This is a genomic window from Mucilaginibacter sp. A3364, assembly GCF_059690715.1.
Map to the genome: position 1 here is coordinate 461,372 of NZ_JCAWED010000001.1, position 57,671 is coordinate 519,042.

Genomic DNA, 57,671 nt, shown 5'->3' on the forward strand with positions numbered 1-57,671 from the left:
ATACCAATCCCTGGTTAGGGCTGTTGGGCAATTGGTTTTTTAGTTGTTTGTAAACCGAATCTAACTTAGAGAGCTCGGTGCTAAACTCTTTATATAACTGCGGGTCGTTTTTAGCCTGCGTTTTCAACTCGTTGCGTTTGTTAGCTATCAGGTTGATGTATTGTGATTGCTGGCGGGCGTACTCGGGGTTAATGGCAACAACGTCAACACCGGCTGCCCTTTCTTTGCGTAAATATAACACGAAACATACGCTCATTACTACAATTACGGCGGCTGCAACACGCATTACAAAACCCAGCGAAAATGTTTTTGCCTCGCGCTTTTTTGGCATGGTTGCAATGGTTGCCGGCATGCTTTTTTCTATCCTGTCCCACAGTTCTAAGCGTGGCTCCAGGTCATCAAACTGGTGTTTGTTCTCTCTAATAAACTCCTCTAATCGCTTGCTCATATTCTTCCTTTCCTTTTAATTATATCGCATAACTTACGCTTGGCGCGTAACAGTTGGGTGCGAGATGTGTTTTCTGCTATGTTTAGTATTTCGCCTATTTCTTCATGGTCGTAGCCTTCCAGTAAATAAAGCGAAAGTATAACCCGGTAGCCTTCGGGTAATTCGTTCATGGCACTTTTAACTACGGCCACCTGGTATTGTATGTCCTCGTCGTCTTCTTCCTCCTCTTCGGCAATATTGTCCATCATGCCGTCTTCAACCTCAACCAGTTCAAGCTTACGTTTGCGCAGCATGTTGATGGAGCGATTTACCACCATTTGTTTCAACCACAAGCCAAACGTTGTTTCCTGCCTGAAATCGCCTATTTTGCTGAAAGCATCTAAAAAAGCCTCTTGTACAATATCCTCAGCATCGCCAATATTACCCACCACCCGAAAGGCAACGTTTAACATCGCTTTCGAGTACAGTTTGTACAGTTCATAACAGGCCTTTTTACTGCCCTGTTTGCATTCAACCACCAGGGAGTAATGCTTATCAACAAATAAGGCTTCCAACGTTTTAGCTTTCAGGTTATAAGACACCAAAAAAATAACCGCGTTGCATGTTGCAACAATATTTTTTCAGATTGTGTGTAATTAGATACAATTGGCCGCGCGCAGGCTCCGCCAGGGGCCACGTGTTTATAGTATTTAACCGTTGACAAATCGACGCCGTAGGTGTCCCGTGTATAAACGAGGCACCTACGGAGCCTGTTATCAGGCATTTCGCTTGCTATAAACACGTAGCTCCTAACGGAGCTCGTAGCGCACGTAATCTTAAGACTATTGTTGAAGGAGAATTATTACAGACTTTTTAAAAAATTATCTATCGCGGTTATGGCATTCTGGTAACGATCATTGGATGTGCCCGAAATCACTACGTAGTCGGCATGCAGCGCTTCAAGCTCCTGGTGCCAAACCTGCATAAAATGTTCGCGTTTGTGGGGGAAATCGCGCAGCGGATCGTCTTGCCAGGGCAGATCAATATTAAGAAGCAGGTAAAAATCATATGGGCGTTTGGGTAACTCGTCCAATACCTCCTGCGGCGCGCTGCCAAACATTTCGTCGCTCCATATTTTTACGGTAAGGAAGGTGGTATCGCAAATAAGCAGTTTGTTGGCCTGTGGCTCCATTTCGGCCTCCAGCATGATCTGGCCGTAAAACATGTTGATCTCGTCCTGCCAGGTAGGCGGAGCGGTCAATCGCTCGCAATAACCACGAGCGTACTCGGGCACCCAAACCGTATTGTAATGCGCCGCCAGGTAAGCCGACATGGTTGATTTACCGGTGGATTCGGGGCCGACGATAGCGATCTTCTTTATATCGAATTTCGATTTTTCGATTTCGAATGTATTCATTGGGTGTATTAAAGCTTAATGATATTAATAAAATTCGAAACTGAACATCTGAAATTCGAAATTAAGAAACCTGTTTCTTCAAATCCTTCCTCCAGTCCACATATCCTATCGCCGCAATAATAGCGTATAGCGCATACATCACCGCCGTTAGATGCAAATCTTTAGAAATATAAACACCAACATATATCACATCCACAAATACCCATATCAGCCAGTTTTCCAATACTTTTCGCGCCAGTAAAATTTGGGCTATTAAGCTGCAGGCGGTACAAAAGCTATCAATGAACGGGAAGGAGGCCGAGGTGTGTTTTAATAAGAACGTGCCCAGCAAAAAGGTAAACAACGCAACACCAACAATGGCTAATATGATCTCGATCTTTTTAATGCGGATAACCGGGGCCTTTTCTTCACTTGGTGGCTTTTGGCTCCAGTAGTACCAGCCGTAAATGTTCATCGCCAAAAAATAAAACTGCAGGCCTACATCGGCAAATAGTTTGGCTTCGTAAAAAATAAAAATGTAAATGCTAACGCTGATGATGGCGAAGGGCCAGTTCCAGATAATGTTTTTGGCGGCCAGGTATACACACAGCAGGCCGGTTATTACGCCTGTAACTTCAAGCAGCGATTGTTGCTGCCACCAGGTTTGCAGCGCGTGTAGTATTGCCATCACTCAAATATATAAAACGGTAACGGCTTTTGGTATTGTAAGCGAAAGAGAAGGGGAGGATGAAGGATAATTCCTTCGGGGAATATTTTTTTCTTACTAAAAAAGCAAAAAATATAACTTCTTAATTAAAAAACGTTTAATTTTATAATAAGATTTAAACAACACCTCCCTGGGTGGATACTTTTTGCTAGCTAAGCCGGGTTATAGGGAGGTTACCTACAATTTAATTGTTAATTTTTGGAAAAAGCCGTTCCGCTGTAAAGCAGAACGGCTTTTGTTGTTTTATGCTATTTTAGTGGGAATCTGTAACCGCTTTCAGTTTCTTTCTGAAAGGTTGCAGATACAACAGCGGTATGGAGAACAACATTACCATGCCTGTAAGCCAATAGGCGTCATCATAGGTAAGTAGTAGGGTCTGCCTGGTAACGACGCCCTCCATCGCTTTGTATGCCATTGTGGTTGCTTCCACAACCGATTTGCCTCCGCTCATAAACTTATGCAGGTAAAAGTTAAACCTGTCTACTGACGGGGAATCATAGTTGGTAATATTCTCCAGCAAAACGCTGCGGTGAAAACCCTGGCGGGTATGTATAATAGTAGTTAATACCGCTATACCGAATGATCCGCCCAATTGGCGCATCATGTTATTCAGGCCCGAGCCTTGTCCCAGTTCGGGGCCTTTCAAATCAGCCATAGCCAGCGTGGTTAATGGCACAAATAACAGTGCCATACCAACGCCACGAATTAATAGGGGTATTAAAACATCTTTTTCGCCTGTTGCCAGGGTTGAGTGACTTAGCATATTAGTGAACACGAAGAACAGAAACATGCCCGCCGTAGCCATAAACTGCGCCGGTATACCTTTGTTCAGCATCTTACCAATAAAAGGCATCATTACAATAGTACACAAACCACCGGGGAACAACAGCTCGCCCGTTTGTTGCGCATCAAAGCCAAGCAAGGTTTGACAAAATACCGGGAATACAAATACCGACCCGTATAAACCAAAGCCCAGTACAAAGGAGGTAAACATACCTACCGCAAAACTTCGATGCCGCAGGATGCCAAAGTTCACGATCGGGTGGTCGGTGCTCATTTCGCGCCAGATGAATAACAGGGTGCCGATTACTGCCGTTGCGGTAAGCACAATGATGTAACCGGTAGCAAACCAATCTTCGCTTTCGCCTTTTTCTAACACGGTTTGTAAGCTACCTACGGCTACGGCAAGCAGGATAATGCCCCACCAGTCTACAGGTTTGCCCTTGCCTTCTTTAGGCGTTTCGTTAATGAAAGTATAGGCAAAAAAGGCAGCCAGTATACCCACCGGGATATTCACATAAAATATCCACGACCAATCATCAAATTTATTAATGATGTAACCACCAATAGTAGGGCCCACCGTAGGGCCTACTACGGCGCCTAAGCCAAATAATGCTGTGGCGGTGCCGATCTGTTCGCGCGGCCAGGTTTCTAATAAGATAGCTTGTGCGGTAGAAATTAAGCCACCACCTGCTAAACCTTGTATAATTCGAAAGACGATCAGCTCGTCCATATTATCGGCATTACCACATAAAAACGATACGATGGTAAAGATGATAATAGAGGCCATAAAGTAATTTTTACGACCAAAGCGACTTCCCAGCCAGCCCGACATGGGCAATATAATTACGTTGGCCACCGCGTAACCGGTAACTACCCAGGCCACATCCTCCAGGGTGGCGCCAAGGTTACCCTGTATATTGGGCAACGCTACGTTCACAATCGTGGTATCTATCAGCTCCAGTAACGAAGCCACGATAACCGTGATGGTGATGATCCATTTTCTAAAACCAGTTTCGGCCATTTTCTTGGATATTTTTTGAATAGTCTGAAGCCGTCCCGACCTCAGACTAAAAATTAATCTTTAATATTAACCGAAACATTCACGCTCATGCCGGCGCGTAGTTTGGCTATATCTTCTTTACTTCCGTTTATTTTAATTTTTACAGGCACGCGTTGTACTACTTTTACATAGTTACCAGTAGCGTTATCCGGCGGTAACAACGAGAATTTAGCACCTGTAGCAGGCGAGAAATTGTAAACACTACCTTCCAGTTTCATATCCGGGTAAGCATCAACGTCAACATCTACTTTTTGGCCATTTTTAATTTTCTCTAACTGCGTTTCTTTAAAGTTGGCGGTAATGTATAAGCTGTTATCGTTAACAATAGCAAACAGGGTTTGGCCCGGTTGCACCAATTGGCCCAACTGCACATTCTTTTTTGATGCTGTGCCGCTTGCAGGTGCAATAACGCGGGTGTATGATAATTGCAGTTTAGCAAAATCAACCTCGGCCTGGCGGGTGTTTACGCCTACGTTGGTAACTTTTAACTCGTTACGGGTGGTACCAACTTGTTGCTCGGCCGCTTTGTATTGATCTTGCGATGCACGGTACGTAGCCTGAGCTACATCCAGGTCAGATTTTGCCTGGTCAAACTGTTGTTGGGTTATTGATCCATCTTTGATCAGGTTAGCATAGCGTTCGTAGTCTTTCTTTACTTTATCTAAACGTGCCTTAGCCGATTCGACCTGCGCACGTGCCGCAGCCGAATTAGCCGCAACCGTGTAAATTTGCGATTCGCCAACACCAACATTGGCAGTAGCGCCAGTTTGCGCGCTTTGTGCCTGTTCCAATTTTACTTTATAATCGCGGTCGTCAATTTTAACCAGTTCCTGGCCTTTGTTAACGTGGGTATTTTCTTCAAACATAATGCTATCCACATAACCACCAACGCGTGCCACAACCGGGCTTATGTCGGCATCTATCTGCGCATCGTCGGTATCAACGTGTTTGCTATAGTACATGTATTCTTTAACGCCGAATATTGCACCACCAATCAGTATAACTCCTAATATAATAGGAAGCACCTTGTTTGGTTTTTTTGCGGGTGCTTCGTGGGTTGTATGTTCTTTTGCCATTTTGTGTCGTCGTATTATTTGTTAAGTTTTCCGGTTGATTTCATTAAAGTATAGTAAGCCAGGCCGGCATCGGCTTTTGCCAGTTCTAAATTGATCTGGGCCTGGTAAAGCAATGTTTCGGCATCAGCTTTATCTGTTGCTGACGCGATGTTGCTTTTGTATTTTGAAGCGAGGATATTATTGTTCTCGCCGGCTTGTTCTATTGATGTTTGCAGCAGTTGGATCTTGTCCATCGCCATCATATAATTTTGATAGTTTTGGTTCACCTCATTCTTTACAGCATCCATGGTGATGCCTTTATTTATGCTTACCTCGTCCTGCTGTATTTTGGCTTCGGCAATTTTGTTTTTGTTGGTCCACAACGTGCCAAAGTTCCAGGCAGCGGTAACGCCTACCATTACAGGGGTTATAAAGTTTCCGCTACGCGGGATTGGATTTGCCGATGCGTCAACATAATAAGCACCTGCCGAGGCTGATAGGGTAGGCGTACTGTTGGCGCGTATGCTTTTTAAATTGGTTTCGGCAATGCGGTTACGTAAATCCAAAGCGGCCAGTTCCTGGCGGTTAGTCACAGCCGAATCAACGTAAGCCTGCAAAGTTTGTATTGATCTTTTAGCCATTGGCAGTTCGTCAATAGTTAAACGGGTGCTTTCAGGTAAACCCAATAATATATTCAGATTATAGTTAATGATCTTGCGATTGCTTTCCAGGTCAATACCGTTCAGCTCCACATTTGAGCGTTGCAGTTGGAAGCGTAAAACATCATTCTTAGTAACCAAACCCTGCTCAAAAAAGCGTTGCGATTGGTGAATTTGCTGATCGATAGTTTCCAAATTTTGTTTAACAACCTTCTGGCTTTGCAGTACTTTATACAGGTTATAATAAGCGCTGATGATCTGGTAGGTAACCTCGTCTTTATCTTTAACCGCATCAAGCTTGGCGATGCTGGTCAGCATATTGGTTGATTCCTGCGCGTATTTAAGGCGGTTACCTGCAAATATGGTTTGGCTTAATGAAGCTATACCTAAAAACGCGTTAGCGCTGCTTGGTAATCTTAAAGTCTCTTCGCCAAGGCTTAATTTGTTGGCCGGTATTTGCACGTGGTTGTAGGCCAGGCTCACGCTGCCTTCGGGAAGGGCGCGGTCTTTTTCCTGGTTGTACTGTGATACCGCCTGGTCAATTTTTGATTGCGACAGCTTTAATGTTTTACTGTTTTGCAGGCCCAGGTCTATGGCTTCCTGTAATCTCAGGTTCCTGTCCTGCGCGTGGGCTTTGTTTGATACCAGCGTTAACAGCAACCATGATATGGCCACAGCTAAAAGTGGTATTTTACAAAGGTGTAGTTTGTGTGATGTATTAAATTGCATTTTCATTGGGTGCGTATATGTTTTAGTTGAATAGGTAGCATTTCAGCAGGTTTTTCATGTAGCTCTTAATCTGCGGCTTCAGCTTTTCCTCGATCATCTTATCGTCCTGTATATCATAACCTAATAAAGCTGATGACATTAGCGGTGTGTTGATGATGTAATTTTTGGTGCCGTAAAGGGTGGCTATTACCATTTTAATATCGGTATCGGCTTTAAACTGACCGGCGGCGATGCCTTCGCTAATGATCTTACCCAGTTCGGTAACGTTTTTCATCAGCATATCGCGGAAACGTTCTGAAAGCTCGTTATTGCGGTTCATGCCCATTTCCTGGTACAGCAGCTTTTGGAAACAATTGTTGTTTACTATCTTCTCGCCATACATATCAATGTAACGTTCCAGTTTTTCCCAGGCATTTAAACCACCGTCGTTGCTCAGGGTTGCCAGTATATCGTGAAACGAGGATATCTTACGCTCGATGATGGCTAAGAACAGGCCTTCTTTCGAACCAAAATAGTAGCTCAGCATGGCCATATTTACACCGGCTTCGCCCGATATTAAACGGGTAGATGCGCCGTCGAACCCTTTATCTGCAAACACGCGCTCGGCAACGTCTAAGATGTGGTCCTTTTTATCTATTTTATCTTTGTCCATAATTTTGATGCAGCAAAATTAATCAATCGATTAATTAATTGCTGTCATTTATTTGTCATCCTGTATAACTTGTTGATTATCAATAGTAAAAAATTAATCGATTGATTAATTTTTAGTCCGAAAGTTGGCAAGTCGGGAAGTCCGAAAGATTTTTAGGGGATATTTTGAGGGTTGTTTTTGTGAAATAACTTGTTAAAGCTCTGTCAACTTTCGGACTTTCCGACTTCCGGACTTTCCGACTTAACTGACTAACCACTATATTTAAACCATGAAGCACCTCAAACTACTTGCCGCAATTGTATTTATAACTACAGGCAGCGTTTTTGCCCAAACCGCGCCACCCGCCGACCTGGTAACCATACAGCAAGGCTTAAAAAAGCTCAATGTTTTAGGTAGCGTACTCTATGTAGCCGCGCACCCCGATGACGAGAACACTCGTCTGCTGGCTTACCTGGCGCAGGAGAAGAACTATCGCACCGGCTACCTGTCATTAACCCGTGGTGATGGCGGACAGAATCTGATAGGTAACGAGCAAAGCGAAATTTTGGGTTTGATACGCACGCAGGAGCTTTTAGCCGCCCGCCGTGTGGATGGCGCCGAGCAGTTTTTCAGCCGGGCTAACGACTTCGGTTTTTCTAAAGGGCCCGAGGAAACCTTGAAGATATGGGACAGGGAAAAAGTATTGGGCGATGCTGTTTGGGTGATCCGTAATTTCAGGCCTGACGTAATTATTTGCCGATTCCCTACAACGGGTGAAGGTGGTCACGGGCATCATACCTCATCGGCCATCATAGCGCAGAAAGCTTTTGCTGCCGCTGCTGATCCGAAACGTTTTCCTGAGCAATTAAAATATGTAAAAGTATGGCAGGCTAAAAGGTTGTTGTTAAATGGTTTCAACTTTGGTGGGGTGAATATCACTTCGGCTTCGCAGTTTAAGATTGACGTTGGGGTTTATAACCCTTTGATAGGTAGAGGATATGGCGAGGTTGCGGCTGATAGTCGTTCTAATCATAAATCGCAAGGTTTTGGTACGGCTAAACAGCGTGGTAGTTCGTTAGAGTATTTTAAAACGATTTTGGGCGATGAGCCTAAGGTGGAACTACTGGATGGTGTGAATACAACCTGGAGCAGGGTGAAAGGTGGCGATGCTATTGTCGCCGATCTGGCTGCTGTAAAGAAGAATTTTGATTTGGAGCATCCCGAAAAATCGGTGCCGGCTTTAGTGGCTTTATTGACTAAAGTGGAGAAAGTAGATGATGAATACTGGCGCGAGCAAAAGGCAAAGCAGTTAAAAGATTTGATTGCCGCATGCGCGGGACTATGGTTTGAGGCGTATGCGATGCAGCCAACTTATGCATTTAGTGATAGTATAGCTATCAACTCGCAGATTTACACAACCAATCGTGAATTATTCGGGTCTCAAGTAAAAGTACATGTCGGCGATGTCGGGGTATTAAACCATGTTTCCGACGGTGGGTTTGTCTTGGACAACGGCAAAATCAAAACTTATACCTTGAAACTTCCGCCAGGTTTTTCGTCGATCACGCAACCCTATTGGTTGGCTGCGCCGCATAAGTTGGGCATGTATACGCTTGCGCAAGATACATTGGCGGGAAATCCAGAGAATCCTGACAATGTTAGCATCACTTTTACGTTTTGGATAGCGGACAAATCGATCTCTTACAAACGCAAGTTGGTGTACAAATACGTTGACCCCGCCAAGGGCGAGATATACCAACCTGTAGTAATAGCCCCACCGGTAACAGCCAATATCGTTAACAAAGACTACGTGTTTAACACTCAGCAAACCCAAACCGTACAAATTAAACTGCAAAGCTTTACCAATGCCACCGGCAGCATCAGTTTAAAACCTGTTGACGGCTGGAAGATTTCGCCACAAAAAATTGATTTTGCCGGTAAAGCCAAAGGCGCTGAATGGGTAGCGTCGTTTGATGTAACACCTACAGATGCTAAGCCTAAGCAAAGTACTTTACAAGCCGTGGTGAATGTGGCAGGTAAAGATTACTCGATGGGGATACAACGTATCGCTTATGATCATATCCCAACTATCACCCTCTTCCCGCCCGCTGAAACCAAACTCATCAACATCGACCTTAAAACAGCCGGTAAGAAAATTGGCTACATAGCCGGTGCCGGCGATGTGGTGCCCGAAGCGCTGATGCAGGTGGGCTACTCGGTGCAACAATTAAGCGAGGCCGATATTATGAACGCTGATTTGTCGGTGTATGATGCTATTGTGGTAGGTGTACGGGCTTACAACGTTAACCCGCGCCTGGTGGTGGAGCAGCCCCGCTTGATGGATTATGTAGATAAAGGTGGTAATATGGTAGTACAATATAATGTATTCAGCAATTTGGTTAATACGCAGATAGGCCCGTATCCTTTCAAAGTAGTTAATCAACGTGTTACCGATGAAAATGCCGAGGTCACCTTCCTCGACCCAACAAACGCAGTACTCAACTATCCCAACAAAATAACAAAAGCCGATTTTGATGGCTGGATACAGGAACGCGGCTTATACTTCGTAAGCAACATTGACAGTCACTACAAAACGCCGCTCCAATTTAATGATCCGGGCGAGTCGCCTAATCCAGGCTCTTTGATCGTGACGGATTATGGAAAGGGGAGGTTTGTGTATACCTCGCTGGCGTTTTTCAGGCAATTGCCTGCCGGGGTGCCGGGTGCGTACAGGTTGTTTGTGAATTTGTTGAGTAAGCCTAAATAAGAAACAAAAAAGCCACCCTTGCAGGTGGCTTTCTTCATTAACATTCAATCTTAAAACAATTATTCTTTTTCAGCGCTTGCGTTAGCGTTGATACCGCTTGTTGCCAATACGGTAAGGTCTTCGTCACAGGCTTTCTCTTCGGCTAAAGTAGCTTCCAACAACTCGGCTGCTTCGGCATAGCCTAATACACCGGCTAATGTGCGTAGCGTGCCATATGATGCGATCTCGTAGTGCTCAATTTTTTGGGCTGCAGAGATGATGCCTGCATCGCGGGTGATGCTGCCGTCTTCGGTGTCTTCAACAATGGCGTCGCCTTCTTTAAGCAGGCCTTCCATGGCTTCGCATTTTTTGGCTACGGCCTTTTCGCCCACGGCTTTAAACACGTCTTCCAAACGGGTAATTTGATTATCGGTTTCTTCTTTGTGTTTAGTGATTGCTGCACGCAGTTCGTCGGAAGTTGCGGCTTTTGCCATTTTAGGCAGGGCTTTGGCCAGGTGTTTCTCTGCCCAATAAATATCCTTTAATTCGTCAATAAATAATTCGTTAAGTGCTGATTCCTGCACATCGGCAGTTTGTTCAGGTGCTTTAGTTTTAGTAGCCATTGGTAAATGTTTTTAAAATAGTTTTTCTGGCGCAGATAAGACAAAAGCAGTGCCAACGATATATTTTTTTAATTAAATAATTTATTTAGAAGTAAAATACGTTCAATGCTTTGGGAAGGGCGGTTTACACCTAATAGTTGTATGTCTAATTACTATACACTTGTACTGTTTTGTAATACGCATATGTTTGTTAAAACAAAAAAGGAAGCTTATGCCCCCTTTTTTGTTTTCAAACTATTCATCAATTGATCATATAGATCATCGCTTTTGGTGGCATGTGGTGTGAGTTTTTTGACTTTGGCGCGTTTGCCTTTTGATTTAGCTTTGATAATGTTCAGCAATGAATCGGTATACTCGTCTTTAAACTTGGAAACATCAAACTTTTCGGCATACTGATCTATCAGCGATAGGCCCATATCCAGCTCCTTTTTGCTGATGGTGACTTTATCGCTCAACTTCAAATCCTCGGTACTACGTATCTGCTGTCCGAAACGGATACGGGTAACCACCAGTACATTGTCAACCGGGTGTACCATACACAGGCTTTCGGTACTGCGCAAAACAAAGCGTGCTAATCCGGCTTTCTTTGATTTTTTTAAGGCTTCCAGCAGGAGGGCGTAGGCTTTGTTGTTTTTGGTATCCGGTTCGGTGTAGTACGATGTTTCGTAAAACATGGGGTTTACCTCATCAATTTCAACGAAGCTTTCAATGGTGATGACTTTGCTTTTTTCGGGCGCGGCATCTTCAAAGTCGCTGTCGTCCATTACTACATATTCATCGTTAAGCTTGTAGCCTTTTACAATTTTTTCGTAAGGTACTTCTTTATGCGTATGCTCGTTAACGCGCTGGTAACGGATGCGCGAGTGATCGCGGCTATCCAGCATATCAAAATCAAGCGACGTAGTTTGCACCGCCGAAAATAATTTTACAGGTATACTCACCAAACCAAAACCAATTGAACCTTTCCAGATAGATCTCATAGCTAATGTATTATGTAAGAGATATAACTGTTTATTACCAAAAAGGGTTTTAAATAAATAGTACCATAATACAATTTAGCTCCGTAGGAGCTACGTGTTTATAGCTAATCTGTAAAAGCAGCACGCTCCGTAGGTGCGTCGTAAAGCATACTTATTAGACGGCGCACCTACGGAGCGTAAATTCCAGTGGATGTTTTTGCTATAAACACGGCGCTCCTACGGAGCGATTTTGCCGGGTAGGTATGCCTGGTTAGGTTTGTTCAATATTCTTTTTTAAAATATAGAAATACACCTTCGTGCGCGTTTCAAATCCCATGCTTTCATAAACCTTTACCGCGCGTTCATTATCATCTCTTACATGCAGAAACGGAATGTTCCCTTCACCAATAACGCGGTTGCAATGGTTTTGTAGCAATAGCCTGGCATAACCGCGACCGATATAATCGGGATGCGTACACACAGCGCTTATTTCTGCATAAGGCAAAGGGTTCATGCGCTGACCGGCCATCGCTACCAGCTTATCGCCATCAAAAACGCCCCGGTAATGGCCAAAATCAATAGTGCGCGTAGCAAACGGACCGGGATTGGTTAGTTTAGTTAGTTCCAGCATTTGGGGGATGTATTCGTCTGTAAGCGTGATCAATTCGGTTTCGTCTATCGGCACAACGCCGCTTTTATAAACCATTTGCAAACCCGGTACGCTATGAAGCACGGTCCACATAGGTGGAATCTCGATTTCAGGGAGAGATTCAAACGCTACTACGTTATGTGGCACTATATCATACAACTGCTTGAAATTGTCGGCTGTATTTTCTTTAAATCCCGCAAAAGGCGAGACTGCCTCGTCGAAATATTTTACCTCATCGGTGCCATTTGCAAGATTTGCATTGCCTGTTTTTAATGCGAAATAAACCGGGTTATCTAATACGTAGTCCATAACAGCGCAAACCTAAAGAAAAGTAAATGGGCAACCAACAAAAAAGGCCACCCACCGGGCAGCCTTTACAATGCAATTATTGTTTAATTAATTGTCGTTATCATCACCTTCAATACTAGCTACGCGATAGGCTTGGTTACCCTTTTCATCGTGTATGGAAACATAGTACACACCATCCGGTGATACAAAGTAGATTTCGCTACCAAGCTTAACGCGGCGTGAACCTTCAGGTATATTCAACACCACTTCGCCAACCCGGGCAGGTGCATATTTGGCACCACCGCCGTTAACCGCGCCGGTATTTAGCGTTCCGTTTTTGCCGGCTACTACATATAGCTTTTCGCCATTATCGTTAACTACCTCGTTATAATAAACGCCCTGGTATTCGTAAAAATCAATGCCGTCTATGCGTATTGGTTTGGCTCCGCGGGGTAATTTAGGTACCGCGGCACCTACGGGGGGAGTAGTTACCACATAACCATCTTCGTACGGGCGATAAAAGGCGCCATTAGCATAATAATATTGATCGGCACCCATATAAAACGGGTAATAGCCATAAGGCAGTGTGCTCATGTAAAAGCCTACACGCGGGTAGCCATAATAACCAAAAGCCGGTCGGCCCCACCCGTAACCATACCCTAAACCAAAGCCCAAACTTAAGCCACTGCGCACACTGCCGCCAAAACCACCACGACCAATGCTTATACCACCGCCGCCAAAACTGCCACCGCCGCCACGGCCAACAGCTACGTTACCGCCGCCGCCACTTGCATGGGCGCCACCGCGTTGTGCATCGGCACTTAAGCCTGTAGTTAACAAAACTGCCCCGGTTAAAAACAACCCGGCAGCATACTTCTTCAAACTGTTCATATCTCTTCTCAACCTCTCTCTGTTTTTATTTATATGTTAGACGATTTTGAGTTAAAACGGTTTAATTATCCTTAACTAATTTTTGTCATTTTTCGGTCAGTTCCGGCGGGAAGATAAGCTTGAACGTACTACCCATATTTTGCTCCGATTGTACATCCACTTCAATGCCATGAAACGTAGCAATCGACTTCACAATAGGCAGCCCCAGCCCAAAACTATCCTGCTGTAGTGATTGCCTGAACTTTTTAAAACGATTGAATATAAATGGTAATGCCTCGGCGCTGATGCCTATGCCGGTATCCTGAACGGATACGACAAGGTTGTTATTTTCTAAACCGGCAGTAATATTGATCTGTCCGCCTTCGCGGTTGTATTTAATCGCATTATTCACCAGGTTAAATACCAGGTTAAACAGCAGGAACTTGTTTACATTAACCAATATATGGTTGCTTTGTACATTCAAATTGCAGGTAATGTCCTTATCTAGCAGGCGTACCGATATCTCATCATAAACCTCGTTCAGTAGTTCGTTTATGCTGATGCTGTCTTCTTTTAAAAACTGTTCGTTCTCTATTTGCGATATGAGGAGCAGCGTTTTGGTTATGCTTTTAAGGCGGTTCAATATCTTCTGCATTTCCTCCAGCCGCACTTTCAATTCGTCGCTAACATCTTCCTGTTCAAACAGGTTCTCAATTTTTGATTGCATGATGGATATCGGCGTCATTAACTCGTGCGAAGCATTGGATATAAACTCCCGTTCTTTGTGGAAAGCGGCTTCAATAGCCTCAATCATTTTATGAATGCTGATATCGAGATACTGGAAATCGGATGTACTGGTTTTTACCTCCCTGTAGGTGCCAAAATTAGGGAACTTATGCCCGATCAACTTCGTTTTAATAATGAGCCCCAAAGGCCTTAAAATGCGATTGGTGTACAACTGATCGGCCATAATGGTGAGCAGTATCATGCCTATCAGCACCACCAATGCTATGTTTTGCAGCGGCGCACTGGTTTCGTCAAGGGTATCAACGCTTTTGCCAATCTCCAGCAAATAGTTTTGGTTTTGTAGTTTGAAAGTATGGCTCAGTATCCTGTATTCAATGGTATCGCGCTCCACCAGGCGGCGCTCGTTTTTAATGGTATCCAGGAAGTATTTGGGTTCAACCTCCTCAATGGTAAGGTATTCTTCCTTAAGCGGGAGATAGTAACTACCGTAAGTTTCGCCGGGCAAAATGTAATCGCCAATGCCTTCGGTTTTAACAATTTGCAGCAGTTTGTTTTTTTGCTTGATGAGTTTATTATCCACGTAGTGGCTACTAACGTTGTTAATGAGCAGAGGTACCAACAACACAAACAACACCACTATCACCAGTTTTGATATGGCGTTAAACAGCGTTAATTTGGTTTTTAGTTTCAATATTAAGCGTTCATCTTAATTTTATAGCCCAGGCCGCGCACGGTTTCCAGCCAATCGGGCGCTGCAAAGGCGTTTAGCTTTTTGCGTATATTTTTAATATGGGCATCAATATAGTTCGAGTCGTAATCGTCATTAATAATGCTGCCCCAAATATGCTCGCTTAGTTGGGTGCGGGTAAGCGTGCGGTTTTTATGTAATATCAAATAAGCAATCAGGTCAAATTCTTTTTTGGTGATGGCGCTTACAGTATTGTTTTGGTGGCTGATGGTCCTGTCGGTTAAATTGATCACAAAATCGCCCAGCTCAACAATGTTTTGCTTTAAGCCAAATTTACGGCGTATAATGGCCTGCATGCGGCTTTGTAGTTCTAATAATGAAAATGGCTTAGGCAGGTAATCATCAGCACCCAGATCCAAACCACGTACCCTGTCGTTCACCTCGGCGCGGGCTGTTAGTATAATACAGGCAGCGTCCGGATTGTTTTTCTTGGCTTCTTTTAACAGGTCCAGCCCATCATAATCGGGCAGGCCAAGGTCTATCAAAATAAAGTCGTAAAGGTTAGTGCCAATCTTCTCGGAGCCCGAAACGCCGTTATAGCATACATCGCACACATAATTGTGGTTGCTTAAAAACAGCTTTACCTCGTGCGCCAGGGCTTCTTCATCCTCAATTATCAAAACATTCATTATACCGTATTAGTAAAAAAGGTAATAAAATGTAAGATTAAGAAAAGATTCCCTTTTATTCATCAACGAGCCCTGCACATTTACCGGGATAGAGTAGCGGTAAGCAGCCTCGAACGTGTAATGCGGCCTGTTGTAGGCTATGGGCAGCTTAAAGCTGTAGTTAAGCACATTGATACGGCCATTGTTATATTGGTAAGGCGCATTGGCCGATTGAAAAATATTATCAGCAATTAACCGTGTACGATTATCAAGCGAATAGTTGCGCACAAAGTTTTGCGTACCAACAATCATACTTACACCGGGATTGAAGGTAATATAATCATCATCAGCAAATAATCGCCAGTTAGGTTCAATGTATTTGGACTGACTTAGCGAAATAAAGAAGTCGTTTGATTTGCCGAAAAGGTAGTCTAGCGACACGCTTGATTTAAAAGGCCCCCAATCATAGGTGTTTTTAAAGTTGATATCGTTATTAGTGGCCGATTCGATAATGCGTTGCTCCTTATTAAAAATGAAACGGGTATAGCTTATCGAACCCGAATATTTTTTTGTAGGGCGAAACAGGTAACCACCACCAACATCTATCTCGTCAATTGAGGTACGATACCCGGTTAAACGCAGCAAAGTGCCATAAACAAAAAAGCCGTTCTTGGTATTATAAATAACGTCTACCGTATTGAAGGGGTAGGCCACAGGACCGGTACGGCCAAAAAACATGGCATCGCTACCATAACTCACGCCTACTGATATTGATTTTTTGCGCACAATAGTATCCGTATCAGCAACCAGGCCCGTATCTGCCAGGGCAATAACATACCGTTTACCGTTGTTGGCGGCGGCAGCGTTGCAGGTAAGCAGTAAAAGCAATAATTGCAGGTACTTCATTAATTGTTGTGGTTAAGGTTAATTATTATTACGTCTGGGTATCTCGGGCGGGCGTTCCATACCGGCCGGCCTTTGTTCCCGCTTAGCTTTTGGCTTGGCGGCATCATCATCCAGTTTTTCGGGTTTGGTTTGCCGCTTTGATTTTGATACTTCTTTTATCTTGTTTTTGTCGTCTTCCTCTTTTTTCTTTACGATGATAGTGTCTGTTAACCGGCCAATATACAAAACACGTAAATCACGACCTCGTATAAGATCATGTCCATCGGTTTTTGTTACGGCGGAGGATAAACCCGGTGCAAATATTAACAACATTACAATATACGCAAACCACTTCATCATCGAGTTAAATGTATATGTTAAAAGTTGTTAACTGAGGGTGTTTAATGAGTCAGCCACGCGGAAGCAGCTGATGGTTTTATAATAATTTATCAAATTTTGATAGCCGTTTGGCTATAGCAAAGCGCTGCAAACGATTGCAGTGCCGCCCCATAAAACTACAGTTTAATTTTATGGAAGCAAAGCCCGAAGCTATGCTATTTGAATATCTTTTGAGGTAAAGGCGCGGTTTTGATCGTCAATAAACACACAGCCTATTTGGTTTAATTTATTAACCAAATACAAGCCGCCATTAATGCCCATAGCCATTAAAGGTTTCGCCATAGCATCGGCAAACTCGGCCGATGGGCTAAGCACGCTTACGCTTTTGGTAAGGCTTACGTTAAAACCAGTTTTGGCTTTTTTTGCAGGCTCATCTGTGTTAAATGAGGTAGCCATAGCCATGTTGCTGATCTCGATATTAGCCAAAGCCGCCGCTTTATTGCGCGGGTCGGCCTGTGCAACTGTCCATGGTTCCATATCTGGTTGCAGGCCCCAGGTAAGCAGGTTACCATCGGCATTAATAACGCCGCTGCTAACACCGTGCAGTTGTAAAATATATCTGGCTCTGTCGGCAGCGTAACCTTTGCTAACTGCTGCAAAACCAATACGCATGCCTTTTTCTTTTAAAAACACGGTTGAGTTTTTGGCATCTAAAACCACGCCTTTGTAGTTTACATTGGCAATGGCGTAAGGTATAGCATGGATATTGCTGTTAGCGGTATCGGCATCTATAAATAATTTATCGGCGCTGTAGTAGGTAAGGTCAAATGCTCCGTAAGTTAATTCTGATATTTTTAACGATCGTGAGATCAGTCTGAAGATCTCGCCGCTAACCTGCACCGGTTGTATGCCCGCGTTGCGGTTAATGGTATTTATAGCACTGTCGTCGCCAAAGGCGCTCAACAGTTTTTCAATACGGTTTATTTCTGCAATTGCGCTGTCAATACGCTCGTGGGCCCAGATAGGGTCGCTACCAACTACACTAATTTCAAATTGGCTGCCTATTAAACGCACAGTGTGCTTGTAAATAGTTAAGTTATTTGATATTTCTTTTTTTAGAGCCAGCATAAAATAAATTTTAAACTATCAGACCATTCCTCACCTTATAAGTTACAATACAGTTCAAAATCTGCATAAATACCCTATAATACCTTACTAAGGTAGCCGGCTATTATGAAAATAACATGAAAAGGGAATTTGCAGAAAGGCAAATTTTAATGTGCAAATATGCAGATGTGCTAATGTGCAGATGGATTGGATATGCAAATATGCGAATGTGCAAATATGCAGATGTTTTATCGTGTATAATTTACACTTTGTTCGAATTTTAGCGGCAATTTATAATTCAAATAGCTTATAATATAGTATTACTATTACTGAAAGCAATACTATCAACATCCACCATGATCTGCGTTTAAGATCAGGGACAATGTGTGGAGCAGTTTTGATCTTGTAAAATCCGAATGCAAAAAGAACTATTAAGAAAGCTCCGCATAAGCCAATAATTATTTTACTGTCACTAACATAGAAGCCAACACTGGCAACCATTGTTAATAGTAGAGTCGCTATACGGTATCGTTGAAATAAATTGGGATTTGCTTCTGTAATTGGCCTTATTTTTTGTAGTAAGTCTTCGATATCATTATAATTTTCTAAAAAAGTATTTACATCAATTGCATGACCTTTTTTTTGACCTTTAATGAGCATACCTAGCTGATAACGATCAATTCGTGTTATCTCGTTAAAAGATAAAGTAATTGGGGCCATATTGCTTTGCTGGCGCGAAAAATAGTCATCTCCGACAATAAGCCTATAACTGTAATAAATCTCTCGTTGCTGTTTTAGTTTTTTTAAGCCGATATAAGTAAAAACCGCAACTATAAAAAGTAGTACTAAAATTAATGAAGTCCAATCTGTTTGGCTATCAATAGGTTCGCCAGAAAAATATGCAATAGACGTGAATGTTAAGATAATGAGTGATATCCTAAAGATTAACCGTTTTATGAGTAGTTTTTTAAAAGAAGGGTAATTTTCTTCTGAGTTTTTATATTCAGTCATATAAGGCTAAGTTTGTCTACCAATATAATAAAAATGCGGATGACAAATGATTAATAATCTGCACATCCGCACATCTTCATATCTGCACATTTAACCCTTACGCTACCGTGCCTTCTTTTAATTTCTCGGCGTTCTCGGCAAATTGCAGGGCTTCCATAATTTCCTGGATCCCACCGTTCATTACTTCCGAAAGGTTGTATATAGTCAAGCCAATGCGGTGCTCGGTTAAACGGCCCTGTGGGTAGTTGTAAGTACGCACTTTAGCCGAACGGTCGCCCGTTGCCACCATGGTTTTACGCTTTTTAGATGCTTCTTCCAGGTGTTTTTGCAGTTCCAATTCATATACACGCGAACGTAGTACCTGTAGGGCTTTATCAAAGTTTTTCAACTGCGATTTTTGATCCTGGCACTGGGCAACAACACCTGTCGGGATGTGGGTTAACCTAACGGCCGAATAAGTAGTGTTTACCGACTGACCGCCCGGACCCGAAGCACAAAACAGATCTTTACGGATATCGGCAGGGTTAAGCACAATGTCAAACTCATCAACTTCGGGCAATACCACAATAGAAGCTGCTGAAGTGTGTACACGACCCTGGGTTTCGGTATCAGGTACACGCTGTACGCGGTGTACGCCCGATTCAAACTTTAGGGTGCCATAAGCATCCTCGGCGTTTACGTTGAAAACGATCTCTTTATAGCCGCCTGCAGTGCCTTCGGTAAAGTCAACCAGTTCGGTTTTCCAGCCGCGTTTTTCGCAGTAGCGCATGTACATGCGGTAAAGGTCGCCCGCAAATATCGAAGCCTCGTCGCCACCGGTACCGCCGCGTATCTCGACGATAGCGTTTTTAGAATCTTCCGGATCTTTAGGGATCAGCATCAAACGGATCTTTTCTTCCATTTCATCCTGTTGTACTAGTAGTTCGTCCAGTTCGCCTTTGGCCATCTCTCTAAACTCCTGGTCTTTCTCGGTGGCTAAAATGTCTTTGTTGGTGGCTATGTTGCTCATAATGTTGCGGTATATATTATACTCGTCAACAATTTTAGCAAGGTCCTTATATTCTTTATTCAGCTGGGCAAAACGCTTCATGTCAGCCATAGCTTCGGGGCTGCTTAGTTCGCCTTCTACTGTTTTCCAGCGTTGGTATATTAATTCTAATTTCTCTAACATAATGTCTTTGATCAATAACCTACCTAAGCAGGCTTTGCTTTTAAAAAGCGCACAAAATTACGGAATTTTTAAGGCAAAAGCTAAAAGCCAGGAGCGGAAAGCATAACCCTAGCTGTAAAAAGCTAATATTTTGACTTTTAGACAATAAAGTCTTGGGGTTTTAGCTTTGGGCTTCCGCCTCTTTTTCAAAATATTTCAGTATGAGTTCCTGTCCGTCAAATTCAGCGTAGCTGAAGTAATTAACCCATTCGCCCAGGTTTATGTAGCGGCTTTTATCGTCTAACTGTATATCCAAAGGTAAATGGCGGTGACCGAATACCAGGTAATCATAAAATTTAGATCTTAGCAGTTCTTTGCTGTACACCACCAGCCATTCCTGTTCAAGTTCCAACCGTTTTTCGTTACTCAGGCCCGAAATACGGCTTTGGTGCGACCATCGGTTAGCTATGCCTATCCCCAAATTAGGATGCAGGCGCGCAAACAGCCATTGGCACAATTTGCTACGGAAGATGTTCTTCAGCATTTTATACCAGGCATCACCGGGGCCTAGGCCATCGCCATGATGCAGGTAGAATTTTTTGCCGTTGCGCTCAATTTCCAGTTCGTTGCTGATGATGGTGGCATTCAGTTCGCGCTCAAAATAATCGAACATCCACATATCATGGTTGCCTTTAAACAGGTAAAGTTTAACGCCGGCATCAGTAAGTTCGGCTAGTTTGCCAATGAAACGAATGTAGCCTTTGGGCACTACAGTTGCGTATTCAAACCAAAAGTCAAACACATCGCCCATTAAAAAAACTTCTTCGGCGTCAGCTTTAATGCTATCGAGCCAACGCACTAAGCGGGCCTCGCGGGTGCGGCTAGACTCGTACCCACCGGCACCTAAATGAAAATCAGAAGCGAAGTATAGTTTTTTACCGGGAGTCATGTTCGGTGTAAAAATACATTTTTAATGTGCAGATGTGCAAATATGCAGGTGTGCAGATGATGAAATTTAGGTAAACAAAACAGGCCCCCAATGTACGGGAGCCTGCCTTGTTTTTGTATTTATAAAACAGAAATTAGTGTTTTCCGTGGCCTTTGCCGTGACCTTTTCCAGGGCCGTGATCTTTAAAATGGCCTTTGGCTTTACCTGGGCCCGGGCCACCTTTCCAGTGGTCTTTGTATTTTACGTCGCGACTATCGCGGATGATTACCTGGTCGTGGCGGCCTTTGTAGCTTACGTATTTGGTACGGTAAACATCGGCGCGGCGCCATGGGCGGGGCTCGTTAACAACTACCTTATAGCTGTTGTACACATTGTAACTGGCAAAGCGTGCCGGCAGGGCTGCACGGCGCACCCATACATTGTTATCTAAATAAACATAGCGGTGAGCCGGTACATCGTAATAGGCATCTACATCCGGCAGGTAATAATAATCAACATGATCATAACCTACGGGGCCCCAATCGGGTTGGCTGCCAATATTTAAACCTAAACTTACACTTACCTGGGCCTGGGCTTTAAAAGCTAATGAGCTTAATAGAATAGCGGCACTTAATAATATCTTTTTCATAGTCGTAATTTTCATTGTTTGGTAGTATGACAATTACGTTTAAAAAAGGTTTAATAAATTGATCTGTAACAAAAATAGCGATGAGTTTCAAACCCATCGCTATTTACTATTGCCTGTAAGGCTATAACTATTCTTCTTTCTCTTTACTCTCTTTAATAATGATCTCTTTATCGTCGGTTTTTTTCTCATTAGCCATGGCCAGTACGGGCTTGCCAATTACTTTATAGTTACCATCGCCTTTTAAAATGGCCACCAATTGGGCTTTATCCTGCATGGTTTTAACGGCCTGTTTTAGCTCGTTATCATATTTGAAGTTAGATTCGTAACGGCCCTTATCAAAATAGTAGCGCGAAGCGATCTCGTTCTCCAAAGCTTGTTTAATTTCGGTTTTGTGCAGCTGCAGATCGTTCTTTTTGCTGGTAAGCAGCTTGGCTTTTAGAATATCGTACTCGGTTTGTATCTGGTCAAATTGCTTTTCTTTGGTGGCTTCGATTTTAAGCGTGGTGAGCAATTTTTCGGATATGGTGCTGTAGTCGTAATTTTTGTTGGCCAGGTATTTTACAAAATCATTATACTCGGCATCGGTAAGGGCAAAGCTTTTGGCATCGCCAATTTTTGGGTGTGCTTCGCGATATTTTGTCGCGTAATCAAATAAAAATAACTTGCCTATCAGGGTTTGGGTTACGTTGGCGTAACGCTCCTGTTTTACCAAAATATCGGGATAGATGCCGCTGCCGTCATAAACAGAGCGACCGTTTTTTGTTTTAAACTCATGTATCAACGAGTCGGCAAATTTGGCCGCGCTGCCATCATCCTTACGGTGGGCATAGTCAATTTCCTGTATGCAACGGCCCGACGGTACGTAATATTTAGCGATAGTGATCTTCACTAAGCTGTTGTAAGGCAAAGGGAATGTTTGCTGCACCAAACCTTTACCATAACTACGCTGACCGATAATGATACCACGATCCAGATCCTGCAATGCACCCGCAACAATCTCTGAAGCCGAAGCTGAGCGACTATTAACCAACACTACCAAAGGCAGGTCGGGAGCCAAAGGGGTAGCCATGGTTTTATAGGTGAAATTCTTTTCGCGTACTTTTCCTTTTTGCGATACCACCTCCAAATCTTTAGCTACAAAAAGGTTTACTATTTTAACAGCTTCCTGCAAAATACCGCCACCATTGCTGCGTAAGTCGAGTATGATACCGCTAGGGTTATTCTTTTTAAGGGCGATCAATGCGCTGGTTACTTCATCGGCCGAGTTTTCCAGGAAACGGTCAAGCTTGATGTAACCCATGTTACCATCAACCATGCTGTAGTAAGATACGTTTGGTTGTTTGATCTCGTCGCGGATAATGTTTTTCGCTATCGGGGCGGCGTCGCTTTCGCGTTTGAGCATCAGTTTTACGGTAGCACCTTTGGCTCCTTTTAATAATGAGCTTACCTGCTCATTATTCTTCCCGTTTAAAACAATATCGTTAATGCTCACCAACTGGTCGCCGGGGCGAATGTCGGCCTTTTGAGCAGGGTAGCCCTCAAAAACGCTGGATATAAAAACCTTGTTATCGCGTGTAAAAATGCCCGCGCCAATACCGCCATATTGGGTACTAACGTAGTGCAGTTTATAATCTTCAATGTCTGATTCGGGAACGAACTCGGTGTACGGGTCAAGGCCATCCAACATGGCATCGGCGCCGCTTTTAAGTAGTTTGGCGGGGTTTACGCCATCTACATAGTTAATATTTACCTCTTTATACAGTGAAGCAAACACTTCCAGGTTTTTTGATATCTGGAAAAGATCGTCACTAAAGCTCCAGGTGCCTACAGCCAGCGTTAGGGCGCCGGCCGAAATCAATAATTTTTTGTAAAGTGTCATCGCGCCCTCTTTATTCAAATTGTCTTATAAAAAATAAAAATACAAAAAAAGACAATGGTTTAATAAAGGCTTAACTCAAATTACAGCCTATTATTATCAATATTAACCAAAGCTTTTTTTAGCGTAAACACCACATACTCGCGGTTGCGGTTAACCAAATGCATTAAATTGGTTATCAGGGCATCTTCCTGTCCTTCGGTATAAGGTATCTGCTGGTCGCTAATATGATTGTATTTACGTTGGATCTTGATCTTTACTCTCGGCCAATCCTTATTGCTGATGCTAATTTCTGCCATTGTTATATAGTTTGTGCAAAAGTATAAAAAATACAATGTTTGCCCACTTTTAAATTTGGTATGCGTATTGATAATGTTACAAAACGCCGAAAAAAATGTTCGGCATATTAATTTAAACACATACATCATGAAAAAGTATTTATTAAGCGTAGCATTATTAATGGCAGTAGGATTCACCGCCAGCGCGCAAGCCAACTTTGGTATAAAAGGTGGCGTTAACTTCTCAAAAATTAGTGCCGATAACGTAAACGAATCAACAGTTGCCGGTTACCAGGCAGGTTTATTTGCCCGTTTCGGCAGCGGCCTTTACTTACAGCCCGAGGTTTATTTAAGCAGCAAGGGCGGCAAGTTCAATTCAAACAATAACGGTACTGATTATAGTGGTAATGTTAAATTTACCACCCTTAACGTTCCCTTGCTACTAGGTACTGCTATAGGCGATGATAACCTGAATTTCAGGATAATGGCTGGCCCTATATACTCATACGCCATTGATAAGAAACAAACATTTTCTGCAAATTTTAACGGTGCTTATGCCGATTTTGGTAAGTATAACAACAGCACTTTAGGCTACCAGGTAGGTGGCGGCGTTGATATTGGCCCTATTACTGCCGATTTACGTTACGAAGGTGGTTTAACCAAAGTGAACGATAACTACGGTCAGCGCCAAAACCTTTGGGCTTTAAGTGTGGGCTTTAAATTCTTTTAAACAACAAAGAACAATATAGTTAAAAGCCTCCCGCATCCTGTCGGGAGGCTTTTTGTTTTGTTGTGATTGTATCTTTTTCTATACATTTAAAGCTTTTTTGCCTGACGGTAGTAATTTTTATACCTTGCGTAACCAATCATAAATTACCGCATGAGATCAAGACGCACCCCCATCTTTTTATCATTATTAACTGCTGCTTTATTATTTGTAAGCAATGCCGATGCGCAGCGCGTTAACCCGTCTTTAGATACACTGAAAATAGTTTACTTCGGCTCATCGGTACCGGCAGGGGTGGGAGCCACCAAAATGTTTGGCTATACCTCCATGTTTACCGAAATATTAAAGCAACGATCAGCCAGTGGTAGCGGTAAGGCCTGGACTACGGTAAATAAATCCATAGGCGGCGATAACACCATCAAGCTACGCGCCCGCTGGCAGCGCGACCTGGCGCCGCAAAAAGCAAAGTATGTTTTGATCGCGCTTTCTTTAGGCAACGAGGGTATTCATGAGTTTGGTCAGCCTAAGTTTGATCAGTTTAAAACCAATATGGCAGGGCTGATACAACTGGCCCGCGATAGCGGTTATGTGCCTGTAGTAGCCAACTGCTACACCCGCCAGGATTTTACGCCGAAAGATTACGAGTTTGTAAAGCAGATGAACCTTTGGATCAATTCGCTCGATGTGCCATCAATAAATCTGTTGGGCGGCGTAGACAATGGCGCGGGTAAATGGGCCCCGGCGTTTTGGAATGATCCGGCGCACCCGAATAATAAAGGTCATCGCGAATTATCGTATACTATAGTGCCATCGTTGTTTGATGCGTTGAGTAATCACAAGCCGCAGCCTGCGGGTTTTGATGCGGCTAATGAAGGTATAAACATCGGCTCAAAGCAGTTAATATTTAAACCCGACGGCATTGTACATCCCTTCACTACTACCATCAGCATAAAGGCAGATGGGAAAGGCAATATCATTCAATTAAAAGACAGCTTAAATACCGGTCACATCAGCATTACTGATGAGGGTACGGTTGAATATAGATCACCACAATACCAGAAAATAATCGGCAGCACGAAGGTAAACGATGGTAAATGGCATACCATTACCGTTACACATTACTACGCCCGCAACATCACCCAATTATATTGTGACAATACTTTGGAAGGTGCGGTGAACGAGCAGATAGCTATTAAAGAACTTTTATTAAATGGAGATAAAAGCATCACCGCTAAAAACTGGCTGTTTTACCGCTCGGGGATGAATGCCAGTGAGGTTGAGGCGTTGAATAACAATACGCTGTTAAAATCAAGTCTGGAGCTTTATGCGCCGTTGGATGGGAAGCTGGATGTGATGAGGAATTTGGCGCAGAGTATAAATGGGCTGAAATAGGGATTTGTTTAAACGAGGCACCTACGGAGCCTTCTTTTATAATCTTATAATGCTATAAACACGTAGCCCCTCCGGGGCTGAAATAAGGCCATAGTTACCGTTAGGCAATGGCTCCATCGGAGCCCCGTGTTTATAGCAAATCACGCTTTCTTTTAGACTCCGTAGGAGTCACGTATGTTGAAGAGACATAATCATGTTGTCAAGCCTTACGCCCTTGCCCTTATTGGTGTTATCACCAACAAGCGTGGTGTGTGAAATTGCCAACTCCCTGGCATAAGTAGTTATTGGTGATAACACTAACAACGGCGAAGGATCCCTGCTTAGAGGGAAGCTGAATTAGATTTGCGCCATTAAGATGCTTAATCCACCGAATATTGCAAAATACGCAAAGCCAATAAAATAGTCTAAAGCTGAAATGGGTTTATTTGTGATAAAATCTTTCCCATCCCTGGAAATGGTTGAAAATTCACGTTTTTGGAATTTTAAACTAAGGTATCGCAGAGTTTGATATACGATTAATAATAGTACGGTATTAAAACATGTAAAGGGAATTACTGTTCCGGCTGGCGTTATCAAAATATTGTGTAAAATGAAAAACAACACTATATGAAATAAAGCGAACAAAGACCAAATTAGGTAAGATTTGAAATTTCTGAGCGCAACGTATAAAAATAAATAAATACCTACTTGAAGTGGCGTGACGTAAAATAATAGGACATTCGATTTCGTTTGTGGTTCGCCAAACACCATGACAAGCAAAACGATCAGCGATAGAATCGCATATAATTTTATTGCGGCTTTTTCAAAGCCTGTTAGCTCTTCCGAATAGAAAAAAGGTTTTTGTTTTCTTGTATTCATTATGTATTGCTAAGTGAAGATATAATTTCATTTACAAAAGGTCTTAAAATAAGTAAAGCTCCTGATGGGCAGGAGCCTTTACTAACCAATTATAAACCTAAATTATGAGAAGAGGCTGTAGGAGAAGGAGTCGAACCTTCACAGAGTGGTTATTCCTGTTTCCAGGAGTTTCCCAATATCTCCGCCACCGCGACGAGGAGGTGTGTCTGCCAAAAATTTCACCATCCTACAGTATATTGTTGTTTAATTCACCTAACGTGAATTGCTGTTGGGGAAGGATTCGAACCTCCACAGAGTAGTTAGCCCGCTTCGGGTTTCCTATGATCTCTACCACCGGGACAAGGAGGTGTGTCTGCCAAAAATTTCACCACCCAACAAGGTTGTGTATTATTTATTTTAAAGAACAGTTTGAAGCCTTAGGTGTAATTGCTTGATACAAATGTAAAGGACTTATCAATTCCTTGCAAATATTTCAACAAAATAATTTTATTTTTAGTCGAATTATAATTATAATTGTATTTCAATAACGAAATTAAAATTTATGTCCCACAGAAAAGCTCAAAATTTAGAAATTGATAATCTGGATATCCAGATTTTATCAATATTGATGAAGAACGCTACTACGCCCTATACGGAAATAGCGAAGGAGTTAATAGTTTCAGGCGGAACGATCCATGTGAGGATGAAAAAGTTGGAGGAGATGGGTGTTATTAAAGGCGCCAGCCTGGAGGTTGACCCTCAAAAGCTGGGTTATGATATCACCGCTTTCCTGGGTATATTTTTGGAGAAAGGTTCGCAATACCACGAGGCTGTTAAACAGTTAAAAGCCGTTAAGGAGATAGTAGAGCTACATTACACTACAGGTAGCTACAGCATATTTGCCAAAATTATATGCCATGATACCGCCCACCTGCGCGAAGTACTGAATGAGCAGATACAAGGCGTAAAAGGTATACAACGTACAGAAACCTTCATTTCGCTTGAAGAAAGCATCAGAAGACAGATAACTTTAGAATAGCAGCTTTTTGTGCTGAACAGATACGCAAAGCGCCTTCCCGGTTTACCGGCAAGGCGCTTTTGCTTTATGCTATTTTTTGCAGGGGTGCGCCAAAAGTGCGCCACTTTTAATGCAAAAATGCCCGATTTTTTGTTTGTTGATTATCAGTTGCTTATCGAAAAATAAGTTCGATATTTTCTGACTTATATGTCTGCGCCACGGTGCGCCGCTTTTTTGATTAATTAATTGATAATCAGGATTTTGATTGTTTTTAGGTGCGCCACGTGCGCCACTTTAAAAGTGGCGCACCCACGCTTATATCAGTTAAGCTGTAAAGGCTTCCAGCGCTTTTTCTATCCTGTTAATCGTTTCGCTCTTACCTAGCAAAGCCGCTATATCAAATACCTGCGGCCCAAACTTACCACCCACCAGCATAATGCGGAAAGGCAGCATCACATCGCCTATTTTAAGGCTATGTTCTTCGGCCAGGGCTTTAAATTGTTGTTCAGTGTCGGCAGCTATTAAAGTATCCATACCCGCTAACAACGCTTTGAACGCATTGAAGAAAGTGGTTTTCTCATCCGTCCATTTTGGTTTAACGGCAGCCAGGTCATACTCGGCCGGTACATCGAAAAAGTAGTATGCCTGTTGGTAGAAATCAGGCAGCAGCGTGCAACGGTCTTTGATCAGGTTGATAACGGTTAACAGGTATGCGTCATCGCTAACCGTTATTCCTTTACTTTCCAATACCGCTTTCACTTTAGGCTTTAGGGTTTCAGCGTCAAGCTTCTTGATCCACTCGGCATTGAACCATTTGGCTTTCTCAAAATCAAAACGCGCGCCGGCTTTGCTGATGCGGTCTATCGAGAATTTTTGAACCAGTTCGTCTAAACTAAATATTTCCTGGTCGGTGCCATCATTCCAACCCAGGGTAGCCAGGAAGTTAATGAAAGCTTCGGGCAAAAAGCCCATGCCATCAAAACCCGCCGTGCCGTCCCAATCCAAGGCAAATACCGGGAAACCCAGGCGGGCGCCATCGCGTTTGCTTAATTTGCCATTGCCATCGGGTTTTAGTATCAGTGGTAAATGCGCCCATTTAGGCATATCGGCTTTCCATCCCAAGTAATCCCACAACAACAAGTGTATAGGGGCAGATGGCAACCACTCCTCGCCACGGAAAGCGTGCGAGATCTTCATTAAATAATCATCAACCACAACGGCCAAGTGGTAAGTGGGCATACCGTCGGCTTTCAACAGTACTTTATCGTCTAGCTGGTTAGTCTCAAAGCTAACGCGGCCGCGGATCATGTCTTCAAAACTCACCGTCTCATCAGCAGGGATCTTGATGCGGATAACGTGTGGCGTGTGTTCGGCTAACAACTTATCAACCTCTTGTTGTGATAGTGATAAGGAGTTGCGCAAGCCATCACGATACACCTGTCCGTATTGAAAGTTAGGTATCTCTTTGCGGTTTTTGTCAAGCTCTTCGGCAGTATCAAAAGCGTAATAGGCGTGGCCCTGCATTACCAGTTGCTCTGCATAGGCGCGGTACAGGCTTTTGCGTTCGCTTTGGCGGTATGGGGCGTAGGGGCCAGGGTTTACCGGGCTTTCGTCGGCACTGATGCCGCACCAGCTAAGGCTATCTACAATATATTGTTCGGCACCCTCAACAAAGCGGGTTTGGTCGGTATCCTCAATACGTAAAATAAAGTCGCCATTGTGTTGTTTGGCGAAAAGATAATTGAACAAAGCGGTACGTACACCACCTAAATGCAAGCCACCGGTTGGGCTTGGCGCAAATCGAACTCTAACTTTTTTATCAGACATGATGCCGCAAAGATAAATTTTTAGTCGGGAAGTGAGGAAGGCGGAAAGTCCGGAAGATGTAAAGATTAAGATAGCACCCTAAAGTCCGGACTATAATTAAAACATTATATTATCTGAAGCTATTTTACGTTATTTGAAACACGTATGATAAACGCCTACCAAAATAAACGATTATGGAAATACATATTGCTGGCCTTCGCAGTAGTTATAGCCAGCGGGTCGTTGTTCTACACCAAATACCTGGTACGCAACATTGCCAAAAGTGAACGTAACCGCGCGCAGATATGGGCGCTAAGCATGAAGCAGATCATATCTGCCGATGATAATGACTTTTTGCCCTACGTTTTTGAAGTGCGCGACAGTTCGACCGTTCCTGCGATTGTTACCGATGAAAAGGGTGATTTTATATCGGTTAAGGGCTTGGATACTACTAAAACCTATATCAAGTTGCCACCCGAAGCCGTAGCAGAAAAAGGCGCGCCTACTTATGATATCGACTATTTTAAGCAGCAACTGGCCATCATGAAATCGCAGCATGATCCTATCAAGATCGTGTTTCCGAGTTTGACCATGAGCGGCAGCAGCTATTGGTTGATCTATTATAAAGATTCTGACCTGCTTACGCAGTTAAAATACTTCCCGTATGTACAGCTATCGGTGATAGCCATATTCCTGTTGCTGGCGTATACCGCCTTTAACTCTTCCCGAAAATCAGAGCAAAACCAGGTGTGGGTAGGTTTGGCAAAGGAAACGGCGCACCAGTTGGGTACGCCTATATCGTCCCTAATGGCCTGGCTGGAGTTATTAAAAGATAAGTTTAACGCCGAAGACGACCCGCTGATGGCCGAAATGGGCAATGATATTAAACGCCTTGAAGTAGTGGCCGATCGTTTTTCCAAGATCGGCTCTATACCTAAGCTGGAAGTTACCGAGGTATATAAAGTAGTGCAGGATTTTGTAGATTACTTTAGTGTGCGGGTAAGTACCAATATTAGTTTTGAGGTTAGCGGTGATGACACCGTCAGATCGGGTTTGAACATCCCGCTGTTTGATTGGGTGCTGGAGAATTTGCTGAAAAATGCCGTTAATGCTATTGAAGGAAAGGGAAGCATTAAAGTGCACATATCCACCAATAAGGTAAAAGATCAACTATTTATTGATGTAAGCGATACCGGCCGCGGTATACCGCGCTCAAAATTTATTACGGTGTTTCAGCCGGGCTATACTACCCGCAAACGTGGCTGGGGACTGGGTCTGTCGTTAACGAAGCGTATAGTCGACAATTACCATAACGGGCACATATTTGTAAAAGATTCTGAACTGGGCAAGGGTACCACCTTCCGCATATCACTAAAAAACGTACGAGACTATGAACAAGCCTAACCCTGAAGATTATTCGCCATTTATGGCCGGTTATGTAAACCTGGCTATTAACAGCGGCGATGTTTTAAATACATTAACGCAGTTGAGGGATACTAGCTATGAACTGTTTACCAACCTAAGCGACCAAATGGCCAACTACGCCTACGCCGAAGGCAAATGGACGATAAAGCAGGTAGTAGGTCACCTGATCGATGCCGAACGTACATTTGCCTACCGCGCGCTGGCTTTTTCGCGCGGACAGGAGTCGCTACCCGGCTTTGATGAGAATATGTACGTAGACAATGCCACGTTTAACGACCGGACATTACAGGACCTTGCAGCCGAATTGAAATCCACCCGCGAATCAAACTTATATATGGTAAAGGCCTTAACACCAGAGCAGCTAAACGCCACCGGTATAGCCAACGGCAATAAAATAACTGTACTGTCGCTGGTGTACATTATGGCAGGGCATGAGCTGCATCACCTAAATATTTTGAACGAGCGATACTTTGCTTAGAATTTGAGCGTAAAACAAAAAAAGACCAAAGCAGAAAGCTATACGCTTCTTCGCTTTGGTCTTTTTGCTTTATGCTTTTGCCTAAACTTTCTCCTAGTTGTTCTTTTTATCTATCAGGTAAGCAACGTATAGGCCCAGTCCGCCAAAGATGCCTATAAGGGCGAAGTATAGGGGGGTACCGTCCGCACGGCTATCAGGGTTGTTTAAAAAGTATAGCGTGTTATCCAGTAAGAAAGCGATAAACAAACCCAGACCGGCACCTACCATTAGTAAACCAAAAGTAAGTACATTATTACGGTTCATGGGTTGTGCGCCCTTGCTTGGGTCCATCCCGCGTTCAATCATACCCATGCGTTCGCGGTTACGTAAATAAAAAATTCCGAATATCAGTGCAAACATTGATACTGATACAATAATGGGGATCATCACCCCTAAAACATGTACGTCCATATTATTTAAAATTAATTAGTTTTTAGTTTCTTTTTCTCTATCACCGGAAAATTGCTGACCGGTGTATTTGTAAGCTATGACGACGGGTTTTTTAAGCAGGTTACAGGGGGAGGTGAAATTTTTTTGTTGTAAGGTTGGAAAGTTGCACTTACCATATCAACTATAAACCTTCCAACGTTACAACCTTCCAACATCATAACCTTCAACTTTCCAACAATAACTGAATATATTTACACTACACTGTAACCTCGCCGCAAAAAGCGTAGTCATAGCTGCATAACATATATGCAAAGTAAGCTTCCGGATATTGATTTGATACAACGCTCGCTGGCGGGCGACCAATCGGCCTATGCCGAATTGGTTAAACGGCACCAGCGTTTTGTGTTTACACTGGCACTTCGCTTTGCTAAAAGCCGGGAAGATGCAGAGGAAATTGCACAGGATACTTTTATCAAAGCTTTTCGTGCGCTGAAATCGTTCAAACAGGAATCAAAATTTACTACCTGGCTGTACAGTATAGTTTATACCACCGCCATGACCAGTCTGCGCAAAAAACGTGTGGACACTGCATCAATAGATGACGAGGAAACTTTTATACAGATAGAAAACAAACCTTCGGGGTTTGATAGTTATAATATCGAGAATAGATCGCGCTCGTTTTATTTAAACCAGGCTATTGAGCAACTGTCGGCCGATGACGCCACGGTTCTCACCTTGTTTTATAAGGGCGAACAAAGCATTGAAGAAATTGCCAAAACCATGGGTATAGAAGCTAATGGAGTGAAGGTAAAATTATTCAGGGCGCGCCAGCGTTTAAAAGATAAGCTGGAACAAAATTTAAAACATGAAGCAAAGGAGTTGATATAATGAACAGCATCGAAGAACAACTTTGGGCCTACATTGATGGTATGTGTTCTGTTGACGAACAGCAAGCCATCAGTAATTTAATTGCAATGGATAATGCCTGGGGCGAGAAGTACCGGGAGTTGCTGCAGTTAAATACCGAAATAGCCAATATGGAACTGGACGAGCCGCCCATGGCATTTACCTATAATGTAATGGAAGGTATCCGTGCCGATTATGCTAAACAACCGTTAAAGGCTGCCGTAAACACACCGATCATCAAATTAATAGGCGGCTTTTTTGTAGTTACGCTGTTGGTGATGCTGGTTTTAATGCTCGCCAGTGTAAATTGGTCGGCTGCCGGTGGGGATAAGGTTGCAGAAAGTGTGAGTAACAAAATCCCTGATTTTACGGCCTTGCTGAGCGGGCCCTTGTTTAAAGGCTTTATGTTTATTGATATGATATTAGGCTTGTTTTTATTTGATGGATATTTACGTAGACGCAGTTCAACAAAACAAGCAGAATAGTGTAGTAAAAGTGTACATAAATGAAAACACAGTGTTCTGATTTTAGGTAAGTAAAAATTATTATCGATTAAATTTATACTTGAAATTAACAGAAAATAACATTTACAATAAAAAAAGAGATGGGTGAGGGTGTTTTTGGTATAGTAATTGTAATACGTAATGCGAACTGGCAAACTTGCCGGTTTAATTGTGATAAGGTTTAGGTTGAATGCCCCCAAGAAGCAAGTTCGAAGGGGCATTTATTTTTTACTGAATGTGACGCTTATCAATTTTTCTCTGCGGCAATTGTTGCTATATTTATCCCAATGAAATTTTTAGCTGTTATACAGATCATATGCATTATGCTGCTGTCGTCTTTTTCGATGACGGTAAAGCCTGTTGCATCAACTGTTATGACAGATTGTTGTAATAAAACTAATGGCCCTGCCACCTGTCATCACCGGCAGGAAAAACCTAAGAAAGATTGCGAGACGGAAAATTGCAGCCGTATGCTAATGTGCAGCAGTTGCGGTTTCCTGGTGAAAGAACCTATAGCTGTTTCGCCATTATTTTGCACCACTATTGAAAAAACAGTTTCGACCTATAAAATTGGTAATTGTGCCGGTTATACCCCGTCAAACTGGAAACCGCCAAAAGTTTAATACTTGCTCCCAGTTCAATAAACACTATTTATCAAGTATTAAATTTAAAGATCAATGAAAAAAATAATTTTAAGTACAGTAGTAGTAATGTTTGCATGTACTACCACTTTCGCCAATACAAAGGCTCCGGTTAAAAAAACAAAACAGGCTTGCACATCATGCACCAAAGCGAAATGTACCAGCAAGGCCAACTGCCCCAAAGTGAGCAGCAGCTGTGTTTGTAAATAAATAACCGCTTGCTAATTATAAAAGCCCCTTGCTTAGGTGAGGGGCTTTTGTTTTAAGCTATTTTGAGTTTCTCCTTAAGCCAAGGATTAATGGCAACCGAAAGCAATATCACCAAAATACAACCAATGGCATTAAGCCACAAGTAAGCAACCACTTCATAATATCCGCATACGCAGATAATAATTTCAGATAGCACCGCGGCAATAAACACTGCCGAGCCTTTTATTTTTTTAAGGTAGAAGGCCGTAACAAAAACGCCCAGTATAGTACCATAAATATACGAGCCCAGCTGATTCACCGCTTCCAGTAAATTGCCCAGCTTGCTGGCATATAAAGCCATCACTATACACACAATGCCCCAAAATACTGTAGCCAGGCGCGATGCATTCAAATAGTTGGTTTCGCTGGCTTTGGTATTAACCACGCGTTTATATATATCAACCACCGTTGTTGAAGCCAAGGAGTTTAAGGCGCTGGCGGTTGACCCCATTGAAGCCATAAACACAATTGCTATTAACAGCCCTATTAAACCACGGGGCAGGTAATGCGTAACAAAGGTTAAGAACACGTAATTGGTGTCGTTGGTATCAGCGTCAACGTTATTTTTCTTCATTAGGGCTATACCCTGCTGGCGCACAACATTTGTCGAGTCTTCGGCCTGGCGCAGTTGAGTTTGAGCTTCGGCTATTTTATTATTGTCCTTACTATCAAAAGCAGCTATCAGGTTATCGGCTTTTACTTTGCGGGTTTCAAAGGCCGCGGTGTGTTTGGCCTCCAGGTTTTTATAGTCGGTAGCATAAGGGCTTTTTTCAATCTGGCTTACCTCATATTTATTAAAAAACAGCGGCGGTTTGTTGTATTGATAAAAGGCGAATACCAGTATACCTATTAACAGGATACAAAACTGCATGGGTATTTTTATCAATGCATTCATGATGAGGCCCATGCGGCTTTGCCCAACAGACTTTCCGGTTAAATAACGCCCCACCTGGCTTTGGTCTGTGCCGAAATAAGACAACTGTAAAAAGAAACCACCGATCAATCCGCTCCATATATTGTAACGGTTATCGGGGTCAAACTTCCAGTCAATCACATTCATTTTACCCAGTTTACCGGCTAGTTTAAGGGCATGGGTAAAGCCAACGTTTTCCGGTAGGAGGATAACCACCAGTACGCCCGCGGCAAACATCCCCATAAAAATAATGCTCATTTGCAGCAGTTGGGTGTATGATACCGCTTTGGTGCCGCCATATACGGTATAAAATATAACCAGCCCGCCAATAAACAGGGTGGTATAAGTAGTATCAATATTCAATATTACCGATAGGATGATTGAGGGAGCATAAATAGTGATACCGGTTGATAAACCCCGCTGCACCAGGAAAAGAAAAGACACCAGCGAGCGTGTTTTCAGATCAAAGCGTTGCTCCAGGTACTCATAAGCGGTATAAACTTTAAGGCGATGGAATATGGGTACAAAAGTGATACAAAGCACGATCATCGCCAAAGGCAAACCAAAGTAAAACTGCACAAAGCGCATCCCGTCTGAATAGGCCTGGCCGGGGGCGGATAGGAAGGTGATGGCGCTGGCCTGTGTAGCCATTACCGAAAGGCCGATGTGGTACCAGGGTAAGGAGCGGCCACCAACTAAAAACTGGTCGATATTTTTGTTGCTGCCGCTTTTATAAATACCGTAAACAACGATAGCAAGCAACGTAGTGCCAAGTACCAACCAGTCTGCTAAACTCATTTAAAGTAAATTGTAATGAGCCAGAATATTATAACCAAAAAAACCAGCCATGCGACAACAATGCCGTAAAACTGGTTCCAATTTTTTATAAACGAAGGTAATTCAGGATCAGGCCTCGCCACGTTTTTTCACCAAAACATTCACATAGAATGCGGCTGACAGTAAGCCCAGAATACCACCGATAGGGATCCATTTAAAGCCAACATCTATAATAGCGCCGATAAATAAACCGGTAACCAAAGCAACCAGGTAATAAACGTAAGTATAGCTTTCCTCTTTTTCGTGGTGTTTCATAATATTACTAATTGTAGTGCTGCAAAAGTAATTGATTATATAATGTATAACAATAGGAGCCGGTATAAAATTTTGGATACAAAAAAGGCTCCCGGTTTGTGCGGGAGCCTTTTTTGCTGTTGTGAATCTCTGTTCTTTTTTTATTAAAGAGCGGTCGGTCTTCTGATCACACCTAATAATAATGATATGACTGCTATTACCAATAATACATGGATAATACCGCCTGCAGAATACATAAAGAAGCCTAAAGCCCAACCAACGATCAGAATTACGGCTATGATATACAATAATGAGTTCATGATAGATATATTTTAGATTAATGTTTTTGTTATCTGTAAGGATATATACATGAATCATTCCAAAATGGTTTAAAAGCAAAAAGCCGCTGTTTTATACAGCGGCTTTTGCTTTTAGCTTAAAAATTTGTCCTGTGATGAGGACAAGTTGAATATATTATTGTAATGATAACCATTTTTTACGCACGGCCAGTTGCACAGGCGTAGGGTTTGACACCTCTACCAGTTTGTATTTCACCAATGTGCTTTTTAGCAAAGTAACCGGTATGGTCATTTTTATGCCGTCGCGAATTACGGTAACATTCAGTACATCGCCTGGAGCGCCGCTTATTACGGTAGTTTTGGTGATGGGCTTACCATTAATTTCGACGATCTCGTCGTTAACGTTGATGCCGTCCTTCCATGCGGCGCTGTTGCGTACCACGCTGGCAACAATGGCTTTGGCGCTTGTGGCCAGGTAATTTACACCGAAGTATGGATCGTCCCTTCCTTCCAGCGAATCAACCAGTTTATACCCCGCATAGGCCAGATATTTGTCATAGTCTAAGCGGTCAAGACCGTTAATGTACTGGGCATAAAAATTATCCAGTTTTTTGCCGGCAAATTTCTCCAAAGCCAGTTTAAACTCGGCATCGGTGTAGCCGCGTTTTTTAACCTTGTAATACTCGTTGTAGGCATATTTCATTACATCATCCAATGAGTTCTTGCCTTTGCTGGCGTTGATGATATCCAGATCAAGTAACAGGGCTACCATAGCGCCTTTATTATAGTAGGAGATAGTGGTGTTATTGCTATTCTCGTTAGGGCGATAGTATTTGATCCAGGCATCATAGCTTGATTGCGATAACGGCTGAACACGCGTTCCCGGCTGATTTTCCACCGCACTGATTTTTGAACCTAGTGATGATACGTAGTCATTTGGCGGATACAATTGTGTACGACGAACGATAATATCCTGGTAGTATGCTGTAAAACCTTCGGCTATCCAAAGGTTGGTGGTGTAGTTCTCGTTATCATAATCAAACGGACCTAAAGCTATCGGGCGTAAACGCTTCACATTCCACAGGTGGAAATGCTCATGCGCGGCCAGGCTTAAAAAGCCCTGGTAGGTTTTCTCGTTTGTGTAACCTAAACGGGAAGCGCCTAATGTAGTCGAGCTTAAGTGCTCCAAACCGCCGCCGCCTTTCAAGTAGTTGTGTACTATAAAGGTGTAGTGTTTGTTAGGGTTCTCGCCAAAAATTTTAACCTCTTCGGCAATCAGCTTCGCTAAGTCTTCTTTAATTCGATCCTTGTCATAGTTACCACCGCCGGTCATGGCTACTTCATAGTCGGTGTTGCCAACTTTAAAGCCGAAAACATCCTGCGTACCTATTTCTAAAGGCGAATCGAACAGGATATCGTAATTAGGCGCGGTGCGGGTAAATTGGTCGCCGTTTACTTTTTCAAGGCTGGTGCTAACGGTAGTCCAGTTTTTGTAGGGGGTGATTTTTACTACAGATGGCTCGCTCAACATCCCCTCCGGGTAAATAAACATATCCGGCGATGACAGGAACGCGTACGACGCGTCGATAAAGCTGGTGCGTACCGATACCTCGAAGGCGTAAACACGATATTTTACCGTGATAGCCGTTTGACCGGCAGTGTTAACATGCCAGATGTTTTTGCGGGTTTTGACAGCAGGCAGGTTTTTGCCTTTAGCGCTTACGCTTAAAGTTTCAACATTGCGGGCGAACTCTCTTACCAGGTATGATCCCGGCGCCCATACGGGCATTTTTAAATTTAGTGATGCTTGCTTTAGTCCTGTTACGGTTAGTTCAATATCAGCATAATGCGCCTGTGCCTCGGGGAAAGTGATATGGTAATTTATCCTCGGTTTGTCGGCAGCATTGGTTATCGAACTCATAAATAATAGTAGTAAAGAAAAAAAAGCAGTTAATGGAAATTTTTTCATAGCTGCAATGTATAAAAATTTAATAATGCTGTAACAGAAAAGCTACACAAAGTTGATGTAAAATGGTTGATACAAGCAACTATTAAGATATCTAACTATCTACATTTACGTTGTAACATGCAAATGAATTTAATTGAGCCGATATCGCGCAAGCTGATGCACTCGGGCAGGGCGTATCTTAGTGTTTTGTCTGAACAGATGGAACACCTGGAAATTAACCGGTATTACTATCCGCTGGCGGTTATATGCCATCATGATGGAGAATTGACCCAAAAAGCGCTTTCAGAATTATTGGACAAAGACAAATCACTTATTGTTACCATTATTGATACGTTGAGCGAACAAGGTTTTGTATACCGCGAAACCAACCCGGCCGACAGGCGCGAGCACATCATCCGCGCTACGGATAAGGCCCGTAAGGCCGTGCCCGAAATTGTTAAAGCTTTTGAGCAGATCAATAACCGTATTACCTCAGATATATCTGCCGATGAAATGGCTGTGTTTGATAAAGTATTAAGCAAAATGCAGCAAAACTTAAAGCAATTATCACCCGAAAAAATTACAGTGTAAATTATAGCACCCACAAACTATACAATGAAAACTAAGTACATCATCTACATCCTGCTTGCTTTATTGGTTGGATTTTTAATTTATAACAAGTTTTTTAGCGAGCACGCCAAAAAACGCGCGGCCATGGAAGACAAAGGCGGTGGCGGTGGCCGCGGCGGCGAAGGAAAAGGTGAAGGCAAGGGCGGTGGCAAAGGCGGCGACGCTAAAGGTGGTGGTGGTGGCCGCAGAAACGGCCCTGTAACGGTTAAAGTAATGGTGGTAAAGGATACGGTGCTGAATAACTACATTGACGTAACCGGTACCATTGATGCCAACGAGCGTGTAAACCTCATCAGCGAAACTTCGGGCCGTATTACCGGCATTTATTTTAGCGAGGGCAGCCAGGTTAAAAAAGGCCAGCTGCTGGTTAAAGTAAACAACCAGGACCTGGTAGCATCCTTAAAACAAAGCGAATACAACATCGCGCTAGCAAAACAGAACGAATACCGTAATAAAATACTTTTACAAAAAGAGGCCATAAGCCAGCAGGAATACGAAACCTCGTTAACCGCGTTAAATACGCTGAATGCGCAGGCAGATGTGGTAAAAGCGCAAATAGCTAAAACCGAGATCCGTGCGCCATTTTCGGGCACTATTGGTTTGCGTAACGTGAGCCCGGGTGGTTACCTGTCGCCAAATACGGCTATTGCTTCGTTAGTGAATGTTGATCCGGCAAAAATAACTTTCTCTATCCCTGAAAAATATCTATCGTTGATACAGGTTGGTAGTAAAATAAGTTTCACGGTTACCAGCAGTACAGAGAAGTTCAAAGCTTCGGTATACGCTATCGAGCCATCAATTGATGTAGCAAGCCGCACCATTACGGTACGCGCCAGGGCCGGTAACCCTAAAGGTGTATTAAAAGTAGGCGGTTTTGCTAAAGTGAATTTAACGCTTGACCAAATACCGAAGACCATTATGGTGCCTACCGAAGCTGTTACGCCTGATATAAAAAGCAGCAAGGTTTTCTTGGTTAAAAATGGCAAAGCCGAAGCGCAACTGGTTAAAACAGATGTGCGTACCGACAGTAAGATACAGATCGTTGAAGGCCTTAAAGCCGGCGATAGCTTAATAGTATCAGGTATTATTCAAATGCGTCCGGGAGTTCCTGTAAAGGTTGCTAAAAGTAAATAAATAAGCTGCACCATGAGTTTATCTTCAGTAAGTATAAAAAGGCCGGTACTGGCAACAGTTTTTTCTGTTGTGATCGTAGTATTCGGTATTATGGGCTATAAGTTTCTGGGTATCCGCGATTTCCCTTCGGTTGATCCGCCAATTATCTCAGTAAGTACCAGTTACTCGGGCGCTAACTCGGATGTAATCGAGTCGCAGATAACCGAACCTTTGGAAAAAGCCATCAACGGTGTACCGGGTATCCGTAACATTACCTCAAGCAGCTCGGTTGGTAGCAGTAACATCACGGTCGAGTTTGACCTGGATGCCGACCTTGAAACCGCCGCGAACGACGTGCGCGACAAAGTAAGCCAGGCCCAGCGCCAGCTTCCACAGGATATTAACGCCCCGCCGGTAGTAAGCAAAGCGGACGCGAATGCTGATAATATCATTACGGTATCTGTAACATCAGACAAGCGTAATATTACACAGGTGAATGATTACGCTGAAAACGTACTGATGGAGGGTTTACAAACCATCCCCGGTGTAAGTTCGGTTGGTTTACAGGGATCGCGCCAGTATGCCATGCGTTTATGGATAGATCCAAATAAATTATCGGCGCTCGGCTTAGCTGCAAGCGATGTACGTGATGCGCTTAACCGCGAGAACGTTGAGCTACCGGCTGGTAAGATTGAAGGTAACAATACCGAACTGATCATCCGTACCATTGGCCGTTTAAGTACTGAAAAAGATTTTAACGACCTTATCATCCGTGCTGATAGTAACCGCGTTATCCGCATGAGCGATATTGGTTATGCCGTTATGGGTTCGGCCAATGAGCAAACCGCGTTTAAAGAATCGGGCGTACCGCAGGTGGCACTTTCTATAGTACCGCAACCGGGTGCCAACTATGTTGATATTGCTAAAGAGTTTTACACGCGTTTTGAGCGTTTAAAGAAAGACCTTCCGCCCGATATTAAAGTAAAAGTATTAACTGATAACACCAAGTTTATTAACCAATCCATCAAGGAAGTTGAGGAAACCCTGGCCATATCGTTCATATTGGTGGTAATTATTATTTACCTGTTCTTTCGCGACTGGCTGATCGCTTTCCGCCCGCTGATAGATATACCGGTTTCCTTGATAGGTACCTTCTTTATCATGTACCTGTGCGATTATTCTATTAATATACTAACCTTGCTGGGTATCGTTTTGGCCACGGGTTTGGTGGTGGATGATGGTATTGTGGTTACAGAAAATATCTACAAAAAGATAGAGGACGGCATGGATGTGCGTAAAGCGGCATTCCAGGGATCGGCCGAAATATTTTTCGCGGTTATATCAACATCAATTACCCTTGCGGCGGTGTTTTTACCTATCGTATTTTTACCGGGCTTCACAGGCCGATTGTTCCGCGAGTTTGCGGTGGTTGTTGCAGGATCGGTATTGATATCGGCCTTCGTCTCGCTATCGTTAACGCCAATGCTAAGCGTTAAGCTGATACGCAAGGATCAAAAGAAGTCGAAATTTTACAAAATGACCGAACCGTTCTTTGTAAACATGACCAATGGTTATACCGAAACGCTGGTTAAATTCCTGAAACGCACATGGGTACTGCCTGTAGCTATTTTAGTAGGATCATTGGTGATGACCTGGCTGTTGAACAAGGACATTAAATCGGAATTAGCGCCCTTGGATGATAAAAGTCAGCTACGCTATTCTGTTACCGCGGCTGAAGGTTCATCGTACGAATTTACGGGCCGCTATATGGACAAGATATCCGACCTGGTGGCCGACTCGATACCCGAGGCTAACGTCAACCTGGAAATTGTTGCTTTTGGTCGTGGTGGCTCTGGCGCTGTAAACAGCGGTTTTGGCAGGATTGGTCTCGTGCCTCCAGGCGAACGCCAGCGTTCGCAGCAGGAAATTGCCGACTGGTTAACCAAAAGGCTATCGCGTTTTCCTGATGTGCGTGCCAACGTATCGCAGGAGCAAACCATCAGTGGTGGTGGCGGCGGTCAGCGTAGTGCTTTGCCAATGCAGTTTGTTATCCAGAATAATGATTTTGAGAAAATACGCAAGGTGTTGCCTGATTTCCTGAGCGAAGTTCAAAAAAGTTCGGTATTTGTAACGCCCGATGTGGATTTGAAATTTACCAAGCCCGAGCTAAGGGTAATAACTGACCGTGAACGGGCACGCGACTTAGGTGTGTCTGTAGCCGATATAGCTTCAACCCTGCAATTGTACTACAGTAACGGCCGTTTAGGTTATTTCCTGTACAACGGCAAGCAATACCAGGTTATAGCCCAGGCAGATCGTGCTAACCGCGATCAACCGCTTGACCTGAAAACTATTTATGTGCGTAATGATAAAGGCAAGCTGATACAACTGGATAACGTGGTTAAAGTAGTTGAAGGTTCAACACCGCCATCAATTTATCACTTTAACCGCTTTAAATCGGCTACTGTACAAGCTGGTTTGGCGCCGGGCCGCACCGTGGGCGAAGGCATAGCCGAGATGAACCGCATAGCCAAAGGCATGTTGGACGAAACATTTAGCACCGCGTTAAGTGGTGCCGCCAGGGATCAGGCCGAAAGTTCATCAAACATTGTATTTGCGTTCGGCTTCGCACTGTTGCTCATTTACCTGGTATTGGCCGCGCAGTTTGAAAGTTTCCGCGACCCGATCATCGTAATGTTAACCGTGCCTTTAGCGGTAGCAGGTGCGTTCTTGTCACTTTGGTTGTTTGATCAAACGCTGAATATATTTAGCCAGATAGGTATCATCACCCTGGTAGGTTTGGTAACCAAAAACGGTATTTTGATAGTGGAGTTTGCCAACCAGCAAATGGAGCACGGAATGAGCAAGTACGAAGCGGTAGTAACCGCAGCCACCGCCCGTTTACGCCCTATATTAATGACCAGTTTGGCCGTGGTATTGGGTTCGGTTCCCATAGCCTTAGCATTAGGTGCGGGTGCAAAAAGCCGTGTATCATTAGGTATAGTAATTATTGGGGGGATGCTGTTCTCGCTGGTGTTAACACTGTATGTTATCCCGGCTATGTATATGTTGATCGCATCAAAAACCCGTAAGGACCCTGATGCCGAAGAAGAAGGAGAAGTGGAAGAGCCAAAAAAGAAAAAAACAAAAGTACTTGAACACGCTTAAGCCGATCATGAAAGTGAAAAATATAAATAAACTGGCCTGCTTAGTTATTTGCAGCGTGGCGCTTGCCGTTAATGCAAAGGCGCAAAATGCTCCGTTATTAACTTTGAAGGATGCGGTAGAGATAGCCTTAAAAAACAATTACAATATTAAGCTGGCGCAGAATAATAAAACCATTGCGCAAAACAACACCACTATTGGTAATGCGGGTATTTTGCCAGTGGTTACCGGTACATTTAATAGTAATAATAGTATTCAAAACAGCCGTACATCGCGTAATACAGGTGTAGTAACCGAGTTTAATGGCGCGCGTAACAGTAGTGTAAATTACGGGGTTGGGTTAGACTGGACGGTATTTGATGGCTTTGCCATGTTTGCCAATTATGACGAATTGAAAACCCGTAACAGGTTAAGCGATATCACATCCCGCGATACTGTTTTGCAAACTATTACTAATGTAATATCCACCTACTACAATATTGTTAACCAGAATGAAACGCTGAAGTCTTTTAAAGGTGCTATCCGCATATCAAAAACTCAGCTAAATATAGCTAACGATAAATTTTCGGTAGGTACGGTAGCTAAACTTGACGTGTTGAACGCCCAGGTAAATTTAAATACCGATACCGCTAACTACCTGAGCCAGCTGCAACAACTTAAAGCCAGCAAAATACAGCTAAACCAACTATTGGTGCGCGATATGCAGACTGATTTTGATGTGATTGATACCATTGTGGTTGATGATAAATTAGTACTGGGCGATGTACTTAATGCAGCCGCTACACAAAACCCGCGAATACTTTCATCGCAAATTGCCAGGCAATTGGCCGAGATTAACCTGAAACAAATTAAAGCCACGCGTTATCCTGTAATAGGCGTAACCTCTGGCTATAACTTTACCAACAGCAAATCGCCAAACGGCGCACTTTTAAGTCAGAATGCCCGCGGTCTTACATACGGTTTAAATGCTACCATTAACATATTTGACGGCTTTAACCAAAACCGCCGCGAGAAGAATGCCAGGATCCAGATAGAAAATTCGGAGCTATCGGCCAAACAAGTGAAACTGACTATTGACGGGCAGGTAAACACACTGTACGTAAATTACCTGTCGGGATTGGACCTGGTTAAAGTATGGCAGGCCAACGTGGGTATTGCCAAACGCAATTTGGAAATATCGTTAGACAAGTATAAATTAGGAAATATTACGCCGCTGGAGATACGCCAGGCCGAGGAAAATTACATTGTGGCGCAGGTACAATACTTCGCCGCACAATACCAGGCCAAAGCTGCCGAAATAAGTTTAAAGCAAATAACTAACAACATTAATATCCAATAATCAAATAAAAAGTTATTTTTGGTGATATAAAATGACTGCATCTTACAAAACCTGCCTCCTGATTGATGACAATTACATAGATAATTTTGTCACCAGTCGCCTATTGGAGAATAGCAAGTTTGTAGAAAAGGTGGTTGTTTGCCAATCATCGCACGGCGCTATTGAGATGCTGCGCGAGGGGTTGGTAACCCCTGATGTTATTTTTCTGGACCTGCGCATGCCCGTAATGGATGGCTTTGAGTTTTTGCAGGCCTATGATGGATTAAGCATCGATAAAACTGGAATTAAGATATTTATGTTGTCGTCATCGCTTGATCCGACAGATATCAAACGATCGTTCGATAATAAATATATCACCCAGTTTCTTCACAAGCCACTCACCAAAAAAGTACTTGAGGAAATTTCATGATCTTAGTTGCCGATAGCGGATCGTCAAAAACAGATTGGTTACTTAAACAACCGGGTAAAGAACCACTAGAGTTTAGAACCCCCGGCCTCAATCCCTATTTTTTAACCGAAAAGGAAATATCCAAAATTGTACAGGACAAAGCGCCCGATATGGTGGCTTTTGGTGCCGAGGTTAAAGAGATCTATTTTTTTGGCGCGGGCTGCTCAAGCCCAGACAGGCACGAAATTGTGTCAAACGCCCTGAGCCAACTTTTTACCAAAGCGTATATCAGTGTTGATAGCGATCTGCTGGCATCAGCTTACGCGACCTGCGGGCACGAAAAAGGCTTATGCTGCATACTGGGTACAGGTTCAAATATCTCATTTTTTGACGGGGAAGATATCCACGCCGGCAAACACGGTCTAGGTTACATCTTAGGCGATGAAGGTGCCGGCACGTGGCTGGGCAAAGCCCTGGTAACCGACTTTTTGTACGACCGTATGCCCGATGATATTCACAAAAAGTTTAATGGTACTTATCAATTAACCAAAGAAGAGGTTATCATAAACGTATATCAAAAACCGGCGGCAAACGCTTACCTGGCATCGTTCGCGCGCTTCCTGAACGTGATACGCAGAACTGAATACGGGCAGAAGATCATCAAAGCGGCCCTGCTGGAATTTATCGAGACCAATATTAAATCATACCCGCAATACAATCGCTATAAATGCCACTTTGTAGGTTCAATAGCAACGGTGTTTACCGATGAGTTGACGACCCTTTGCAGGGAAAACGAAGTCCATGTAGGCAAGATCATCAAGCAGCCTATACATGACCTGATGGCCTTCATTCTAAGTCGCGAAGGGTTTAAAGAGTAACCGTTACATACCGCCGCTCAGCTTATCCACCATATCCTGCGGGATCTTTTTCAGGTCAAGCACCAGGAAGCCATCCAACGCGTCAGAAAATTTGGGGTCGATATTAAAGCAGATGATCTTGGCATTAAGGCCAATGTATTGGCGCAGCAGTACAGGCACCTTCATGTTACGGCTTTCCACCTCGGCAATTAAAGCATCCAGGCTTTTAAAATTACTTTCGCCGCCCATTAACACATCCGCATCGACGTTAGAAAAATCGACCTTGAATTTTTTTCGCGGTTTTACATATTCGGCCATTTCCTCATCAAAGTGATTGCGGGTGATATAATCTACGATCAATGATTTTGAGAATTGCGAGAACGAGTTGCTGATACTCACCGGGCCTATAAGGTAACGGTAACGCGGCTTATCCATCACAAACTTCAGGATACCCTTCCAAAGCAGGAACAGTGGCAGGGGTTTAAGCTGATACTCCTTGCGGATCCATGAGCGGCCCAGTTCTAAACTCTTTTTAAGTACCGGCGTAAACTGAGTTTTGATCTTGAACAGCTCGGCTATATAAAAACCTTTTTTGCCGAAGCTATAAAATATCTCATCGCCCATGCCAATGCGGTAGGCACCTACTATCATTTTGGTTTCGCGGTCCCAGATGAATAGATGATTATAGTAAATATCATACTCGTCCAGGTCGGTAGCCTTGTTGGTACCCTCGCCAATTTCGCGGAAAGTGATCTCGCGCAGGCGGCCAATTTCACGAATAACATTAGGGATAACGTTGGTTGGCGTAATGAATACCTCGTAATTTTTTTCTTCCCAAACTTTATAGTTTTCGCGCAGCGGAGCAATTTCTTTTTCTAAAATCCCCGCATCAATAGCCTTAACTATCTCTTTGGGCTTTTTTTTTATTTTGAAAAGACTGCGCGGGTCGAATAACTTTTTCTCTTCCTCCAACCCTGTACCCAAAGCATACGTACGGGCCCGCAGGAAGTTGAGCAGCTTGGTATTATTGTTATTTTCGGGAATGTCTTCAAATTTGATCGATTTGCCAATACGCAGTTTAATAGACTGCCCCTGCTTATTAAATAACTCCGAAGGCAATTTGGCCGTACGCAAGGTAGGATGGATCAAACTCAATAAATTGAACAACACCCCATTGTTACCATGAAAATACACCGGCACCACCGGCACTTTGGCCTTGGCAATAATTTTGCCGACCACCGGATGCCACATACGATCTGTAACCTGCTGCTGCTCAATTTTAAAGGTCGATACCTCGCCCGCCGGGAAAATACCAATAGGCGTGCCGTCGGCCAGCATTTGCAGGGTTGTTTTTATGCCACTTATACTTGATGAGTGCTCAATATTCTCGAACGGGTTCACCGCTATAAAAAAATCGCTCAGGTTAGGAATTTTTTTGAGGATGAAGTTGGCCATCAGTTTGGCATCCGGGCGGGCCATCAATAGCATTTTTAAAAATACTAGTCCTTCAATACCGCCGTATGGGTGATTGGCAATGGCTATAAAGCTGCCGGTGGCCGGGATGTTTTTAAGGTCCTTTTCGTCAAATTCTACTTCAACGCCGCAGCCTTTAAGGATGGCATCAATAAACTCGATACCGTTTTTGTGCTGCGCCTGGGCAAACAGGTCGTTTACCTGGTTTATCTTCATCAGTTCCATCAGGAAGGATGCCAGGCCGGGCATTTTCAGCTTATCCAGTTTGGTGGCCCTGGCAAATTCTTCTGTGGTTATAATTTTCATTTTATAATTTATACTTTAAGGGTGTCAATTACCTCGCCATGATATCACGCATTAAAAACTACCTGTCGGTCACCAAAAAAGAGTGGAACGGCATGGTGGTACTCGTGATATTGATTGCGCTGGTGCTGGCAGCCCCTTACATTATTCAACACTACACCAAAGATAATGTTATAAATTTTAAAGACTTTGATAAAGCGGTGGCCTTGTTACAGAAATCGGGGGCTGATAGCGGGGAATACACTGCATCTAACAAAAGCTTAACACTATTTAAATTTAACCCTAACAATCTGCCCGACAGCCAATGGGTAAAACTGGGCCTGAGCGGCCACCAGGTCAACATTATTAAAAATTTTGAGGCCAAAGGCGGCCGGTTTTACACCCGGGCCGACGTCAAAAAAATCTACAGCATAAGCCCGGCCGACTACCGCCGACTTGCCCCATACATTGACCTGCCCGATGGCGAGGCCTACACCTCCAACAAACTCAAACCCGGTGAGGTCATTGAGCTCAACACTGCCGACTCGGTCAGGCTTACGCGCCTGCATGGCATCGGCCCCGCTTTTGCCAAACGCATAGTGGAATACAGGCAACGCCTGGGCGGTTTTTTGGCTAAGGAACAACTTACCGAAATTTACGGCATAGACGCCGAAAAGTACGCCGAGATCAAAAATCAAATCAGCGTTAACCCCGCCCGCATTGTGAAGATCAATATCAACGAGGTTGACTTTGAGGGGCTGCGCAAATTTCCATACCTTACCAATAAACAAACCAACGCCATCATTCAATACCGCGCGCAGCATGGTAATTACCACTCGGTGGAGGATATGCGGGAGATAGTGATATTGGATGACCAAATTTTGCGTAAAATTGCGCCTTACTTAAATTTTAAATGATAGACCAGCAGATAAAAACCGCCGTTCGTGATATACCTGATTTCCCGAAACCGGGCATTATATTTAAGGACATCACTACCATATTAAAAGACCCCGCCCTCTGCACCGCCATTGTTGACGAATTTGCAGACCGCGTAAAACACCTGCGCATTGACGCGGTGGCCGGCGTGGAAAGCCGCGGCTTTTTATTTGGCTTAACCTTGGCCACGCGCCTGGGTGTTCCTTTCATCCCGGTACGTAAGGCAGGTAAACTTCCTTATACCATCAAGCAAAAACAATACGAGCTGGAATACGGCACCGCCACCATTGAAATGCATACCGACGCTTTTTTGCCGGGTCAGCATATTTTATTGCATGACGACCTGCTGGCCACCGGGGGCACCATTACCGCCGCCAGCCAACTGATACAGGAAATGGGCGGTACCGTATGCGGTTTTGCCTTTGTGGTGGGACTGGGCTTTTTAAATGGCAAGGAAAAAATTGCGCCTATAAGTGAGCAGATCATCACCCTGGCCGAGTACTAAGTGTAGCGGCTTATGCGTAGCACGCTACAGTGCTACACCTGGTGTAGCGCGCTACAGTGATGATTATGAGGTGCTTGTGTTTTTTGGTGACGCTGTTTTGTCAGTACCGGTGCTACACCCGCTTTAAACCAATTTATACTTAAATACAAGGATATGAAACTACGTTTAACAACCCTGCTGTTGCTTTGCGCTACACTTTGTGCTACAGCCCAAAAGTATATCCCAACTACAAACACCCTTAACAAAAAGGTGATGTTTGGCTACCAGGGCTGGCATGCTACGCCCAATGATGGGTCGCGGAACGGGGTTTGGCGGCATTACTTTGGGGGGCGTAGCGCTACCGCGGCGGCTAACGCTAATTTTGACCTGTGGCCCGATATGCGCGAATACCCTGACGCAGCATTGGAAGCTACTTCCATGAACTATCCCGATGGCAAACCTGCCAAGCTATACTCGGCTTATAAATATGAGGCGGTTGATCTGCATTTTAAGTGGATGGCTGAACATGATTTGGACGGTGTGTTTGAGCAGCGCTTTATATCTGATATTCGCGGTGGCGCACGCAGGCACTTTAACCAGGTGGTGCGTAATGTGAAACAGGCCAGCGAAAAGTACAAGCGGGTTTATTGTATTATGTATGACATCACCGGTGCCGGCCCTAACTGGAAGCGTGATTTGCTGGCCGATTGGAAATTCCTGGTCGACTCGTTACAGGTTACGCAGGGCAAATCATACCTGCAGCATAACGGCAAACCGTTGCTGGCTATATGGGGCATGGGCTTTGATCATAACGCCTTCGCCACCGTAGCGCAGAGCGATTCGTTGCTGGATTGGTTTCACAGCGGTGCGGAGAAGAAATACCGGGCCACCATTATGGGCGGCATTAACGATACCTGGCAGAAGCATAGTGCCGAGTGGATAGCTGTTTATAAAAAGATGGATGTGATCAGTCCCTGGGCGGTGGGCCGTTTTGGGGATGATGAGGGTGCCGATAAGTTTCGCGATCGCTCGGTTGTGCCTGATGTGGCCTTCTGCAAGGCTAATAACATTGCTTATATGCCGGTTATATTCCCCGGTTTCTCGTGGTACAATATGCACCGCGGCAAAGCGAAATACAATCAGATCCCGCGCCGCGGTGGCGAGTTTTACTGGCATCAATCGTATAACGTGCTCAATGCCGGGGTAAATATGGTTTACATAGCTATGTTTGATGAGATAGATGAAGGTACCGCCATGTACAAAGTGGCTCCAACTGCCGCCCAACGCCCGGTTGATCAAACTTTTATTTCGCTGGATCAGGATGGCTTGTTGCTTCCGTCTGATTGGTATTTGCAATTGGCGAGGGCTACTAGTGAAGTATTAAGAGGGAAGGTAAAGAATGGGGTTGGGATGCCGGTAGGATTAAAAAAATAATGCTGTAGAGACGCAATATTTTTGCGTCTCCTCTTAGGCTTTTCAGTAATATGTCATTGCGAGGCACGAAGCAATCGTAAGGAGAAAAGTCGCAGATTAGCAGGTGTGCGATTGCTTCGTGCCTCGCAATGACAAAATAGCACCCCTCGTTGGTCCGCTATCGCAGATCCGGAATAACAAGAGGTAAAGATTAACTGCGCTGCAACGTTTACTTTTGTTCCGTCGTCTATCATTTATCATGATCAAGAAAAGCCTGCTTTTTATTCTGCTAATCGCTTTTAGTGTTGGCATCGCGCAAGCACAAACCATTTCTACTTTAGACATCAAAAACTTTTGGTCAGCTTTTGATAAAGTTGTGGCTAGTACAGACAGCGCCGCACAGTTACAAATTATACAACACAACTACCTGGACAAGGGCAGTGCCGGACTAAAGGATTTTGTAAAGGCCAGGAGTTGGACTGCCGAACGTTTCCGCAGCGCTATTATCGGGCATCCTGCCTTTTGGGCTAGCATAAGGCAGAAAACAATCGCCGCCGGTAATAAGCGCGCCGCTATAAAGCAACTGTTTAAACGTTACAAGCAATTATATCCCGGCTTTAAATCGCCCGAGGTGTATTTTGTTATCGGTTTTATTGAAACCGGCGGAACTACTACGCAAACACGCCTGCTGCTGGGTACCGAGATAGTAGCGGCAGATAGTTCGGTAAATGCTGACGGCCTGCATCCTGTCATTCAAAAGTTTTTCAAATCAAACCCGGATATGATGGCGCTGATAGCGCATGAGGCTACCCATACCCAGCAAAAAGGCGGCGATATGGAAAAGAAACGGAACTCAAACTTATTGGGTTTTTGTATTGCCGAAGGTGTTTGCGACATGATGGCCGAAGTGCTGTTGGGTAAACAGCTTAATCACCCGTACCTGTTTACGGGCGGGAGCATGACAGGGAACTATGGGCAAAGTTCAGCACAGAAATGACGGGCACCAAAACCACCAACTGGCTGTATAACGGCGGGTTGAAAGATACCCGCGTTGCCGATTTGGGCTATTATATGGGTTACGCCATTTGCAAGGCTTATTATGATAAGGCCGGCGATAAAAAGCTGGCAATAAAAGATATGTTGCAGTTGGATTTGGAGAATATAGCAGCGCTGAACGCTTTTTTGGCAGCTTCGGGCTATGGAGACCAAAAACAGTAAACGTAGAGACGCAATATTTTGCGTCTTCCGAAACCTGGAGGTGGATAACAACCCGCGTAAGCGATGGCAACGGATACCGGCCCGGCAATGGCCTTTGCGCGCAGGCCGCGCTTAATGCCTGCAGGCGTATGAGTGTACAGCGCGACCCCGGCTTCTACCAGCCGGGGGGACGCCCATGTTATAAAACGCTGGCGGGAGACGCAAAATATTTCCTCTCTACATTACTTGTTTGTTATTGTAATACAATTACTTAACTTTAAGTAAAATATAAAAGAAGCGCCTGCCTCGTTAAAACCAATTTTATGAAAAGAAACCTGCTGTTAATTACCATATTGGCTGCTTTTGTTGTTGCAGGCTGCAAGAAAAAGGCCGTGCAGCCAGACGAGCCTCAAACCAAACAGATAAAATTGCTCACCAAAATTACCCGTACGCAAGAGGGAGGAACCGCGCAAACAACCGCTATAACATACGATAGCAAAAACCGGATAATTGAGATAAACGGAGGCGTGAGCCCTAAGTATACGTATACTGATGACCTGATCACATCAAGCACGGCAGGGAGCTTTACGCGTATTATTACTTATAACAATGGTGTGCCTGTAAGTGTTGATTATGGTAAGGGCCTGGTGTACACACTTACGGTTGAGAACGGCCGGGTGGTAAAGGCTACCAGCAATGCTGCCACGCCAATTGTATCGCAATTTGTTTATACGGGCAACAATGTAACTACCTTTATTAATGGAGCCAATACTACCAAGTATGTATTTGGCACCAAAAAGAATCCTTATTATGACGCACGGTTTAAGTATGGATTTGATACTGCCGAATTGGATTTTTTATCGGAGAACGAGGTGCTTGAGTCGATAATTAAAGATAGTCCGCGCCTCGGGGCAACCTATACTTACGAGTACGACGCGGATGGTTACCCTAAAACCGCCGTTGAAAAACGCACCAAACCTAATGACGCGACCGCCTTTATTTATACCAATATAGTTTACGAATACGAAACCCGGACGGTGGCTAAATAGGTTGCTAGGTTTTTTACTGACTTATAAGTAAGAATTTAATAATAGAGCCGGCTTACAACCAATAGGTTTGGGGTTTTTGTGCTACCTTGCGCTATATAAACCCTAAGCCTATGTTACCTTCTTTTGTTTCCACCTATTGGCCTGTTATAGCAGTAGTTTTCCCGGCGTTAATGGTTTATGGTATTGTTAAGTATGTTAAGCGCGATAAGGTTTAACATCATCTACAAGAATTATACAGCGGTACTTTAAAAATACTTAAGTGAAAAAATACATCATTTTAATATCGTTGTTTTTCTTACTTATAAGTTCTTGTCGTCAAAAAACTGCCGACATCCCAAAAGGTTGGCGTAAAATGAACTTGCGTGGCGGATGGACACTGTACACGCCCCCGGAATTTTGGTATAAATCTATGCAAGGAATAGATTCAGAACCGGGGTATATATATTCAATGAAAGATTCTATAAAATTGACTTTCGATAGCGGTACGGATCCTGTATTAAGTGACGATTGTAGTTTTGAGAAAATATACCTTAAACAAAAAGGGAAAATTGATACAGGGTCTTACAAAAGTTTATATAATATACCTATATATAGTAAGGCGGCTATTGACACAGTAGATAATAGAATAGCAGTGATATTTACACCTGCAAACAGAAAAAAAGGCGGCGTTGATATTCATGTGATACCGAATTGCACAAACGGGGCATGGATTGCAATATATAGTAATGGGCTATCAGTTGTTAAGCGAGCCCTTGTAGTTAAAATGTATAAAACCCTGCACCGGGAAAATGAGTAAAATATTTTTCTTCAATATTTATCAGCTATAATTGGGTTTAAACTAACTAAACCTATAATATATACCATATACCCAAATGGTCCCTTTTTACGCGGGGCAATGATGAAACTTTCGCGGTTAAAATAGCGTTACTTTGTTGTAAACCAGTTAAAAAACATGAGTACGCTACTTACAGATATACCTGCCGGATTTGATTTTTCGGCCGATGATAACCAGGCCATGGTTAAACAAATGGCCCGCGATTTTGCCGAGCGCAATATACGCCCCCACGTAATGGAGTGGGACGAAGCGCAAACTTTCCCTGTTGAACTTTTTAAACAATTAGGCGAGCAAGGCATGATGGGCGTGCTGGTGCCTGAGCAGTACGGCGGCTCGGGTTTCGGCTATTTTGAATATGTGGCCGTTATTGTTGAGATAGCTAAAGTTTGCGGTTCGATAGGTTTATCGGTAGCCGCGCATAATTCGCTTTGCACAGGGCATATTTTGGCCTTTGGTAACGAGGAGCAAAAACAAAAGTGGCTACCCAAACTGGCCAGCGCCGAGTGGATTGGCGCCTGGGGTTTAACCGAAGCCAACACCGGATCGGACGCGTTGCATATGCAAACCACCGCTGTGTTGGATGGCGACCATTATGTAGTTAACGGATCTAAAAACTGGATAACACACGGCAAATCGGGCAACGTAGCCGTGGTAATGGTACGCACCGGCGAGCAAGGCGATTCGCATGGTATATCAGCCTTAGTGATCGAGAAAGGTACGCCCGGTTTCACCCACGGTAAAAAAGAAAACAAACTGGGTATGCGTGCTTCGGAAACTACCGAACTTATATTTGATAACTGCCGCGTACCTGCCGCCAACCTGCTGGGCAAACCCGGCGAGGGCTTTATGCAGGCCATGAAGGTGCTTGATGGTGGGCGTATATCTATTGCCGCGCTATCATTAGGTATTGCCAAAGGTGCTTTCAATGCCGCCGTGGCTTATGCCAAGGAGCGCAAGCAGTTTGGGCAGCCTATCGGCAACTTCCAGGCTATTGCCTTTAAACTGGCGGATATGGCCACCGAAATTGAAGCTGCCGAGCTACTGATCATGCAGGCTGCCGATCTGAAAAATCGCCATAAACCGGTTACCAAGCAATCGGCCATGGCTAAATATTACGCATCCGAAGTAGCTGTTAAAACCGCTACCGAAGCTGTGCAGATATTTGGGGGATATGGTTACACCAAGGATTTCCCGGTTGAGAAATATTATCGTGATGCCAAGCTGTGTACGATAGGCGAAGGGACGTCGGAGATACAGAAGATTGTGATTAGCAGGGAGGTGTTGAGGTAGTACCCCGACCCCACCCAACCCTCACCAAAGGGGAGGGCTTTTAATAAAAAGAGTGTCATGCTGAACCCGTCGAAGCATGCGGGCAAAGGCCTTTACGCCTACCCTTCGACGGAGCTCAGGATGACACCCCGCGCGCTTTCGTTTTTAGATCACTTCTCAGGCGTTATTACCGTATTTACAAACAAGCCTTTATTGCTTGTATTATCGTCGCTAAACTTTCCTTCAATAATACTTTGACCCGTTATGGCGGGATTGTTGCCGCGGCCCAGGGGCCAGGTTCCTGTGGTATCGTCAATATGGATGCCGGCCAGGTGGGCGGCTTCCAGGCCAAAATCGGTGCAGTTGTTGTTGCTCAGGTTGTAGTCCAGTTGGTTATAGTCGGCGGTTAGGGCTAGTATGCGGTCGAAGCGTTTTTTGGAGATGAATTTGCCCAGCACTTCGTCCCACTGGTGGTACGTATCATCTTTAAATACCGAACTGGTAGTAGGTATCAATGGCGTAGCCGATAAAGGGTTACGCTTTTTAGGATAAAACCCGAAAGAGAACGACGTATAGGTAGAATCGGTATTATACTTTATTAGCGTTATAAAAGTATGGCCGGTATTGTTTAGCACAAATACTTTGCGCTTGCCCGGTACCGGTTGTTTTACGTGGAAAAGCATGGCATAAGCGGCGGCGGTTTTACCATCGTTAAAGGTGCTTGCTATGTTGTTATAAGTGGTGGGCGTGCCGCTTTTGGCTTTGCGATAGTTAGGCAGCTTTAAAAGGCCGGCCTGTTTAGCCACCAGCGAATCGTCAATAGCGTTTATGGCCAGGTAGCCGGCGTTGGTGAGTTGCAGTTGGGTACTGTCGGCTATATCGCGGCGGGCTGGCTGGGTTGTTTTCAGGAAACATTTCATGGCCAGCGGGTATAACTTTAGTTTGGCAAAAACATTGGCCAGGCCATACAGAAACTTTTTGCGTGCGGGGTTATAGCTTACCTCATCATCGGCCGTTACCTTTTTCAGATAGCCCATTAGTTGTTTGCGGTCTTCGGGCTTTTTAATGCTTACTTCGATGTTGGCCAGTTGCGCTTCTTCATCAAATACCGGGGTGAGGGGGGCCTTGCTTTTTTCTTCGATATCCTGCTTAACCGTAGCTAGTGTATCATTACTGGCAATTACATAATTAAGCGACTGATTTTTATGCAGTGACTGCCCTTGCGCAGCAACAGCGAAATGAAAAAACGCGGCAAGTAAAAACAGTTTTAAAAGTATCGGCTTGTGATAGGTACCCATGGGGCTTAAGTTACTATAGTGTTATGAAAATTTAATGAATTTATAAACTTGTTACACGTAACAACAACACAAGCCGTATTTAGTAATATATGCTGTAGATTTACTATTCATCAGCACAAACATAGCAGATAAAAATTAAGTCGACAATATTGGTAGATATTTTTAGAAATTTGTGACAATTAGCAAGGCAGACAGTAAATAATGAAGCAATACGCATTGATAACAGGTGCCAGCGGTGGCATAGGCGAGGCCATAGCCATACAATTAGCACAGCAAGGTTATGGTGTTTTGTTGGTTTCGCGTAACGCGGATAAGCTGGCGGCACTGGCCGAGAGCATTACCCAGGTACACAAGGTAGATGCACAATTTCTTTCGGTAGATCTTTCCGAAAGCGGTTCGGCAACTGATGTAAGTAACTGGGTTGATCAGCTTGGCATACCATTAGCTATACTGGTTAATAATGCCGGCTACGGTGTTTTCGGCAGGTTTGATGAAACACAACTGGCCGATCATCTTAATATGATGAATCTGAACATTAACGCGGTAGTGGAACTAACGCATTTATTATTACCCAAGTTTAAGCAAAACAAGCAAGCCTATATATTAAACGTCGCCAGCACCACGGCTTACCAAGCCATGGCGGCGCTGAGTACTTATGGGGCAAGCAAAGCTTTTGTGTTATCGTTTAGTCGCGCGCTGGCTTATGAGTTAAAGGATCGTAATGTATCGGTAACCTGCCTTTCTCCCGGTGCCACCAGCACCGGGTTTATTGAGCGCGCTAAGATGGATGAGTTTAAGGATTTTGCCGAAAAATTTAGCATGACGTCCACCGAAGTTGCCGGCATTGCCCTTAAAGCCATGTTTGCAAAAAAGGTAGAAATAGTACCCGGCTTTTTAAATAAACTGGGTGTATTTGCCGCCGGTTTACTCAACAAGCGTTTGGTTGAGCGTATTGCGGCGCGGATGTATAAAATGTAGCGCTATACCATTGTTCTGAAAGTTAAATTAACCCTTGGCGTTTTTATACGTGTTGATTTGGGAAGGCTGTGCAGCCAGTTGCTTTGGGTGGTGCCCTTCATTACCAATAAGCTGGCATGTTCCAGCATCACGGCCACGGGTGTTTTGCTAATGCGATGTTTAAGCGCGAATTTGCGCTCGGCGCCAAAGCTGAGGGAGGCGATGGTAGTGTTTTTACCTAATGATTTTTCATCGTCGCTGTGCCAGGCCATGCCTTCGTTGCCGTCATGGTACAGGTTAAGCAGGCAGGAGTTGTATTGCTCGCCAGTAAGTTCTTCAACCAGGGTTTTTAGTTCCAGTAATTCTTTGGTCCAGTTCAGTGCGTATTTGGTGGTGTTGGAGTAGGTGTAGTTATA

The 57,671-nt window shown here is 43.8% G+C and carries 58 protein-coding genes and 1 tRNA gene (2 of these 59 running past the window's edge); 25 read left to right on the top strand and 34 right to left on the bottom strand.

Annotation, left to right across the window (positions count from 1 at the left end; translation table 11 throughout):
• The 8 genes from AC59JT_RS01870 to AC59JT_RS01905 all read right to left on the bottom strand — a co-directional run.
• Positions 1-448: the 5' portion of a hypothetical protein gene (locus AC59JT_RS01870; protein ID WP_497395560.1), read on the bottom strand. It extends 122 nt beyond the left edge of the window; only the first 448 of its 570 coding nucleotides appear in the window; its start codon is at positions 446-448; its stop codon lies off the left edge, out of view.
• On the bottom strand, positions 445-1,002 hold the full coding sequence (locus AC59JT_RS01875; RefSeq protein WP_497395562.1) for an RNA polymerase sigma factor: 558 nt from the start codon (positions 1,000-1,002) through the stop codon (positions 445-447). Before AC59JT_RS01875 ends, AC59JT_RS01870 begins: the two co-directional genes overlap by 4 nt.
• A 287-nt stretch (positions 1,003-1,289) precedes the next feature.
• Entirely contained in the window at positions 1,290-1,844 is a 555-nt protein-coding gene (locus AC59JT_RS01880; RefSeq protein WP_497395564.1) for an AAA family ATPase, read from the bottom strand.
• A gap of 61 nt (positions 1,845-1,905) precedes the next feature.
• Positions 1,906-2,511, bottom strand: coding sequence for a nicotinamide riboside transporter PnuC (gene pnuC / locus AC59JT_RS01885; RefSeq protein WP_497395566.1), 606 nt, complete (start codon positions 2,509-2,511; stop codon positions 1,906-1,908).
• Positions 2,512-2,803: 292 nt separating this feature from the next.
• Positions 2,804-4,354: a DHA2 family efflux MFS transporter permease subunit gene (locus AC59JT_RS01890; protein WP_497395568.1), complete on the bottom strand. Its 1,551-nt coding sequence runs from the start codon at positions 4,352-4,354 to the stop codon at positions 2,804-2,806.
• A gap of 53 nt (positions 4,355-4,407) precedes the next feature.
• Positions 4,408-5,469 (bottom strand): HlyD family secretion protein, encoded by a 1,062-nt coding sequence (locus AC59JT_RS01895; protein WP_497395570.1) that lies wholly within the window; start codon positions 5,467-5,469, stop codon positions 4,408-4,410.
• Between the two features lie 14 nt (positions 5,470-5,483).
• Positions 5,484-6,842, bottom strand: a complete 1,359-nt coding sequence (locus AC59JT_RS01900) for a TolC family protein (RefSeq protein ID WP_497395572.1) — start codon at positions 6,840-6,842, stop codon at positions 5,484-5,486.
• A 16-nt stretch (positions 6,843-6,858) separates the two neighbouring features.
• Positions 6,859-7,488, bottom strand: coding sequence for a TetR/AcrR family transcriptional regulator (locus tag AC59JT_RS01905; RefSeq protein ID WP_497395574.1), 630 nt, complete (start codon positions 7,486-7,488; stop codon positions 6,859-6,861).
• A 268-nt stretch (positions 7,489-7,756) separates the two neighbouring features.
• Between AC59JT_RS01905 and AC59JT_RS01910 the strand changes: the two genes are divergently transcribed.
• Complete coding sequence (locus tag AC59JT_RS01910; protein WP_497395576.1) at positions 7,757-10,234, top strand: PIG-L family deacetylase; 2,478 nt, start codon at positions 7,757-7,759, stop codon at positions 10,232-10,234.
• A 59-nt stretch (positions 10,235-10,293) separates the two neighbouring features.
• Here AC59JT_RS01910 and AC59JT_RS01915 read toward each other — a convergent pair whose 3' ends face one another.
• The 15 genes from AC59JT_RS01915 to AC59JT_RS01985 all read right to left on the bottom strand — a co-directional run bounded on the left by AC59JT_RS01915 (position 10,294) and on the right by AC59JT_RS01985 (position 23,949).
• Positions 10,294-10,836, bottom strand: a complete 543-nt coding sequence (locus tag AC59JT_RS01915) for a YciE/YciF ferroxidase family protein (RefSeq protein ID WP_497395578.1) — start codon at positions 10,834-10,836, stop codon at positions 10,294-10,296.
• Between the two features lie 209 nt (positions 10,837-11,045).
• Positions 11,046-11,816 (bottom strand): non-homologous end joining protein Ku, encoded by a 771-nt coding sequence (gene ku / locus AC59JT_RS01920; RefSeq protein ID WP_497395580.1) that lies wholly within the window; start codon positions 11,814-11,816, stop codon positions 11,046-11,048.
• Positions 11,817-12,066: 250 nt separating this feature from the next.
• Positions 12,067-12,753: a GNAT family N-acetyltransferase gene (locus AC59JT_RS01925; RefSeq protein WP_497395582.1), complete on the bottom strand. Its 687-nt coding sequence runs from the start codon at positions 12,751-12,753 to the stop codon at positions 12,067-12,069.
• A gap of 87 nt (positions 12,754-12,840) precedes the next feature.
• Positions 12,841-13,623 carry a DUF6515 family protein gene (locus AC59JT_RS01930; RefSeq protein WP_497395584.1) on the bottom strand — a complete coding sequence of 261 codons (783 nt, stop codon included), beginning with the start codon at positions 13,621-13,623 and terminating at the stop codon, positions 12,841-12,843.
• An 85-nt stretch (positions 13,624-13,708) separates the two neighbouring features.
• Positions 13,709-15,040, bottom strand: coding sequence for a sensor histidine kinase (locus AC59JT_RS01935; RefSeq protein WP_497395586.1), 1,332 nt, complete (start codon positions 15,038-15,040; stop codon positions 13,709-13,711).
• A 2-nt stretch (positions 15,041-15,042) separates the two neighbouring features.
• Entirely contained in the window at positions 15,043-15,726 is a 684-nt protein-coding gene (locus AC59JT_RS01940; protein ID WP_497395588.1) for a response regulator transcription factor, read from the bottom strand.
• A gap of 9 nt (positions 15,727-15,735) precedes the next feature.
• The gene (locus AC59JT_RS01945) at positions 15,736-16,611 is read right to left on the bottom strand and encodes a hypothetical protein (protein WP_497395590.1); all 876 of its coding nucleotides are present in this window, start codon (positions 16,609-16,611) and stop codon (positions 15,736-15,738) included.
• 18 nt (positions 16,612-16,629) lie between these two features.
• Positions 16,630-16,950, bottom strand: coding sequence for a hypothetical protein (locus AC59JT_RS01950; protein WP_497395592.1), 321 nt, complete (start codon positions 16,948-16,950; stop codon positions 16,630-16,632).
• A gap of 189 nt (positions 16,951-17,139) precedes the next feature.
• Positions 17,140-18,057 carry an FAD:protein FMN transferase gene (locus tag AC59JT_RS01955; RefSeq protein WP_497395594.1) on the bottom strand — a complete coding sequence of 306 codons (918 nt, stop codon included), beginning with the start codon at positions 18,055-18,057 and terminating at the stop codon, positions 17,140-17,142.
• A 270-nt stretch (positions 18,058-18,327) separates the two neighbouring features.
• A complete protein-coding gene (locus tag AC59JT_RS01960) occupies positions 18,328-19,047 on the bottom strand; it encodes a hypothetical protein (RefSeq protein ID WP_497395596.1) in 720 nt (239 codons plus the stop codon).
• A 97-nt stretch (positions 19,048-19,144) separates the two neighbouring features.
• Positions 19,145-20,218 carry a peptide chain release factor 1 gene (gene prfA / locus AC59JT_RS01965; protein ID WP_497395598.1) on the bottom strand — a complete coding sequence of 358 codons (1,074 nt, stop codon included), beginning with the start codon at positions 20,216-20,218 and terminating at the stop codon, positions 19,145-19,147.
• 160 nt (positions 20,219-20,378) lie between these two features.
• Positions 20,379-21,146, bottom strand: coding sequence for a UDP-2,3-diacylglucosamine diphosphatase (locus AC59JT_RS01970; protein ID WP_497395600.1), 768 nt, complete (start codon positions 21,144-21,146; stop codon positions 20,379-20,381).
• Between the two features lie 133 nt (positions 21,147-21,279).
• Positions 21,280-21,774, bottom strand: a complete 495-nt coding sequence (locus AC59JT_RS01975; RefSeq protein WP_497395602.1) for a hypothetical protein — start codon at positions 21,772-21,774, stop codon at positions 21,280-21,282.
• 127 nt (positions 21,775-21,901) lie between these two features.
• Positions 21,902-23,653, bottom strand: coding sequence for a S41 family peptidase (locus tag AC59JT_RS01980; protein ID WP_497395604.1), 1,752 nt, complete (start codon positions 23,651-23,653; stop codon positions 21,902-21,904).
• Positions 23,654-23,733: 80 nt separating this feature from the next.
• Positions 23,734-23,949, bottom strand: coding sequence for a hypothetical protein (locus tag AC59JT_RS01985; RefSeq protein WP_497395606.1), 216 nt, complete (start codon positions 23,947-23,949; stop codon positions 23,734-23,736).
• A 127-nt stretch (positions 23,950-24,076) separates the two neighbouring features.
• Here AC59JT_RS01985 and AC59JT_RS01990 point away from each other — a divergent pair, with 127 nt between their 5' ends.
• On the top strand, positions 24,077-24,658 hold the full coding sequence (locus AC59JT_RS01990; RefSeq protein WP_497395608.1) for a porin family protein: 582 nt from the start codon (positions 24,077-24,079) through the stop codon (positions 24,656-24,658).
• A gap of 150 nt (positions 24,659-24,808) precedes the next feature.
• Positions 24,809-26,047, top strand: coding sequence for an SGNH/GDSL hydrolase family protein (locus AC59JT_RS01995; RefSeq protein WP_497395610.1), 1,239 nt, complete (start codon positions 24,809-24,811; stop codon positions 26,045-26,047).
• Between the two features lie 336 nt (positions 26,048-26,383).
• Here AC59JT_RS01995 and AC59JT_RS02000 read toward each other — a convergent pair whose 3' ends face one another.
• Entirely contained in the window at positions 26,384-26,905 is a 522-nt protein-coding gene (locus tag AC59JT_RS02000) for a hypothetical protein (RefSeq protein ID WP_497395612.1), read from the bottom strand.
• 265 nt (positions 26,906-27,170) lie between these two features.
• Positions 27,171-27,282: transfer RNA gene (locus tag AC59JT_RS02005), tRNA-Asp, on the bottom strand.
• Between the two features lie 164 nt (positions 27,283-27,446).
• On the opposite strand from AC59JT_RS02005, the gene AC59JT_RS02010 reads away from it, so the two are divergent.
• Entirely contained in the window at positions 27,447-27,923 is a 477-nt protein-coding gene (locus AC59JT_RS02010; protein ID WP_497395614.1) for an Lrp/AsnC ligand binding domain-containing protein, read from the top strand.
• A gap of 303 nt (positions 27,924-28,226) precedes the next feature.
• On the opposite strand, the gene gltX is transcribed toward AC59JT_RS02010, so the two are convergent.
• Positions 28,227-29,729, bottom strand: a complete 1,503-nt coding sequence (gene gltX, locus AC59JT_RS02015; protein WP_497395616.1) for a glutamate--tRNA ligase — start codon at positions 29,727-29,729, stop codon at positions 28,227-28,229.
• Between the two features lie 147 nt (positions 29,730-29,876).
• On the opposite strand from gltX, the gene AC59JT_RS02020 reads away from it, so the two are divergent.
• Positions 29,877-31,112: a sensor histidine kinase gene (locus tag AC59JT_RS02020; RefSeq protein WP_497399321.1), complete on the top strand. Its 1,236-nt coding sequence runs from the start codon at positions 29,877-29,879 to the stop codon at positions 31,110-31,112.
• Complete coding sequence (locus AC59JT_RS02025; protein WP_497395618.1) at positions 31,099-31,611, top strand: DinB family protein; 513 nt, start codon at positions 31,099-31,101, stop codon at positions 31,609-31,611. The genes AC59JT_RS02020 and AC59JT_RS02025 overlap by 14 nt, the downstream gene beginning before the upstream one ends.
• A gap of 93 nt (positions 31,612-31,704) precedes the next feature.
• On the opposite strand, the gene AC59JT_RS02030 is transcribed toward AC59JT_RS02025, so the two are convergent.
• Positions 31,705-32,061, bottom strand: a complete 357-nt coding sequence (locus AC59JT_RS02030) for a DUF6249 domain-containing protein (protein ID WP_497395620.1) — start codon at positions 32,059-32,061, stop codon at positions 31,705-31,707.
• Positions 32,062-32,346: 285 nt separating this feature from the next.
• Between AC59JT_RS02030 and AC59JT_RS02035 the strand changes: the two genes are divergently transcribed.
• The 4 genes from AC59JT_RS02035 to AC59JT_RS02050 all read left to right on the top strand — a co-directional run bounded on the left by AC59JT_RS02035 (position 32,347) and on the right by AC59JT_RS02050 (position 34,300).
• Complete coding sequence (locus AC59JT_RS02035; RefSeq protein ID WP_497395622.1) at positions 32,347-32,928, top strand: RNA polymerase sigma factor; 582 nt, start codon at positions 32,347-32,349, stop codon at positions 32,926-32,928.
• Complete coding sequence (locus AC59JT_RS02040; RefSeq protein WP_497395624.1) at positions 32,928-33,431, top strand: anti-sigma factor family protein; 504 nt, start codon at positions 32,928-32,930, stop codon at positions 33,429-33,431. Before AC59JT_RS02035 ends, AC59JT_RS02040 begins: the two co-directional genes overlap by 1 nt.
• 305 nt (positions 33,432-33,736) lie before the next feature.
• A complete protein-coding gene (locus tag AC59JT_RS02045; protein ID WP_497395626.1) occupies positions 33,737-34,072 on the top strand; it encodes a hypothetical protein in 336 nt (111 codons plus the stop codon).
• A 54-nt stretch (positions 34,073-34,126) separates the two neighbouring features.
• On the top strand, positions 34,127-34,300 hold the full coding sequence (locus AC59JT_RS02050) for a hypothetical protein (protein ID WP_497395628.1): 174 nt from the start codon (positions 34,127-34,129) through the stop codon (positions 34,298-34,300).
• 52 nt (positions 34,301-34,352) lie between these two features.
• On the opposite strand, the gene AC59JT_RS02055 is transcribed toward AC59JT_RS02050, so the two are convergent.
• From AC59JT_RS02055 to AC59JT_RS02070, 4 genes are all read right to left on the bottom strand, one after another.
• Positions 34,353-36,050, bottom strand: coding sequence for a sodium:solute symporter family protein (locus tag AC59JT_RS02055; RefSeq protein ID WP_497395630.1), 1,698 nt, complete (start codon positions 36,048-36,050; stop codon positions 34,353-34,355).
• 108 nt (positions 36,051-36,158) lie between these two features.
• Positions 36,159-36,344, bottom strand: a complete 186-nt coding sequence (locus AC59JT_RS02060; RefSeq protein WP_497395632.1) for a hypothetical protein — start codon at positions 36,342-36,344, stop codon at positions 36,159-36,161.
• Between the two features lie 143 nt (positions 36,345-36,487).
• Positions 36,488-36,643, bottom strand: a complete 156-nt coding sequence (locus AC59JT_RS02065; protein WP_486246863.1) for a lmo0937 family membrane protein — start codon at positions 36,641-36,643, stop codon at positions 36,488-36,490.
• 154 nt (positions 36,644-36,797) lie between these two features.
• On the bottom strand, positions 36,798-38,591 hold the full coding sequence (locus AC59JT_RS02070; RefSeq protein WP_497395634.1) for a M61 family metallopeptidase: 1,794 nt from the start codon (positions 38,589-38,591) through the stop codon (positions 36,798-36,800).
• Positions 38,592-38,708: 117 nt separating this feature from the next.
• Between AC59JT_RS02070 and AC59JT_RS02075 the strand changes: the two genes are divergently transcribed.
• The 6 genes from AC59JT_RS02075 to AC59JT_RS02100 are packed head-to-tail and all read left to right on the top strand — an operon-like array spanning position 38,709 to position 46,083.
• Entirely contained in the window at positions 38,709-39,161 is a 453-nt protein-coding gene (locus AC59JT_RS02075) for a MarR family winged helix-turn-helix transcriptional regulator (RefSeq protein ID WP_497395636.1), read from the top strand.
• A 24-nt stretch (positions 39,162-39,185) separates the two neighbouring features.
• Positions 39,186-40,334 (top strand): efflux RND transporter periplasmic adaptor subunit, encoded by a 1,149-nt coding sequence (locus tag AC59JT_RS02080; RefSeq protein ID WP_497395638.1) that lies wholly within the window; start codon positions 39,186-39,188, stop codon positions 40,332-40,334.
• A gap of 12 nt (positions 40,335-40,346) precedes the next feature.
• Positions 40,347-43,481, top strand: a complete 3,135-nt coding sequence (locus tag AC59JT_RS02085; RefSeq protein WP_497395640.1) for an efflux RND transporter permease subunit — start codon at positions 40,347-40,349, stop codon at positions 43,479-43,481.
• A complete protein-coding gene (locus AC59JT_RS02090; protein WP_497395642.1) occupies positions 43,414-44,817 on the top strand; it encodes a TolC family protein in 1,404 nt (467 codons plus the stop codon). Before AC59JT_RS02085 ends, AC59JT_RS02090 begins: the two co-directional genes overlap by 68 nt.
• Positions 44,818-44,848: 31 nt before the next feature.
• On the top strand, positions 44,849-45,226 hold the full coding sequence (locus AC59JT_RS02095) for a response regulator (protein ID WP_497395644.1): 378 nt from the start codon (positions 44,849-44,851) through the stop codon (positions 45,224-45,226).
• Positions 45,223-46,083 (top strand): N-acetylglucosamine kinase, encoded by an 861-nt coding sequence (locus AC59JT_RS02100; RefSeq protein ID WP_497395646.1) that lies wholly within the window; start codon positions 45,223-45,225, stop codon positions 46,081-46,083. The genes AC59JT_RS02095 and AC59JT_RS02100 overlap by 4 nt, the downstream gene beginning before the upstream one ends.
• Positions 46,084-46,086: 3 nt before the next feature.
• Here the strand turns inward: AC59JT_RS02100 and AC59JT_RS02105 are convergent, their stop codons facing one another.
• Positions 46,087-47,841, bottom strand: coding sequence for a bifunctional lysophospholipid acyltransferase family protein/GNAT family N-acetyltransferase (locus AC59JT_RS02105; protein WP_497395648.1), 1,755 nt, complete (start codon positions 47,839-47,841; stop codon positions 46,087-46,089).
• 38 nt (positions 47,842-47,879) lie between these two features.
• On the opposite strand from AC59JT_RS02105, the gene AC59JT_RS02110 reads away from it, so the two are divergent.
• The 8 genes from AC59JT_RS02110 to AC59JT_RS02145 all read left to right on the top strand — a co-directional run bounded on the left by AC59JT_RS02110 (position 47,880) and on the right by AC59JT_RS02145 (position 55,021).
• The gene (locus tag AC59JT_RS02110; RefSeq protein WP_497395650.1) at positions 47,880-48,734 is read left to right on the top strand and encodes a helix-hairpin-helix domain-containing protein; all 855 of its coding nucleotides are present in this window, start codon (positions 47,880-47,882) and stop codon (positions 48,732-48,734) included.
• Positions 48,731-49,258, top strand: a complete 528-nt coding sequence (locus tag AC59JT_RS02115) for an adenine phosphoribosyltransferase (protein WP_497395652.1) — start codon at positions 48,731-48,733, stop codon at positions 49,256-49,258. Before AC59JT_RS02110 ends, AC59JT_RS02115 begins: the two co-directional genes overlap by 4 nt.
• Positions 49,259-49,411: 153 nt before the next feature.
• Positions 49,412-50,671, top strand: a complete 1,260-nt coding sequence (locus tag AC59JT_RS02120) for a glycoside hydrolase family 99 protein (RefSeq protein ID WP_497395654.1) — start codon at positions 49,412-49,414, stop codon at positions 50,669-50,671.
• A gap of 238 nt (positions 50,672-50,909) precedes the next feature.
• Positions 50,910-51,647 carry a gliding motility protein GldB-related protein gene (locus AC59JT_RS02125; RefSeq protein ID WP_497395656.1) on the top strand — a complete coding sequence of 246 codons (738 nt, stop codon included), beginning with the start codon at positions 50,910-50,912 and terminating at the stop codon, positions 51,645-51,647.
• Complete coding sequence (locus AC59JT_RS02130) at positions 51,644-51,868, top strand: hypothetical protein (RefSeq protein WP_497395658.1); 225 nt, start codon at positions 51,644-51,646, stop codon at positions 51,866-51,868. The genes AC59JT_RS02125 and AC59JT_RS02130 overlap by 4 nt, the downstream gene beginning before the upstream one ends.
• Before the next feature lie 302 nt (positions 51,869-52,170).
• Positions 52,171-52,896 carry a hypothetical protein gene (locus AC59JT_RS02135; protein WP_497395660.1) on the top strand — a complete coding sequence of 242 codons (726 nt, stop codon included), beginning with the start codon at positions 52,171-52,173 and terminating at the stop codon, positions 52,894-52,896.
• A gap of 259 nt (positions 52,897-53,155) precedes the next feature.
• Positions 53,156-53,692 (top strand): hypothetical protein, encoded by a 537-nt coding sequence (locus tag AC59JT_RS02140; protein ID WP_497395662.1) that lies wholly within the window; start codon positions 53,156-53,158, stop codon positions 53,690-53,692.
• Between the two features lie 156 nt (positions 53,693-53,848).
• Positions 53,849-55,021: an acyl-CoA dehydrogenase gene (locus tag AC59JT_RS02145; RefSeq protein ID WP_497395664.1), complete on the top strand. Its 1,173-nt coding sequence runs from the start codon at positions 53,849-53,851 to the stop codon at positions 55,019-55,021.
• A gap of 149 nt (positions 55,022-55,170) precedes the next feature.
• Here the strand turns inward: AC59JT_RS02145 and AC59JT_RS02150 are convergent, their stop codons facing one another.
• Positions 55,171-56,298, bottom strand: a complete 1,128-nt coding sequence (locus AC59JT_RS02150) for a hypothetical protein (protein WP_497395666.1) — start codon at positions 56,296-56,298, stop codon at positions 55,171-55,173.
• A gap of 201 nt (positions 56,299-56,499) precedes the next feature.
• Between AC59JT_RS02150 and AC59JT_RS02155 the strand changes: the two genes are divergently transcribed.
• Positions 56,500-57,276, top strand: coding sequence for an SDR family NAD(P)-dependent oxidoreductase (locus AC59JT_RS02155; protein WP_497395668.1), 777 nt, complete (start codon positions 56,500-56,502; stop codon positions 57,274-57,276).
• A gap of 2 nt (positions 57,277-57,278) precedes the next feature.
• Here the strand turns inward: AC59JT_RS02155 and AC59JT_RS02160 are convergent, their stop codons facing one another.
• On the bottom strand, positions 57,279-57,671 hold the 3' portion of the coding sequence (locus AC59JT_RS02160) for an alpha-ketoglutarate-dependent dioxygenase AlkB family protein (protein ID WP_497395670.1). Its footprint extends 207 nt past the window's final position; the window shows 393 of its 600 coding nt (coding positions 208-600); the start codon falls outside the window, past its right edge; the stop codon is at positions 57,279-57,281.

Bases quoted from the DNA above. Each gene is read 5' to 3' on its own strand.
- AC59JT_RS01985 (WP_497395606.1), bottom strand. From the start codon at position 23,949: ATGGCAGAAATTAGCATCAGCAATAAGGATTGGCCGAGAGTAAAGATC.
- AC59JT_RS01895 (WP_497395570.1), bottom strand. From the start codon at position 5,469: ATGGCAAAAGAACATACAACCCACGAAGCACCCGCAAAAAAACCAAAC.
- AC59JT_RS02150 (WP_497395666.1), bottom strand. From the start codon at position 56,298: ATGGGTACCTATCACAAGCCGATACTTTTAAAACTGTTTTTACTTGCC.
- AC59JT_RS02040 (WP_497395624.1), top strand. From the start codon at position 32,928: ATGAACAGCATCGAAGAACAACTTTGGGCCTACATTGATGGTATGTGT.
- AC59JT_RS02135 (WP_497395660.1), top strand. From the start codon at position 52,171: ATGAAAAGAAACCTGCTGTTAATTACCATATTGGCTGCTTTTGTTGTT.
- AC59JT_RS01915 (WP_497395578.1), bottom strand. From the start codon at position 10,836: ATGGCTACTAAAACTAAAGCACCTGAACAAACTGCCGATGTGCAGGAA.
- AC59JT_RS01890 (WP_497395568.1), bottom strand. From the start codon at position 4,354: ATGGCCGAAACTGGTTTTAGAAAATGGATCATCACCATCACGGTTATC.
- AC59JT_RS01975 (WP_497395602.1), bottom strand. From the start codon at position 21,774: ATGAAAAAGATATTATTAAGTGCCGCTATTCTATTAAGCTCATTAGCT.
- AC59JT_RS01945 (WP_497395590.1), bottom strand. From the start codon at position 16,611: ATGAAGTACCTGCAATTATTGCTTTTACTGCTTACCTGCAACGCTGCC.
- AC59JT_RS02080 (WP_497395638.1), top strand. From the start codon at position 39,186: ATGAAAACTAAGTACATCATCTACATCCTGCTTGCTTTATTGGTTGGA.
- AC59JT_RS02010 (WP_497395614.1), top strand. From the start codon at position 27,447: ATGTCCCACAGAAAAGCTCAAAATTTAGAAATTGATAATCTGGATATC.
- AC59JT_RS01955 (WP_497395594.1), bottom strand. From the start codon at position 18,057: ATGCTGGCTCTAAAAAAAGAAATATCAAATAACTTAACTATTTACAAG.
- AC59JT_RS01980 (WP_497395604.1), bottom strand. From the start codon at position 23,653: ATGACACTTTACAAAAAATTATTGATTTCGGCCGGCGCCCTAACGCTG.
- AC59JT_RS02065 (WP_486246863.1), bottom strand. From the start codon at position 36,643: ATGAACTCATTATTGTATATCATAGCCGTAATTCTGATCGTTGGTTGG.
- AC59JT_RS02145 (WP_497395664.1), top strand. From the start codon at position 53,849: ATGAGTACGCTACTTACAGATATACCTGCCGGATTTGATTTTTCGGCC.
- AC59JT_RS01880 (WP_497395564.1), bottom strand. From the start codon at position 1,844: ATGAATACATTCGAAATCGAAAAATCGAAATTCGATATAAAGAAGATC.
- AC59JT_RS02115 (WP_497395652.1), top strand. From the start codon at position 48,731: ATGATAGACCAGCAGATAAAAACCGCCGTTCGTGATATACCTGATTTC.
- prfA (WP_497395598.1), bottom strand. From the start codon at position 20,218: ATGTTAGAGAAATTAGAATTAATATACCAACGCTGGAAAACAGTAGAA.
- AC59JT_RS01940 (WP_497395588.1), bottom strand. From the start codon at position 15,726: ATGAATGTTTTGATAATTGAGGATGAAGAAGCCCTGGCGCACGAGGTA.
- AC59JT_RS02075 (WP_497395636.1), top strand. From the start codon at position 38,709: ATGCAAATGAATTTAATTGAGCCGATATCGCGCAAGCTGATGCACTCG.
- AC59JT_RS02130 (WP_497395658.1), top strand. From the start codon at position 51,644: ATGACGGGCACCAAAACCACCAACTGGCTGTATAACGGCGGGTTGAAA.
- AC59JT_RS01970 (WP_497395600.1), bottom strand. From the start codon at position 21,146: ATGACTCCCGGTAAAAAACTATACTTCGCTTCTGATTTTCATTTAGGT.
- AC59JT_RS02100 (WP_497395646.1), top strand. From the start codon at position 45,223: ATGATCTTAGTTGCCGATAGCGGATCGTCAAAAACAGATTGGTTACTT.
- AC59JT_RS02045 (WP_497395626.1), top strand. From the start codon at position 33,737: ATGAAATTTTTAGCTGTTATACAGATCATATGCATTATGCTGCTGTCG.
- AC59JT_RS02000 (WP_497395612.1), bottom strand. From the start codon at position 26,905: ATGAATACAAGAAAACAAAAACCTTTTTTCTATTCGGAAGAGCTAACA.
- AC59JT_RS02030 (WP_497395620.1), bottom strand. From the start codon at position 32,061: ATGGACGTACATGTTTTAGGGGTGATGATCCCCATTATTGTATCAGTA.
- AC59JT_RS02050 (WP_497395628.1), top strand. From the start codon at position 34,127: ATGAAAAAAATAATTTTAAGTACAGTAGTAGTAATGTTTGCATGTACT.
- AC59JT_RS02105 (WP_497395648.1), bottom strand. From the start codon at position 47,841: ATGAAAATTATAACCACAGAAGAATTTGCCAGGGCCACCAAACTGGAT.
- AC59JT_RS01905 (WP_497395574.1), bottom strand. From the start codon at position 7,488: ATGGACAAAGATAAAATAGATAAAAAGGACCACATCTTAGACGTTGCC.
- AC59JT_RS01910 (WP_497395576.1), top strand. From the start codon at position 7,757: ATGAAGCACCTCAAACTACTTGCCGCAATTGTATTTATAACTACAGGC.
- AC59JT_RS02025 (WP_497395618.1), top strand. From the start codon at position 31,099: ATGAACAAGCCTAACCCTGAAGATTATTCGCCATTTATGGCCGGTTAT.
- ku (WP_497395580.1), bottom strand. From the start codon at position 11,816: ATGAGATCTATCTGGAAAGGTTCAATTGGTTTTGGTTTGGTGAGTATA.
- AC59JT_RS02120 (WP_497395654.1), top strand. From the start codon at position 49,412: ATGAAACTACGTTTAACAACCCTGCTGTTGCTTTGCGCTACACTTTGT.
- AC59JT_RS01900 (WP_497395572.1), bottom strand. From the start codon at position 6,842: ATGAAAATGCAATTTAATACATCACACAAACTACACCTTTGTAAAATA.
- AC59JT_RS01925 (WP_497395582.1), bottom strand. From the start codon at position 12,753: ATGGACTACGTATTAGATAACCCGGTTTATTTCGCATTAAAAACAGGC.
- pnuC (WP_497395566.1), bottom strand. From the start codon at position 2,511: ATGGCAATACTACACGCGCTGCAAACCTGGTGGCAGCAACAATCGCTG.
- AC59JT_RS02060 (WP_497395632.1), bottom strand. From the start codon at position 36,344: ATGAAACACCACGAAAAAGAGGAAAGCTATACTTACGTTTATTACCTG.
- AC59JT_RS02055 (WP_497395630.1), bottom strand. From the start codon at position 36,050: ATGAGTTTAGCAGACTGGTTGGTACTTGGCACTACGTTGCTTGCTATC.
- AC59JT_RS02110 (WP_497395650.1), top strand. From the start codon at position 47,880: ATGATATCACGCATTAAAAACTACCTGTCGGTCACCAAAAAAGAGTGG.
- AC59JT_RS02090 (WP_497395642.1), top strand. From the start codon at position 43,414: ATGCCGAAGAAGAAGGAGAAGTGGAAGAGCCAAAAAAGAAAAAAACAA.
- AC59JT_RS01990 (WP_497395608.1), top strand. From the start codon at position 24,077: ATGAAAAAGTATTTATTAAGCGTAGCATTATTAATGGCAGTAGGATTC.
- AC59JT_RS02155 (WP_497395668.1), top strand. From the start codon at position 56,500: ATGAAGCAATACGCATTGATAACAGGTGCCAGCGGTGGCATAGGCGAG.
- AC59JT_RS02085 (WP_497395640.1), top strand. From the start codon at position 40,347: ATGAGTTTATCTTCAGTAAGTATAAAAAGGCCGGTACTGGCAACAGTT.
- AC59JT_RS02125 (WP_497395656.1), top strand. From the start codon at position 50,910: ATGATCAAGAAAAGCCTGCTTTTTATTCTGCTAATCGCTTTTAGTGTT.
- AC59JT_RS02070 (WP_497395634.1), bottom strand. From the start codon at position 38,591: ATGAAAAAATTTCCATTAACTGCTTTTTTTTCTTTACTACTATTATTT.
- gltX (WP_497395616.1), bottom strand. From the start codon at position 29,729: ATGTCTGATAAAAAAGTTAGAGTTCGATTTGCGCCAAGCCCAACCGGT.
- AC59JT_RS01960 (WP_497395596.1), bottom strand. From the start codon at position 19,047: ATGACTGAATATAAAAACTCAGAAGAAAATTACCCTTCTTTTAAAAAA.
- AC59JT_RS01950 (WP_497395592.1), bottom strand. From the start codon at position 16,950: ATGATGAAGTGGTTTGCGTATATTGTAATGTTGTTAATATTTGCACCG.
- AC59JT_RS01930 (WP_497395584.1), bottom strand. From the start codon at position 13,623: ATGAACAGTTTGAAGAAGTATGCTGCCGGGTTGTTTTTAACCGGGGCA.
- AC59JT_RS02035 (WP_497395622.1), top strand. From the start codon at position 32,347: ATGCAAAGTAAGCTTCCGGATATTGATTTGATACAACGCTCGCTGGCG.
- AC59JT_RS01995 (WP_497395610.1), top strand. From the start codon at position 24,809: ATGAGATCAAGACGCACCCCCATCTTTTTATCATTATTAACTGCTGCT.
- AC59JT_RS02095 (WP_497395644.1), top strand. From the start codon at position 44,849: ATGACTGCATCTTACAAAACCTGCCTCCTGATTGATGACAATTACATA.